Genomic DNA, 57,317 nt, shown 5'->3' with positions numbered 1-57,317 from the left:
GTGATCGCTTTCTTTTATTATACTAAATAATGTCAAAATTACAAGGGGATAAGGCAAAAAATCGAGAATTATTCGCAAATTTTTTTATAAATCTCCGCTTTGGAGTGTCCGCTTTCCTTTGCGGCACGTTTGGCAGACTCTGAAACAGAGGCGCCTTCCTCTAAAAAAGTGCGCGCAAGCTCTATGGCTTCCTCCAGCGTGAGCGGTCCCTCCACAGGGATGGGAGCCCCCTCGATCACCAGCACGAATTCCCCCTTGGGGCTTTCTTCGGAATACCGGCGCGCCGCTTCGGAGAGCGTGGTGCGGATGACCTCTTCGTGAATTTTCGTCAACTCGCGCACGAGCGCGATGCGGCGGTCGCCCCAGGCGGCCAGCATGTCGGCAAGGGTGGCAGAGAGCTTGTGCGGCGCTTCGTAGAACACCATGGTGCGGGTTTCAGCGGCCACCTGCTGCAGGTGTTCGCGCCGGGCGCGCTTGTTGACGCTCAAAAAGCCCTCGAACGTAAAGCGGCCCGTAGGCAGGCCCGAAATCGCCAACGCCGAAATCACCGCGCTGGGGCCGGGCACCACGAGCGTCTGGATCCCCAGCTCGGCACACTGGGCTACCAGCAGCTCGCCGGGGTCCGAAATCGCGGGCATTCCCGCATCGGAAACCAGAGCACAGGTTTCGCCCGCCAGTATCCTGCGGGTGATGACCCCGCCGCGCTCGAGCTTGTTGTGCTCAAAATAGCTCACCATCGGCTTTTTAATGCCCAGATGATTGAGTAGCTTTACGGTCACGCGGGTGTCCTCCGCGGCGATAAAATCCGCCTCGGCCAGCGTCTGCGCCGCGCGGGGCGAAAAATCCGATAAATTCCCGATGGGCGTGCCCACCACATACAGTTTTCCGGTCATCAGTGCCCCTCCTTGTAGTTACCGTAAATCTCCAGCATTTCCCGGGTGAAGGTTCCGTCTTCGTTGTGCAGGATCAGCGGCGGCTCCACCAAAAGGCCGCCGGGCTGCCCGTTTTTGCGGGCCTGAAGCAAAAAGAGCTTTGGCGCTTTGCCCTCGCGGGCCTGTACGAACCGCAGGCGCTTTGGCTCCAGGCCGTTCGTGCACAGGGTCGTGAAGATATCCGTCAGGCGCTCCGGCCGCTGACACAGGCACATGCGGCCCCCGTAGCGCAGGCAGGATGCGGCGGCGCGCGCCACGTCCTCCATGGTGCAGGTTTCCTCATGCCGGGCCATGCGCTTGCCCTGTTCGGGGTTTTCGATGCCCGTTCCCTGCGCCTTATACGGCGGGTTGCACGAAATCAGGTCGCAGTTTTCCAGCCATGGGTCGCGCGGCTTTGTTTGATCAAGCTGCCGCAGGTCGAGGTTCAGAACCCGCAGGCGGTCTGCTACGCCGCAGTGCTCGGCAGACTGCCGCACCAGCTCGCAGGCGTCGGGCTGGATTTCTACCCCGCAGATTTGGGCAGGCTCGTACCGCGCCAGCCAGATCAGCGGAATGGCGCCGCAGCCGGTGCCGAAATCGGCGCACTTCTCGCCCCGCTTGGGGGCCGCGAAATGCGCCAGCAAGATCGTATCGGTATTAAATCGGTGCGTCTGTGAGACGAACACGGAGATACTGGGGGAGAGTGGCTCCAGTTCAGGCTGCATGGGTTACCTCCGGCAGATCATTTTATGGGAGAAAAAAACCTTATTTGAAAGCAAGCGGCGGGCAGCGGGAGCCGCGCCCGAAAACTTGTCCAAAATTTAAGGCGGAGCAACGATCGCTCCGCCTTAAATCACTTTCAATGAGCCTTAAGCCTCGGGATTCGGGGCTCCTACGGGACACACGGAAGCGCAAGCACCGCACTCTGTGCAAAGCTCGGGATCAATTACGTACTTGTCAGCACCATCAGAGATGGCGCTCACGGGACACTCACCTGCGCAAGCACCGCAGGAAATGCAATCACTGTTAATAACATATGCCATTGTTAAGCACCTCCAGAATAAGTATTACACCCTTATTCTAACACACAATGGCAGAATTGCAACTGGTTTTTCCGAATTTGTGAATGGAATCTCAATCCTTTTCCAGCTCTTTTAGCTGATCGAGTTCCGCCTTGTTTACGCGGAGCTGGGCGTCTTTGATGAGCCTCACGTCCTTCACTTTGTAAGTAGAGGGCGCAGCATCCGGCGCTTTGTCGAGCCGAATCTGCAGTACGCCGGTCAAAAGATTCTGATCCACCACGGTGCCGCGTCCCTCGGGAGTCATCACAATCGCGTTCAGCTTCGGGGTCGTACGCAGCAAATCTAGGTAAGCCTCCTGCTCGTATTTCAGGCAGCACATCAGGCGGCCGCACGTGCCGGAGATTTTGACAGGATTGAGCGAAAGGTTCTGCTCCTTGGCCATCTTGATGGAGACCGGCTGGAAGCTGCCCAAAAAGGTGGAGCAGCAGAACGGCCGTCCGCAGATGCCAAGGCCGCCGAGCATTTTCGCCTCGTCGCGCACGCCGATCTGGCGCAGCTCGATGCGTGTGCGGAACACGGAGGCCAAATCCTTGACCAGCTCGCGAAAGTCCACACGGCCGTCGGCGGTAAAGTAAAACAGAATCTTGCTGTTGTCGAAGGTGTATTCCACGTCCACCAGCTTCATTTCGAGCTTGTGGGCGGCAATCTTTTTATTGCAGATCTCGAAGGCGCTCTTTTCGCGGATCTGATTTTCCGCAAGCTTCTTGAGGTCTTCCTGATTCGCAATGCGGATCAGCTTTTTGAGCGGCTGCACAATGCTTTCATCATCTACCTGGCGGTTTTCCATGGCGACCTCTCCGCATTCCACGCCGCGGGAGGTCTCAACGATGACCATGTCGCCTTTTTTCAAATTATTTCCATCGGGGTCAAAGTAATATACTTTGCCCACGTTTTTAAATCGTACGCCAATTACTTCGGCCATAGCTCTCTCCTTTATTGTTTAATATCCTGCCACGGCGCGCAGCTGCGCACAAAAAACCGTGACAAGGAGGGTATTGTTCGCGTTTTGATCCATGCGGCGGCGGGTCTGGATGCTGAGCTCCGTCAGCGCCAAAAGGCGGTCACGGGTCAGTTGGCGGGCCAGCTCCTGCGCAGAAGGATCGCGGGTAAGCGAGGTTCCGCCGGCGCGCAGCACGGCGGCATCGCGGAACAGCACCGTCAGGCGGTCGAGCACCTGGCGCAGCAGCTCGCGATTCTGGATCAGCGGCGCGCATGTTTTCAGCACCGCGGATTCATCCGGCAGAGGAAGCTCACGCAGAATCTGCGCGGCCAGCGCCGCGGCCTCGGGGTGATCTCCGGATTGCTCCCGGGGCTCCAGTGTCAAAATCAGCGAACGGGAGCGGATGGTGGGCAGCAGCGCTGAGGCAGACGGGCACGTGAGAATAAACAAAATCCCATCAGGGGGCTCTTCCAAAATTTTCAGCAGGGCATTCTGCGCCTGTTCGGACATGGTTTGAGCCTCAAACAGGCAGTATACTTTTCGGGAAGCCTCATTCGGCTTGATATACGCGTCGGAACGAACGCGGCGCACGGCATCCACGTGGAACGACCGCGCGGCAGTGCCGCCGCTTTCCACAATAATGTCGGGGTGCGACCCCGCTTTGGCCTTGATGCAGGCTGGGCACACACCGCAGGGGCGCTCACCCTGGGCGGTGCAGACGCAGGCTCTGGCCAGAATCTGCGCCAGAGTACGCTTGCCGCTGCCGGGCGGCCCCTCCAGAATCACCGCGTGAGGCAGGCGATCCTGTTCCAGCGCAAGCGAAAGCTGCTGACGCAGGGAATCGTTACCGAAAAATCCTTCAAAGATCATACTTTTTCATACCGCTCAACATTCATTACAAAAATAGTCGATCCACCGACCGTGACCTCCACGGGGAAGGAGGCGTAAAGCCCCATATCCATGGCAGAAGCGCTGGGCACGATCTGGGTTCGGCGGCTGCTGTGAGCGGCAATCTCGGAAATGACCTCTTCTACTTTATCGTCCTCTACACCGACGATGAAGGTGGTGTTGCCGGCTTTTAAAAAACCGCCGGTCGTTGCCAGTTTTGTGATGGGGAAGTGCTTTTTCGTCAATGCGGCCTGTACCGTGGCACTGTCGTCACTGCTGACAATGGCAAGGATCAGTTTCATAATATATCCCTCCTATACAGGTTGCGGAACGTTTTAAAAAGCGAAAATAGGGTATCTGATTTATTTTACCACTTTCAATGAAAAAATGCCATACCCACGTAAAAAGTCAGCAATTTCGTCCGTAATTTTTTCTCCGGGCATCACTACCGGCACGCCGGGCGGGCATGGGCAGGCGGTTTCTGCTGCGATTCTGCCGACGGCAGCCGCGAGAGGGAGCTCTTCTGCCGGGGAAAGCAGCGCCTGCCGGGGGGTGAGCAGCATGGGCGGCAGCGCGGGCAGCGCGGGTGCGGCCTCTGCAATTGCTTTGCCGGGGCGCAGGGCGCGAATCGCCGTTTCAAGACGCTGAAAATCGCTTTCGCTGTTGAACGGTGTGGCAATCAATACCACTTGGGCCGCGTCGGCGTATTCGGGCTCTACGCCATGTTCGCGCAGAAGCTCGGCGGCGTCTGTGCCAAGAATTCCCGCCTCGGCGGTACGCAGCGTGAGCCGTACCGGGTCGCAGTCGCCCTCCGGTGCGGAAATGCCCTGCCGGGCTGCCAGCTTCCGCACCGCCGCGACCCGATCCTCCAGCGCGGCGAACGCGGCGCGGCCGCTTTCTTCGAGCCAGGCGCGCGCCAGATCGAGCGACGCCATTACGAGGTACGACGGGCTTGTAGAGCCAAACAGCGCCATGGCTCTTTTTGCGTCCGACACAAACGACGGTTCCGCAAGATTGAGCCATGCTCCGCCAGTCAGCACCGGCAGCGTTTTGTGCGCGGAGCAGGCCGTGGCGGAGGCGCCCAGGAACAGCGGATGAAGATTCTTCTTTAAAAATGCCAGATGGGTGCCGTGGGCGTTGTCCACCAAAAGGGGAACTCCCGCTTCCCGGCAAATGGCGGAAATGGCGGGGATGTCCGCCAGAACGCCGTAATAGTCGGGGCTGGTGAGAAACACGGCCTTCGCGTCGGGGTGCTCCCGCAAAGCCGAGAGGACATCGCGGCTGTCTACCCGGCCGGGCAGGCCGCGCCCGGCGGTGGGCCGGGGAAGAATCCAGACCGGCGTAATGTCGAGCAGAGCCATGGTATGAACCACGCTGCGGTGCAGTACGCGGTCAAACAAAATCGTGCCGCCGCGCGGCGCGGCCAGATACAGCATCGCCTGCAGGCAGAGCGTGCAGCCGCCCGCGGAAAACAGCGTGCGTTTTGCTCCAAACAGCCGTGCCGCCCGCTGTTCCGCCGCAAGAATGGCCCCTTCGGCCTCAAAGAGGCTGTCGGTATCCGGCAGCTCGGTAAAATCGAGCGAAAGCAGGTCCGGCGGCAAGGCACCCGGCACATTTTTATGCCCCGGCGTATGAAAGGAGGCCCGGTTTTTCTGCCGGTGTTCCAAAAGCGCGGTGTAGAGCGGCGTGTCTGTCATAAGAAATCCTTTCGTGGAAACATGTTCTTCTTTTCTATTGTGATCCATAAAGCAGGAAATTACTTTGCTCCCTGCTTCAATTATACCATAAATAATCAAGTGCGCTAATGAGAATATGATCCATTCCCGGAATCAATCAGCCGACAATGCTTTTTCAGGCTTTGAAAGCTTTGCTCCGGCTTGTGCTGTGAGATAATGATAGCGTACCGAACCGGGCTTTTCAATCGCCAATGCGCCCCGTGGGAATGCGATAATCCTTTTCCCAGATCAGGATCGTCAAAGCGTCCGCGGGCGCGGCGTCGTAGAGCGAGCGGCGGGAAAGCTCCGCCAGAGCGGCCTCCGTTCCGGGCGCGGGGCGGTAGGGCCGGTGCGAGGTCATCGCTTCAAACACATCCGCTACAGCCAGAACACGGGCCTCCGGCAGAATCTCGTCCCCCGCCAGTCCGCGCGGATAGCCGGAGCCATCCATGCGCTCGTGGTGCTGCCGGATGATCTCTGCCAGCGGAGTGAAAAAAGAAATGTCTTTCACCATCTGATAGCCGGTTTCCGCGTGGGTGCGGATCAGCGCCATTTCCAGCGGGGTGAGGACTGTAGGCTTTGTGAGCAGATCGCCGGGGATACCGATCTTGCCGATGTCGTGAATCAGTGCGGCGCGGCGCAGCAGATCGCACCGCTCGGGCGGCCAGCCCATTTCCAGCGCGATATCGGTGGCCAGGCAGCTTACCCGAAGCTGATGCCCCGCGGTGTAAGGGTCTTTCTGTTCGACCATGCGGGCCATCACCAAAAGGGTGTCGTCCATCGCCTGCTCCAGCAGGCTGGCTTTTTCGCGCAGCTCCCGATGACAGCAGAAGGGCCTGTTTTCTTCGGGAGGGCCGGTGATCACCTGATACAGGGTTCCTCCGCGCCGGGCAAAATGGGGGGATTTTGGGAATTGCATAGCGGCTTCTCCTTTCCATAGCTTGTTTCATTGTATGCGCCGCAATGCCAAGGTTTGCCCGGCAGTTCGCACGCGCGGAAAGGAATTTTCGGGTTGTGAAAAAATCGAAGGACAAGGATTGCATAACCGGAGCGGTTGTGCTATACTACTATGGTAATATTTCCGCCCGTGGCGAAGCTGGATATCGCAGCAGATTCCGATTCTGAAGGCCGGGGGTTCGAATCCCTCCGGGCGGGCCAGCAGGCTGAGCCTGCACGCACGACGCGCTCCTCACTATGTGAGGAGCCGTTTTGTTTTATGCCCGCGTTTTGACGCTGCATCTGTTTTGAGCCAATGACACAATTTTAGCCTAATTTCTATGTTATATTTACATAATCAGATTATTTATAATAAAGGAGGAAAAAGGGAGTGGAATATTCAGCCATTGCATTAGTATTGATTGCTGGACTGTTGGCATATAACGAAATCTTAGCCTTAAAGAAAGAGATTAAAAATCAAGAAAAGCGGCTAAATCAATTAGCAAAACTGACAGGTCATGAAGCTTTGTCTTCCCAATGGATTTCTGATGAATTAAAAGAGCAGATAATTCAGTTAAAACGAGACGGGAAAGAAGTAGAGGCCATTAAAAAAGTTCGTGAACAAACCAAAATGGATTTAGTAGAAGCAAAACAATATGTTGACAACTTGTGATAAAAACATTTGCCGTCAGCAGATTAGGCGCATAGCTTGAAGCCTTTTTATATAAATTGAGAAAAGCTGTGCCTGCATCTGTTTTGTACTGATGACACATAGAAAACACAGTTCAGCCTTTCTGGCTGGGCTGGTTTTTTTTATGATTGAGCGATTCCCGACGCGAAAGCACATTGCTGCCTTGAGCGCCGAACCAGCGGGCTTGCCGCCGCTGTGAAATCCCCCCGGGCGGGCCGGAATGTTTTACCGAAAGAAGTCGATTCCGAAAAAAATGGACTTCTTTTATTTTATAGGGTAAAATGATAAAAAGGATTTCCATTATTTGTATGATCGGAGGGTTAACGTTATGGATGATGAGCTGAAAATCAAAATGAGCGCATTTACACTGGACTGCAAGGACCCGAATGAATTAGCGAAATTCTATGCGGCGCTGCTCAAATGGGAAATACCGTTCTATGATGAAGAATACGCAGTCGTGGGTGCTCCGGGGACAAATCAGGGAGCATACCCCGGTATAACGTTTCAGCGGAACCCGGAGTATCAGCCGCCTGTGTGGCCCGAAGAGCCGGAGGCTCAGCAGCAAATGGCGCATATCGACTTTGCAGTGAATGATTTGGAAAAATCGGTTGAATATGCAATCCATTGCGGGGCAACAGTCGCAGAGAAACAATTTTCTGACAGTTGGACAGTGATGTTCGACCCCGCCGGACACCCTTTTTGCCTGTGCCAAATGAAGCATGTTTTTGAGAGCCCCCATTTTGCGCTGCTGTAGAAAGCTGCGAAGCGAAACAGTATGAGCATGACGCGAATCTGTCCGGGTATCTATATTCACTTGACTTCTTACCAGACTGAGTCTGGACGCAATTCGCGTTCAGGCTCTTTTCTTTTTTCTTTCGTGAAAATAAACAACTTATAAATGAAAAATCCAAGCAAAATACCGAATGTTAATTGACAAACAAAGTAGAATGCCGTATCATGTTAGCTATAGCTAACATGATACGGCATTCTGCCGGCAACCGCTGATAAGGTAAGGAAGGTGATTAACTTGTACGTACTGGATTACGTGAATAACGTTTTATGGCTGGGAGTCCCTGATCTGATAAAGGGGCTGGTTCTATCCATTGTGTTTCTCTTCATTTTTAAAAATGCCATCCGAAAACACAGTCTTATTTTTTACATTTATCCCGGGCTTCTGTTTTTATGGTATTGTACATACGGAATCCTAAATTTATTTAATGTGAACCTGTACGAAATGATGGGGGAAACCGTTTGGTGGACGATCCTTTGGCTGCCGCACTCTTACGCATTGGATACCGTGATCGGAATCGCGTTTATTTTGATTGTAATGTTCATCGGCGTACTGCCGAAATGGGAATTTGTAAGGCAGCTCTACACCATCAGAAAAGAGATGTCGATCATCGGGGGACTCATTTTGATCGGCCATGGGGTGATGAGGCTTCCTACTATGAAATGGGCCTGGGAGAATATGAAAGAAATGAACGGGTTCCTCGTCTTTTCATACGCCATACTGGGCGTCGTTTTATTGGTGCTGATTTTCATTCCCTGGATCACATCCTTCCACTTTGCCAGAAAGCGGCTTACTCCCAAAGGCTGGAAAAAGCTGCAGACTTACACAAGCGTTCCGTTAATGATATTGATCTGCGTTTTTGGAATCGCGATCAATTTGGGATGGGGCTTCGCTATCCTGCCAGGCTTCGGTTCCTCCCTGTGGGACACCCAAACGGCCGCGGACGGTACGGCTGTGTCGAATCTTTCTCAGGGCTATCAGGTGGCAACCGCATTTTTATCCGCCAAGCTGTATTTGGCTTTGATGATTGTGTACATTTGGCTGAGAAGAAAGAAAATAAAGAAACAATCCCAGCCGGTGAAGCAGGTTAAAATACAGGAGAAAACCGATCTGGTAAACGTAAATTAAGCGGCTCAAAGATCAAGTGAAACAAGGGCTTGGATTGGAATCATTTCTGATCCGTGCCCTTGTTTTTTTCTGTCGGTAACGAAACCACAATCCATTCCTCTTTCGGCGAGGAAATCAATTGTTCCTCGCATTCACATTGTGCCGCCACCCAGTTTACTACTATCTGATTTTAACCCGATTCAGGTTAAAATCAGATAGTAGTGTGTGCTTTATTGTATACTGCTATTGGGTGATGATGATGCAGTATCTCGAACGCATTCGTGCATTAAGATGGGATAAGGATTTGACACAAACAGATGTAGCAAACCTACTGTATATTGATCGAACCACATATACGTACTATGAGTTGGGAAAAACACGGATTCCCCTCGACAGCATGCTGGTGCTTGCAAAATATTACGATGTCAGTATGGATTATCTAAGCGGGGCCAGCGATATCAAAACTGCGTATCCCAGAAAATAACGAAAATGCTGCTTACTGGTGAATCCTTCCGGGCAGGCAGCAAAAATAAGAGCAGGGCCGGGGTTTTATATAAAACCCCGGTCCTGCTGCGTTTCAAACGGATCACATGCTTTTTCCGAAATGCTCCATCGCCTTTTTAAACTCATCCACATACTCAGGCTTGATCAGTTCAAGGATTCTTTTTCCGCTTTCGGCAAGTGCATCGGCATCAAAGGCGCCCGCCTGCTGCTGCGCAAAGTTTTCTTTCAGCAAAGCAGATAATTCGGCTTCTTTTCCTTCCTGGGCACGCTCAAGAATCCAAGTGAAAAATTGATTTTGACCTTTTTCCATGTCAGGTTCCCCTTCCTCGCGTTTGGTCATTATGATGCCCCAAAAGCAAATGGGTATCAAGGGCCGTTCTATTTTCAAAAGCAGGGAACTGCTTTGATGTGTCACTTTAGCTGTGTTTTACAGGCACCGTTTCTTGGGAGGCAGAAGGAAAAACAGCCCAGTCTGTTTGAAAAAAGAGTAGCGCTGTGTATTTATAGTGCACTTATTTCGTTAAAAAAATAATGATGCTTCTATTTAAGAATTTTTATGATAAGATGAATTCATCACTTTTCGTTTGGAGGTTTCTATGTCGTTCTTGGACAAATCTGTGGATTATAAAAGCTACACGATGCGTGAAGCAATAGATGAGGCAAAACGCTGTTTGAGGTGCAAGGTTCCCTCGTGTCAGAAGGGGTGCCCAATCAGTAATGATATCCCCGATTTTATCTATCAGTTATCGAAGGGCAATTTGGGGGAAGCAAGAGAAATCCTTGCAAGAAAAACGAATTTGCCCGCTGTATGCGGCCGCATTTGCCCGCACGAAAAGCAGTGCGTGGGCCACTGTGTGCTCAATGCAAAGGGCACCCCGATACAGGTAGGAAAACTGGAAGAATTCATCGCCGACTTTGATGCGGAAATGGGGCTGATCAAAGAAAATCTGGTTCATAAAACAAGGGGAAAAGTCGCTGTGATCGGTTCCGGCCCGGCCGGACTTACCGTGGCGGGTGACCTTGCCCGGCAGGGGTTTAACGTTGTCATTTATGAAAAAGAAAATGAGCCCGGCGGGGTACTCGTTTACGGAATACCCGAATTCAGACTCCCGAAAGAGGTCGTGAGAAAAGAAATAAAGAAAATTGAGGCTCTGGGAGTAACCTTTTTAACCAATGTAATGATAGGCCCCGACCTGACTGTCGACGACATGTTTTCGCGGAATTACGATGCGATTTTTATCGGCACCGGCACCGCTTTGGCAAGAAATATTGATTTGCCCGGAAGAGATAAAATCGGAATCCTTCAGGCCATTTATTTTCTTCGGATGGTTGCCTTATACAACAGCGGAGATGTGGACAGGGATGAAATCCCACTCAAGCAAGGGGACAAAGTGGTTATCATCGGTGCGGGCAATGTCGCGATGGACGCCGCCCGTACCGCTTTAAGAGCCGGAGCGGGATCGGTTGCGATTGTATACCGCAAGGGGGAAGAAGATATGCCGGCCCTGAAATCGGAGTATCATAGCGCTCTTGAAGAAGGGGTTCAATTTATTTGGCATGCCGAGCCTGCCCAGTTTAACGGCGACGAAAGAGTCAACGGCATTACTTTAAAGCAGGGCGGTCATTTCCTGAATGTGGATGCGGATGTCATCATGCTTGCAATCGGATCAAAGCCTGCCAGCCGAATCGTATCCACTACCACAGGCATTGAGGTAAATCAAAACGGCTATGTGGTCACCAAAGAGAAGCCTTATGGGATGACAATGAGAAAAGGCGTTTTCGCAGGGGGAGATGTCGTTCATCAGCCGGCGACCGTAGTTCTTGCGATGAAAGAAGCAAAAAAGGTTGCCGAGGGAATCGCTTCGTATGTAGATGCCATTAAGCTTCTGGAGCTGTAGCAGCACCCGGTTCATAAAGCCGAAGGGTTGCGCGAGGTTTCTTCTGTGTCTGTTTTGATGAAAAATGCAGTTCGGCCCCTGTGGCTGCGCTGCATTTTTGTTGCTTTGAGCAGCTGTGCTGCAAACCGTCAGGCTGACCATGGTGAAATCACCGGAGGGCTGTGTTTTTTCCAAAGAAGCCGATCCTGCAGGGGGACAACTTCTTCCGCCTGTAGGATTGAAAAAGAATTTCTGATGATTTATGATTGATAATATCTAAAACAGATCATTCTCTTTTCAGCAAAACCGCTGTCAATCGTGGAGGGAAGCACAATGAAATACGTTGCACTGTTCAGAGGGATCAACGTCGGCGGAAAAAACATTGTAAAAATGCAGGATTTAAAGCAGCTTTTGCTGGATTTGGGCTTACAGCAGGTCAATACGTATATCCAAAGCGGCAATGTGGTTTTTGAGGCGGCTCTGGAGGAAATACCTTTGCGGGACAGGATCCATACCGCTTTTTCGAAACGCTTTGGGTTTGAAAGCGATGTGATTCTGCGCAGTATGGACGAAATAAATACCTTGGTTGATCGACTGCCGTTCTCAGCAGAAGAAATAGCGAAAGCGGAGGCCGCCGATCCGCAGGTGGAACACCTGTATGTATATTTTTTAGAGAACCCGCCGGAACCGCCAAAACTGGACGCCATTTGCAGAAAGCACACTGGCCCGGACCTGTTTCAGGCAGGGGAGAGGGAAATCTATCTTCTTTGCAGCGAAAGTATCCGCAAGTCAAAGCTGGCGATCGGCATATCAAAAGCCTTTGATTCCGCTACCGCGCGAAACTGGAAAACTGTTCTCAAACTGACGGATATGCTGGCCAAGCTGTAAGGCTGGTTTCAAGCGGTTTTTATACCCGAGGGAACATTCGGGATACCTGCTTTGGGCATGAGCAGAGCCTTAGATCAACATTTGAATTTGCGTAAAAAATAAGAACAGGGAGAAATCCCTGTTCTTATTTTTTATAGAATTGCAGGATTTACCCCTCGGGATATTTCCCTAGACTTATCTCCCGTAGTAGGCGTCAAGATACATCTGCCGGATTTCGCTCATCAGCGGATACCGGGGGTTGGCGCCGGTGCACTGGTCATCGAAGGCGTGCTCGGTCATTTCATCGAGCGTTGCCAGAAACGCGGCTTCGTCAACGCCCCAGGCCTGAATCGACTTCGGGATGCCGATTTTGGCTTTGAGCTCTTCAATCGCGGCGATCAGGCCATTGAATTTTTCTTCCTCATCCTTGCCGGGAATGCCGAGAAAATCGGCGCATTCGCAGTAACGCTCCAGCGTATGCGGATACTGATACTGCGGGAAGGTTCCCATTTTGGCCGGGCGGGGATCGGCGTTAAAGCGCATGACATAGGTGATCATCAGCGCGTTGGCCACGCCGTGCGGCAGGTGGTGGAAGGCCCCCAGCTTATGCGCCATGGAGTGGCAGACGCCGAGGAACGCGTTGGCAAACGCCATGCCCGCCATGGTGGAGGCATCCGCCATTTTTTCGCGTGCGATGGGGTCCGCTGCGCCGTGCTCGTACGCCCGGGGCAGATAGGTGAAGATGTTTTTCAGGGCCTTGAGCGCAAGGCCGTCGGTGTAATCTGTTGCGAGCATGGCGGCGTAGGCTTCCAGCGCGTGGGTCATGGCGTCGATGCCGGAAGCGGCGGTCAGCCCCTTGGGCATGTGCATCATCAAATCCACGTCTACAATCGCCATTTTGGGCATCAGCTCGTAATCGGCCAGCGGGTATTTGATGCCGGTGGCTTCGTCTGTAATGACGGCGAACGGCGTTACCTCCGAGCCGGTGCCGGCCGAGGTGGGGATGGCGATGAAATAAGCTTTTTCGCCCATTTTCGGGAACGTGTACACCCGCTTGCGGATATCCATAAAGCGCATGGCGAGGTCCATAAAATCGACTTCGGGATGCTCATACATCGTCCACATGATCTTGGCGGCATCCATCGCAGAGCCACCGCCCAGCGCGATAATGCAGTCCGGCGCGAACGCTTTCATGGCGGCGGCGCCTTCCTTGGCGCAGTGCAGGGTGGGATCGGGCTGAACATCGAAAAAGGTCGTGTGCGCGATTCCCAGTTCGTCAAGGCGGTCGGTAATACTCTTTGTATATCCGTTGCGGAACAGGAATTCGTCGGTGACGAGGAATGCTCTTTTTTTGTTCAGCACATCTTTCAGCTCGCCCAGAGCGACCGGCAGGCAGCCCCGCTTAAAATAAACCTTTTCCGGGGCGCGGAACCAAAGCATATTTTCTCTCCTCTCCGCAACGGTTTTGATGTTCAGCAGGTGTTTGACGCCCACGTTTTCCGATACGGAGTTTCCGCCCCAGGAGCCGCAGCCGAGCGTCAGCGAGGGGGGAAGCTTAAAGTTATACAGGTCGCCGATGCCGCCCTGCGCGGCGGGCGTATTGATGAGCACGCGGCAGGTTTTCATCGCGGCGGTGAACTGCCGGAGTTTTTCCGGCTCGGTTACGGTGTTGATATACAGCGAAGAGGTGTGGCCGTATCCGCCGTCCGCTACCAGACGCTCCGCCTTCTGGATCGCGTCGGCAAAATCCTTGGCGCGGTACATGGCCAGAACGGGACTGAGCTTTTCATGGGCAAAGGCCTCCTGCGGCTCTACGCTTTCCACCTCTCCGATCAGGATCTTCGCGTTTTCCGGTACGTCAAAGCCCGAAAGCTTTGCGATGGCGTGTGCGGACTGGCCGACGATTTTGGAGTTGAGCGCGCCGTTGATCAGAATCGTCCGGCGGACCTTCTCTGTTTCGTCCGGGTTGAGCAGATAGCAGCCGCGCGCCGCAAACTCTGCTTTAACCTGCTTGTAGACACCGTCCAGCACAATCACGGACTGCTCCGAAGCGCAGATCATGCCGTTGTCGAAGGTTTTGGAGTGGATGATCGAGTTGACGGCCAAAATCAGGTCTGCCGAATCGTCGATGATGGCGGGGGTGTTGCCCGCGCCCACGCCGATGGCCGGCTTGCCGGAGGAGTAGGCGGCCTGCACCATGCCGGGGCCGCCGGTGGCGAGAATCAGATCCGCTTCTTTCATGGCCTGATTGGTCAGCTCCACGGAGGGGGCGTCGATCCAGGCGATGATGCCCTTGGGCGCGCCTGCGGCCACGGCTGCATTCAGAACCACCCGCGCGGCGGCAATCGTGCTTTCTTTTGCGCGCGGATGTGGGCAAATGAGGATGGCGTTCCGGGTTTTCAGGCAGAGAAGCATTTTAAAAATAGCGGTGGAGGTCGGATTTGTCGTGGGAACCACAGCAGCGATCACGCCGATCGGCTCCGCGATGGTCTGAACGCCGAACGAGGTATCCTGCTCCAGCACGCCGCAGGTTTTGGTGTTTTTATACGCGTTGTAAATATATTCGGAAGCATAGTGGTTCTTAATGACCTTGTCTTCCACGATCCCCATGCCGGTTTCTGCAACTGCCAGCTTTGCAAGAGGAATCCGCTGATGGTTTGCAGCCATGGCTGCAGCCAGAAAAATCTGGTCCACCTGTTCCTGCGAATAGGTAGAAAAAAGCTTCTGGGCATTGCGCAGCGCGGCGATTTTAGAGGTAAGAGTTTCTACTCCGTTGTCATATACAACTACGACGGGTTCCTGTACGGCGATCTCGGGAGCTTTTTTTGTAGCCATTTCAATTCCTCCGATTCAAAAATGTAAGTGAATGACTGGGTGGATGAACGATACAAATGATATTGTTATTTTTTTAACTATATCTCACATCCCTATTATATCTAACTTGTTAATTGTTTGTCAATCTATTTTGCATGAAAATTGAAAGAATTTTGATCGGAGTATTTTGTAAGTTCATTTTACGGAAAAAAGATGGGTGCTTTTCTCTGCCAAAAGACCACTAAGTATGTGGATTCTTGAAAGGTGTAATAAAAACTGTTCAGTTTGATAAAAAATAGTCAGCATTAAAAATAAAAAATAATAAAAATTACAAGCCAAAATGTTGACTTTACCTATTTTATATACTATAATGAGCGCATCAAATGAATGTAGGACGTTTAAATTATGGTATATATGGGTTCCACAGATGCCGAGCTGTCGGCAGAAGATAAAAAGTCTGTAGTTGATATTACAGTAGAATACGTGATGGGTAAAATCAGCAGAAAGGAATGGAAGCCGGGCACCAAGATCCCCACAGAATTTGAATTGGTAGAAACGCTGAAAGTCAGCCGCAACTCTGTGCGGGAGGCCATTAAGGTGCTGATAGCTCTGGGTCTGCTGGAAATTCGCCGTGCGGATGGCACCTATGTGGTGAATCGCTTTTCAGAAAAAATGATGACCCCGTGGGCCTGCAGTCTGCTGCTGGAGGATGATGATTCTCTTGCTCTGCTGGAGCTGCGCATGGTAATTGAGCGGGGGATTTTTTCTCTTGCCATTCAGAAAGGTACTGAGGAGGATATGCGCGCCATTTATGACGCCTCTGAACACTTTATCGTTTTAGCGCAGGATGTACAGGCGACCTCTTCCGAAATTTTGGATGCAGACATCCGCTATCGGGAAAGAATCTGTGAGGCGTCGCATAATCACCTGACAGCGCGTCTGAACGATATGATCGCTTTTGCCAGCCTTCATTCCCGCGAAAAATCCATTGAAGAGGCCATCGCCTGCAATGATCGCTTTCACATGGTAGACTCTCACCGCAAGCTGACCGAAATTATTGTGCAGCGGCGTACCGCCGATTTGAATGAAGTGCTCAGCTATTGCTACAAATACTGGGGAATTGCACTGCAGAATCAAAAATAGAGAAACGGCTGGTCAACTGTTTGACCGGCCATCCAGAAAGCGCAGGATGGCTGGTTTTTGAAAGAAAGACTTTTGAAGAATTAGTATTTAAACATCCGACGTTGGTTGTTGTTTTCTACATGATGAGATGTTTGTTTAGAAATTAACTATACAGATTGTGGAAATAAACTGGGGATATGCTCGAAAAATGGCGAATAGGCTGGGCCACTAAAAAGTGCAAGCGGCTGGTCGGGAACATCCTGATGAGTGAATCAACGATACAATACCTGTGAATAAGGAGGAAAAGAAATTGGAAACAAAAGAACTGCGGAAGATTGCCAGCAAACTGCGGCTGGAAGCAGTACGAATGGTTTACGAGGGGAAAGACGGTCACCCTGGGCCGGCATTGTCTGCGGCAGATATTGTGACCACCTTATATTTTGATGCCATGCGGGTAGACCCAAGAGACCCCCATTGGCCGGACAGAGACCGCTTTATTTTGTCCAAGGGCCATGCCTGTCCGATCTGGTATGCCGCACTCAATGAGCGCGGTTACTTTCAGCCAAAGGTGGAACATTTTCATCTGCGCGGGCTTCACAGCATGTTCCAGGGGCACCCCTCGATGAAGAATACGCCCGGCATTGACATGACTTCCGGCTCTTTGGGCAACGGGATCGCCATCGGCGCGGGAATGGCCCTTGCGGCAAAAATCACGAACAGGCCATATTACACCTATGTGATCTGCGGCGACGGCGAGCTGCAGGAGGGTGTTTGCTGGGAGGGCGCCAATGTCGCTACCGGCCAGGGCCTTGATAACCTGATTGTATTTGTGGACAGAAACGGTTGGCAGAGCTACAAAAAGATAGAACAGACCATTGGAATCAACAACCCGGCAGACCGCTTTCGCGCATTCGGGTGGCATGTGCAGGAAATCTGCGGGCACGACATAGAGGCCATTCAGGCGGCGATCGCCGTAGCGAAAAGCACAAAAGGATGCCCTAGCTGCATTGTTTGTGACTGCGTGAAGGGCAAGGGCGTCAGTTACATGGAAAACAACAATGCGTGGCACAAGGGTGTGCCCACGGATGAAGAATATGAGCTTGCCGTAAAAGAACTGGGGGTGCCGACAGATGACTGAATTTAAAGGAACGCGGGAGGCATTTGCCGCTGCCGTGATGGATATGGCCGAAACGGATGAGAGAATTGTGGTGGTCTCTCCGGATTCGTTGAAAGCGATGCGGGCCGTGCCGTTCGGAGAAAAATACCCCGGCCGCTATGTGGAATGCGGAATCGCGGAGCAGTGCGCCGTGGATGTGGCGGCCGGACTGGCCAGCTGCGGGCTGATCCCCTTTGTTGGAACCTACTGCGGGTTTCTAACCATGCGCGCCTGCGAGCAGATGCGCACCTTTGTGGGCTATACGGAGTTAAACGCGAAGTTTGTCGGTGTAAACGCCGGCCTGCTCGGCGGCGAGCGGGAGGGTGTGACGCATCAGTTTTATGAGGATATCGGTATTCTGGCGAGTATCCCGAATTTTACGATCTTAACGCCCGCGGATCCGGCTCAGTGCTACCATGCGGTTCGGCTGGCAGCGGAAATTGACGGGCCGGTTTATGTGCGGGCCGGAAGCGGCCGCGAAAAGAATGTATATGACAAGAATGCGCCGTTTTCCACGGATGGAATTACGGTGTGGAAGGAATATGGGACCGATGCGGTTCTGCTGTCAAACGGCTTTGTGCTCGACCGTGTGCTTGCAGCGGCCGAGCTGCTGAAAGAAGAGGGAATTTTGGTCACGGTGGCAGATGTCAACATTCTGTACGGCAAGCGGCAGGATCAGATTTTAGAGGTGATTTCCAAAAGTGATCAGCTGTTTACTGTGGAGGACCATAACATCAATGGCGGGCTGGGTTCTTATATCAGCCGTTTGGTGTGCGAAAACAATCCGGCGATGGTTCACCGGATTGCGCTGACCGGCTATGGGGAATCCGGGCCCGCGGAGCCCCTGGCAGATGATTACGGATTTTCACCGCAGTCCATTGCACAGACCGTTCGCTCCACGCTGAATCGGTAGTATTTTGCTGGTTCGGAATCTGGAGGACAGAGATAGAGCGACATAGAAAAAGGAGAGCGACTTCAAATGGAAAAACTAAAAGTGGCAGTCATTGGCGCAGGCGGAAAAATGGGAACGCGCACAAGCAATAATCTGGCCAAAAGACCGGATTTGTTTGACCTGAAGCTGGTAGAGAATTCCCCGGCCGGGGTAGAGAGCATCCGTGCCCGCGGCCTGGACGTGACCCCGGTGGAGGAAGCCTTCGCTGAAGCAGAGGTGATCGTATTTGCCGTGCCGGATACCCTGATCAAAAAGCTTTCGGAAATTTATGTCCCGATGATGCAGCCGGGAGCGGGACTGCTGATTTTAGACCCCGCAGCCGCGGTGGCGAAAGAACTGATCCTGCGGGATGACTGCACCTTTGGCGTGGCCCACCCCTGCCATCCCTCATATTTTCTGGATCAGGACACCTACGAGGCGCGTCAGGACCGCTTTGGCGGCTGCGGCGGCAAGCAGGATATCGTGATGAGCAAGATTCAGGGAGATGACGCTCGCTTTGCCCAGCTGGTAGAGGTGGCAAAAAATATGTATGCTCCCGTTTTGCACGCTTACGTGATGACCTCGGAGCAGATTGCCTTTTTGGAGCCGACTTTGGTGGAGCTGCTTGGCGCGACCTGCCTGTATGCCATGGCGGAAACCGTGGATAAAGCCGAGGAAAAGGGAATTGAGCGCGATGCAGCGATTTCCTTTTTGACGGGCCACATCTATAACCTGACGGCGAACTTCCTGGGTCTGCTGCCCGGCAAGCCGCCCGTATCGGATGCGTGCAAGGTGGCCATCGGCCTTGGCAACCGCCTTGTTCTGCGCGACGACTGGAAAAAAATCTGGGATGACGAGGTACTCGATCGGGTGATTGCCACCATGCTTCATCCGGAGAATCCTCAGATTTAAACTGACCACAGTTCATTCCCATCCAATTTACTTACAGGAAAACGGTGATTTCTTCCCTTGCCCCAAACAGGGGAAGAAATCAACAGCCTGTTTTCAAATGAAATCATTCTGTTCTTATGCAATTGGTTCCGTGGCGTTTCATTCATGTTCTTTGTGTTAACAGGTAACACATTTATCGCTTAGGCGGGTATCGCCTGACAATATTGTATTGAAAAAGGAGAAACAACATGAAATTGACACACCGTTTCACGGCACTGCTATTGGCGGCTGCCATGGGCCTCAGTCTGACTGCCTGCGGCTCGAGCCAATCCAGCAGCAACGCACCCTCCGCCACCCCTTCTGAGCAGTCCGCTCAGAGCCCGGAAAGCAGCACTGCGGAAGACACCCTCGCGGCCTCCGGCGACTATGCGCTGAAATCCGGCAAGTATGTGATCGGCCTTTCCAACTCGTTCTACGGCAACACCTGGCGCAAACAGATGGTAAGCTCGTTTACCGAGGCGGCCGAAGAGGCCAAAAAGAAAGGATATATCTCCGGCTATGAGATTCAGAATGGAGACAATACCGTCAACACCCAGATTGCGCAGATCAACTCCTTTATTCTGAAAAAGGTGGACGCGATCTGCATCAACGCTGCATCCTCCACCGCGCTGAACGACGTCATCAAAAAGGCGATGGATCAGGGGATCAAGATCATTGCGTTTGATTCCATTATTGATCTGGATGGCGCCTACACCATGGACTACGACTGGGTCAGCATGGGCGAAAAGAAAACACAGTATGTGATGGATAAAATCGGCGGCAAGGGCAATGTGATTGTTGTGCGCGGTCCCTCCGGCGCGGCGCCCGACGTGGGGATTTATCAGGGCATTACCAATGTTCTGAAGAAATACCCCGACGTAAAAATTGCGATAGAGATTCAGGGACAGGCCGATGCCACCGTTACCCAGCAGGGAATCCTGAATGTGCTTTCGTCGCTGCCGAAAATTGACGCGGTGATCACCCACTGCGGTGCAGACTCCATGGGTGTTGTCAATGCATTCCAGTCCATGGGGCAGGAGGTTCCGCTGACGATTGGCGACAATACTGCCGAATTTATGACCTGGTGGAACCAGCAGGCGCAAAAGGGCTATGAGACCATGTCCGTAAACTCCACGCCCTCCTGCGGCGCCGGTGCGCTGTGGACGGCCGTTGCGGCTCTTAACGACGTGAAAGTGCCTCAGAAAATGTATCTGCCCTTTATCTACATCAATCAGGATGAAATCGGGCAGTATGCTGATCTGCAGGCCGGTACCATCGCAAGCCCCTATATGTCTTACGATTATGTTGTGGAAAACATTTTGAAGAAATAAATTCCTCCCCTGAGCAAATGAAAAGCGGCGGACTCTCCGGAAAATCGTTTCGGATGGTCCGCCCAATCTCAAAAGCCGGTAAATGGATTGGCTTTTTCGCACAGCGGGGGGATTACGGGTTTTCAGCGGCAAGCGGCAACAGAACAGCGAATTGAGGTGAACGCATTTGGACGCAATGACAAAATCGGCGGAGCCTGTCCAGCAGCAGGATACGTCGCTTCTTTTAGAGGCAAGACATTTTCGAAAGGTCTATTATCCCACCATCGCGGTGAACGACATCACGCTTTCTTTACATAGGGGAGATATTTTGGCCTTGGTTGGTGCGAACGGCGCCGGGAAAAGCACATTGATCAAAACGCTTTCGGGTGTGGTCAGGTGCAACGGAGGGGAGCTGACTTTTGACGGCAGCCCGGTGAATTTAAAGGAATACCACCCGGCGGCGGCCAGAAATCTGGGAATCCGGGTCGTGCATCAGGAGCTTTCCCTGTGCAAGAACCTGACGGTATACGAAAACTTTTATGTGGAGCAGTCTCAAAGCATCAAAAATGCGTTCGGCTGGCGAAAGCAGGCGCAGGAAATGGCACGGGCTGCTTTGGATCGCGTTTTCCCGGGCCACGGAATCGATGTTGCGGCAGGGCTGGATTCACTCAGCATTGCTCAGCAGCAGATGGTGGAAATTGCGCGGGCCACGAGCGACAAAAAGATGAAGCTGATGATTCTGGACGAGCCGACCTCGTCCCTGCCGATTGAGCGGACGGAGCAGCTTCAGGAATATTTGTGTAAAACAGCCGGGGAAGGCATGACATATATTTATATTTCTCACCGTCTGAAAGAGATTATGACGATTGCCAACTGCGTGTATATCATGCAAAACGGCAATGAAAAATGGAAAGGCGCCATTCACGAAACCAGCGAGGAGCACATGGTAAAGCTGATGGGGGAAGGCATTGGCAGCGGCAGCTGTTCGGTAGAGCTTTCCGCCTTTGAGACGCCCGAAGTGAATCAAAACATCAGCGTGATATGCGACCATTACACCAGCAAAAAACTCAGCGACCTCAGTTTTGAGAGCTTCGGCGGCCAGATTTTGGGCCTGACCGGTTTAGAGGGAAACGGCCAGCTCGATCTGCTGCGGGATATCTTTTTAAAGGCAAAATCGAAAAAGAACGGGCTCAAGGTGACGGGAAAGGTCGCGTTTGTAGCCGGTGACAGAAAAAAAGAGGGAATTTTTCCGCTCTGGTCCATCGCAGACAATCAGGTGATTACCAAAGCGGCGGGCAGCGGGATGTTTAAACACCTGAGCCGTGAATGGCTAGAGGAATCCGTTCACTACTGGTATGAGAAGCTGCATATCAAAAGCGACGGGACAAAGGAGCTGATCACCTGTCTTTCCGGCGGGAACCAGCAAAAAGTTCTGATTGCCCGCGCCCTTGCGGCGGATGCTGACATCATCCTGCTCGACGACCCAACACGCGGCGTGGATCAGCCCACAAAAAATGCCTTGTACGAGGTGTTTCGGGAGGCGGCCGCCAGCGGCAAGCTGGTGATCTGGAGAACCTCTGACGATGCGGAGCTGGAGTTTTGTACGCACCTGCTGGTGCTGAACGGCGGACATATTGTGGGATCGTTCGAGAGTGCAAGTGTTGACCATGAAACGATCATGGGGCTTTCCTTTCAGAATGAAGAGGAAGCACACGGCCCGGCGGAAGAAAAAAAGCGCCGCACCGCGCCGTTGTACACGTTTGCGCTGATTGCTATGGTGGCGATTTACGCGGTCTGCGCCTTTCAGTCGCCGATGCTGCTGAGCGGGTACGGTCTGCAGCTGATGGTGGTGGGCTTTGCGGCTTTGATGCTGTGCGCACTGGGGCAGACCTTTATCATCGGGCTGGGCCATATCGACCTGGGCATTGGCAATTACTGCGGGCTGATCAATGTTTTGTGCTGTACGCTGCTGTTCAGTAACCCGACTTTGGGCGCTTTGGCCCTGCTGGGTACGTTGGCGCTGTACCCGCTGATGGGCTATGTGATCTACAAACGGAATGTTCCTGCAATTATCGTGACGCTGGGCATGTCCTTTCTGTGGACGGGAGCAGCGCTTTCCCTGCAGGCGATGCCGGGCGGCACCTGTCCCGAATGGATTCGCACGGTGTTTTATTCCGAAACGCCGCTGGTCAATACGCTGTGCTTCTGGCTGGCAGGGCTGATGGCCGCCGCGATTCTGTTTTACCGTTCACGCTACGGTACCGTGCTGCGGGGCTTCGGCAACAACGAGCATGCCATGATCAACTCCGGCTGGAGCAAGGCAAAGGCGTTCATGGCGGTGTATGCTCTGGCGGGTGTTCTCGCGTTTATGGCGGGTGTGATCACCTCCGCCATCAATAACGCGTCCGATTCCTCCGCCTCCGGCACCTATACCATGCTTGCGGTGGCCTCCGTCATTATTGGCGGCGGGTATTTTTCGGGCGGTGTGGTCACTCACTTTGGCGCGGTATGCGGCGCGGTGATTCTGACAATGATCAGCGTTCTGCTCGGCCTGTGGAGCGTCAGCACCGATTACACCGCGCTGATTCAGGGCCTGGTGCTGATTCTGATTTTGTCGTTGCGCCTGCTGAAGGGAAGGGGGAAAAAGGCATGAAAAAGAAAAACGCGAGTCTTCAGGAGTTCACACAGCGCAACGGCAGCTGGCTGTTTGCGGCGGCGGGCTGCGTCGTCCTCTGGGTTTTGATGGGCACGTGCAGCGGCAACGGTTTGAGTCTGAAATCTTTGATCGACAATGCCTACACCGCTTCCTTCTTGGCGATTGCCGGCCTGGCCCAGATGCTGGTGGTTACCACCGGTCGCGGTGCGATCGATCTTTCCATTCCCGGCATGATCACGCTGGGCGCTTATGTGAGCATGGGACTGTGCAACGGTCAGAACAGCATGATTCTCCCGGCGCTGCTTGCCGTAGTCGCGTCCGGCGTGCTGGTGGGTTTCCTCAACAGCATGATGGTCATTCACCTGAAGATTCCCGCCATTATCGCGACGATGGCCATGAATTACCTGATTGTGACGGTGACGATGCTGATCGGGCATAATTTCAATGTGTTCACAGTGCCCTCCATCCTGAAAAACATTGCGACCTTCCGTGTGGCAGGGGTGCCGGTGATGATTTTGCTGGTGGCGCTGCTTGCACTGGCGATTCATTTTCTGCTGACCTCTACCACCTACGGCAAGGGGCTGCTGGCCACGGGGCAGAACCTTGAAGCGGCCCGTCTTGCAGGGGTGGATGTGGGAAAGACCCAGATTCTGACCTATGTGTTTGCGGCGGTTCTGGCCGGGCTGTGCGGCGCTTTGATTTCGGCCCGCGTGACCGGCGCTTACCTTGGCATGGGCAACAGTTACCAGATGGACAGTATCGCCTGCATTGTAGTGGGCGGTACGCTGATGTCCGGCGGCCGCGCCAATGCCGCTGGTACCCTGGTGGGCTCGCTGTTTTTGTATCTGATTATTTCCTGCATGCAGTTGATGGGAGCAAACGCCGGCATGCAGAGCATGGTAAAGGGTGCACTGATTATCGCGGTGCTGCTGATTGGCGCGGCGGAAAACAGCGGCAAAAATCTGAGGAAAAAATGTGAGGGCAGTACAGCCTGCGAAATAAAAACCTCTTAACGAAAGGAGCCAGAGCTGTTATGATTATTGATGCGCATGTTCATTTAGGGGAAGACGTGGTATTTGACGAAGAAAACCGCGAGGAAGAGCTGATTCGGTACTACGATGAATTCCAGATCGACGGCGGGATTATCCAGCCGTTTATCCCCAGACCCTACCTTTTGGAGCATGTCAAAATCCACGACAGAATCGCGTCGTTCTGCAAAAGCATGGCGCCCCGCAAGCACTTTTTCGGTATGGCCTCCATCAACCCTCACTTTTTCCCGGAGGATTACGACAAAGAGGCGTTCCGCTGTGTAAAGGAGCTGGGGTTTGTTGCGATCAAGATCACGCCGATCGCGCACGCGTGCCACCCGTCCTCCAAAGATGCCTACCATGTGTATGAGGTGTGCCGTGGGCTGAAGGTACCGCTGATGATCCATACCGGCAACGGGATTCCGTTTGCCGACCCCACGAGCGTATACCAGGGCGCAAAGGATCACCCGGACGTAACGGTGATTCTGGCGCACGCGGGCTCCGAATCCTTCCACCAGCAGGCGCGCCTGCTGGCAAAGAAGCTGGATAACGTGTTTTTAGAGCCAAGCTGGTGCGGCACCAACGCCGTAAAGCATATGATTCAGGAGGTTGGCTGCAGCAAGATTCTGTTTTCCTCCGACAATCTGGATCAAATTCCGGTAGAGCTGGCCAAATACCGGCAGATCATCCGAAATGAGGACGATCTGGAAAACGTGATGTGGAGAAACGCAAACCGTATTTTCCGGCTTGGCCTTTGATTCATTCCTCAATTCGAGAAACACGGAGCCGGTGTTGGACGGTTCCGTGTTTCGTATATCCTGTGTTTTATTTCCGGGAGGACTCCGGGAGGACAATGACTTTTAAAGACGGTGCGTGAAAGAAAACTGCCCGCAGGAAGTTCTGCCGGCAGGATGATTCTGTGCGGAGCAAGAGTGTTCAGCGTATCCAGTCAAAGAACCGGATGAAATAGGATGAGTCTGTATATATGGAAACTGGTATGGAGAAACGAGTAAAAACAGGAGGATCGCATGATATGAAAATTGTGATTTTGGACGGCTATACGGAAAACCCCGGCGATTTGAGCTGGAGCGGCTTTGAGGCTCTTGGTGAGCTGACGGTTTACGACCGCACCTCTGAGGATCAGATCATCGAGCGAATCGGTGACGCAGAGCTTGTCATCACGAATAAGACACCCCTAACGGCGGATACCCTGCGCAAATGCGAGAGCATCCGCTATATTGGAGTGCTGGCCACGGGCTATAATGTGGTGGATGTACAGGAGGCCAGGGAGCGCGGCATTCCGGTGACGAATATTCCCACGTACGGAACAAAGGCGGTTGCGCAGTTTGCCATTGCTCTGCTGCTGGAGCTGTGCCACCACATTGGGGAGCACTCCGACGCGGTCAAGCGCGGGGAGTGGACGAACAGCATCGACTGGTGCTTCTGGAATCATCCGTTGATTGAGCTGGACGGCAAAACTATGGGAATCATCGGCTTCGGCAAAATCGGGCAGAGCACGGCGCAGATCGCCCAGGCCCTCGGCATGAAGGTGCTGGCGAACGACACGTACTATAATCCAGAGCTGGAAAGCGAAACGCTGCGCTATGCGGAGCTTGATGAGCTGCTGGCAGAATCGGACGTGGTGGTGCTGCATTGCCCCCTGTTCCCGTCGACACAAGGGATCATCAACAAGAATACCATTGCCAAAATGAAGCCGGGAGTTATGATCATCAACAATTCCCGTGGACCGCTGATTGTGGAGCAGGATCTGGCGGATGCGCTGAATTCCGGCAGGGTGGCCGGCGCCGCGTGCGACGTAATCTCCACCGAGCCGATTCAAGCGGATAACCCTCTGCTGACGGCAAAGAATGTGATTCTGACCCCACATATTGCATGGGCCCCAAAAGAGAGCCGCCAGCGTTTGATGGATATTGCGGTAGAAAACCTGAAAGCGTTTTTAAACGGCAGCCCGGTCAATGTGGTGAACCCCTGAAAAAGGAGTGAAACAGATGTGAAGAAATTTGTTCTGATTCCGGATTCCTTTAAAGGAACCATGAGCAGTCTTGAGGTGTGCCGTATTATGGAGGAGAGCATCCGGCGGCATTTCCCGCAGGCAGAGGTGCTTTCTCTCCCGGTGGCCGACGGCGGCGAGGGCAGTGTAGACGCTTTTTTAACGGCTGTGGGCGGCAAGAAGATCTTACTGAAAGTGCAGGGCCCATATAGGGAAGAAATCGATTCTTTTTATGGGATCACCCCCGACCATACGGCGGTGATCGAAATGGCGGCCTGCGCGGGCCTGCCGCTCTCCGAGGGAGTCATGCGGCCCGATCTGGCTTCTACTTATGGGGTGGGTCAGCTGATGGTTCACGCGGCGGAGCAGGGATGCAGAAAGCTGATCATCTGCCTGGGCGGCAGCTGTACCAACGATATGGGCGCAGGCGCGGCAGCCGCAGCCGGGATTGTGTTCCGCAACCTTAAGGGGGAAGAATTTGTTCCCACAGGCGCGACACTGGGGCAAATCGGCGCAATCAGCCGTGAGGGGCTCCACCCGCTGCTGCGCGAGTGCGAAATCATCGCGATGTGCGACATTGATAACCCGCTGTATGGGGAATCCGGCGCCGCATACGTTTTTGCACCCCAAAAAGGAGCAGATGCCGAAATGGTGCGGATGCTGGATCAAAATCTGCGCAGTGCGGCGCAGACGGTAAAGAAACAGCTTTCTGTTTCGCTGGACGAGGTTCCCGGCGCGGGGGCCGCGGGCGGTATGGGCGGCGGTATGCTGGCGTTTTTTGGAGCGCGTCTGCAAATGGGAATCACAACAGTTCTGGACGCGCTTGCATTTGAGCAGAAGGTTGAGGGCGCGGATTTTATCTTCAGCGGTGAGGGCAAGCTCGATACGCAAAGTCTGCGCGGCAAGGTAGTGGTGGGGGTAGCCCGCCGTGCCAAGGCAATCGGCGTGCCGGTGATTGCTGTGGTGGGCGATATCGGCGACGGCATCGACGCCGTATATGAGGAGGGCGTCTGTGCAGTATTCAGTATCAACCGTGTAGCGGTGGATTTTTCGCAGGCGAAGCTGCGCAGCCGCCAGGATATGGCTCTTACCATGGATAATCTGATGCGTTTTCTGAGCCGGTTTTCGTAAAGGAAATCGGTAAGACTGGGGCGACAGCAGGATTGCACTGCAATTCTGCTGTCGCCTTAATTTGTTTGCTGTAGGTTAAAAGTTTTGTATAGTCGATTCACTTTAAAATGGCTTTATGCCCAACATCAAGATTTCTTTCCTCGCTATTAGGTGGGGGAAGAAACTCAGTTTTTTTGAATGATATCGCAATACATTGAATTTTGCCTTTCTGCCATTTTTATGGTATTCTGTAATCAAACAGCGAAAAGCTGCTTATGAATATGATAATGAGAATGGTGTGGGTGAGAAGAATGAAACGATTTACGGGAATGCTTCCGTTTTTATTGGTGCTGGCGGTGCTGTTTTACCTGCCGCCTCTGGTTATGGTCAACATGGGCATCGTGCTGCTGCCGTTTTTGGGGATTATGCTTGCGGTGTGCTTTTTCTGCGCGCTGATTTACGGAATCCTCCGGCCTTTTGGCAGCTTTGTGTTTGCGCTGCTAGCCGGACTGATTTTTCTGCCGTCCGCATTCATCTTTTATGCCGGGGCGTGGATTTACGCAATCATTTATGCGCTGGCCAGCCTGATCGGCGGCGTATTCGGTACGCAGATTGTCAAGCTGAGAAAGAAACCGCAATGAGTGCGCAAACAAAACGGGAATCCTTTGTAATCCACGCCCTGCGGGAGGAGGATTTGCCCGCGGTGCTGGAAATCTGGATTTCCGCCAATTTGCAGGCGCACGATTTTATTCCGGAGAAGTACTGGAGGGAAAATCTGCCGATGGTGCGGCAGATGCTGCCGCAGGCTCAGGTGCTGGTCTGTGAGGCGGAAGGGAAGATCGTTGGCTTTTCCGGGATCGATAACGGGCATATTGAGGGAATCTTTGTCGATGCTCCGATGCGTTCGCGTGGGATCGGAAAGGCTCTGCTAAACGAGTGGAAGCGGCGGTTCCCGACTCTGACGCTCTGCGTTTATGAAAAAAATAAAAGCGCTCTTGCCTTTTACCTGCGGGAGGGTTTTTCAAAAGTTCGCCTGCAGAAGGATGAGGTGACCGGCGAAATGGAATATATGATGCAATGGCCCGGCGTGAAACAATGACTACAGCGTAAAAATGCTTTGACCGGGGAAGCCCGGTGGAAAGGATAGCGGGATGGAAGTCAATGTGCTGTTATTTCCGGATTTTGAGACGCTCGATGCGTTCGGCCCGGTGGAGATTCTGGGGCGGTCCGGCGAATATCTTCTGAACTATGTATCGATGGATGGCGGCATGGTGCGCAGCCGACAGGGAGCGGAAATCGCGACCCGTCCGCTGGAAGATGTGAGCGAAACAGGAATTCTGCTCGTACCCGGCGGTATCGGGACGCGGCTGCTTGTCCATGACCACGGCTTTCTTACACAGCTGGGGGAGGCCGCGCAGAGGGCCGATTATTGCCTGACCGTTTGCACCGGCTCGGCTTTGCTGGCGAAAACCGGCCTGCTGGATGGCCGCAGGGCTACCTCGAACAAGCGGGCGATGGATTGGGTCGTCTCGGTGAATCCGGCGGTCAACTGGGTGCATCGTGCGCGGTGGGTGGTTGACGGAAAATTTTATACATCCTCGGGTGTTTCAGCGGGCACCGATATGGCGCTGGGATTTCTCGCCGACCGATTCGGCCAGGAGGCGGCAGAGGAAGCAGCGCTTGGGGCGGAGTACCTATGGAACCGTGATAGTGATAACGACCCGTTTGCCTGTGACGCGCAGCAGCCATAACGTCAGCCGCTGAAAGGAGAATGAACGATGGACTTTACATACGGATCCGGAGATTTTATGTTTCACTTTGCACCGATTTTTATTACGGTGGTGTTCGTGATTGTGTTCGGCACGATTCTTGTTCGTTCCGTGAAGGGCATCTCACAGTGGCATAAAAACAATGAGTCTCCTGTTTTGACCGTGCCGGCGCGTCTTGTGGCCAAACGTACCGCTGTGCACCATTATACCAACAATACTGGGCCGGACATGGTAACCAACGATACCTCCACTACCTATTTCGCCACCTTTGAGGTGGCAAGCGGCGACCGGATCGAATTCCATGTAAAAGGTACGGAATACGGTATGCTGGCGGAGGGCGACCGGGGCCGCCTGACCTTTCAGGGAACGCGATATCTGGGGTTTGAAAGGGATAGAAGCGCGGTATAAAAAACTGCCGCTCCAATTTGGAGCGGCAGTTTTTTATGTAGAGGGAAAATGCAGCAAAAATCTGGTCTGGCAGATCTATGCTGCAAAGCACTGCGGCATAGGGTCTGTTTATTGCACCAGCGCTCGCAGGCGCTTGGAGTCGAGCAGGGTGACCCGGCCGCGCGAAAGCTGCACCAGTCCGTCGTCGGAAAAATATTTGAGCATGCGGCTGACAACCTCGCGGGCGCTGCCCAAGTGCCGCGCGATTTCCTCATGGGTCATGGTAAGCGAGTCGGAGCCCTCGATTTCGCTCTGCTCCAGCAAAAAGGCGGAAAGACGGCTGTCGAAGCTCGTGAACAGAATCTGCTCCATCATCCACATCACGTCGGAAAAGCGGGAGGCCATCAGCTGGCTGGTGTAATCCGCGACGGGCAGAGATTCTTTCATCAGGCTTTCATACAGGGCAGGGGGAACGATAAAAACGTCGGAATCCCGCTCCGCCTGCACGTGCAGCTCAAAGCTGATGTTTTTCATGATGCATGACGCCGAGAACAGGCAGATATCCCATGAGAACAGGCGGTACAGGGTAACCTCTTTACCGCCGGAGGATTCGATGAAAACGCGGAGCTGGCCGTCGCGCACCAGCAGCAGGCCCGAGCAGTCGTTGTGCCCCTGATGAAGAATCTGGCCGCGTGCGAAGCGCTTGGAATGGGTCTGCGCGCGCACCAGCTGCTGCTGCCGGGGAGTCAGCTTCTCCCACTGGGGAAAAATCTCTTCCAGAGCAATCGGAATTTGTTCCATGAAAACACCCCCAACAAAAACAGACCTTATCTGTATCGCAATCCCAGACTGAAAAATGATTGATTTTCTCTTTTGGACAGAGGAAGGATCCACATCATTTTGAAAGGGTATTGCTATATCATCAGTATAAGGTCTGCTTTTGATTTATTCAAGGGAGAGGAATTTTTTTGTGTAACAAATTTCGCAGGTCAAATCCGGAGCCCGCACGCGTGCGCGGGTGCGTTGTCGTAGGACTGATTGCCGCGAATCAGGCTGTACAGGCGGTAGCCGCCGGACAGGTTATAGCAGGAAAAGCCGTGCTGAGAGAGGATGCGGCAGGCCAAATAGCTGCGCAGGCCGCTCTGACAGTGGACATAGATTTCTTTTTCGGGATCGAGCTCCGCAAGATTTTCACGCAGGGAATCGAGCGGAACGTGTACCGCGCCGGGGATGGAACCGCTCTGCCACTCCGGATCGGTTCTCACATCCAGCAGCACGGCGTTCGGGTCATCCACTATGCGGGGGATGTCATCCCAATGAAACTGCCGCACCTTGCCGGTGAGAATATTTTCGATTGCAAAGCCGGCCATGTTCACCGGGTCTTTGGCGGAGGAATACGGGGGAGCGTAGCACAGCTCCAGCTCTGCAAGATCATAAGCGGTCATGCCTGCGCGGATTGCCGTGGCCAGCACGTCGCAGCGTTTGTCGACACCGTCGAACCCGACCACCTGTGCGCCGAGAATGCGCCCGGTCGGCTGCTCGAACAAAGCCTTGATCGTCAGATTGGCTGCTCCGGGGTAGTAGGTGGCGTGGGAGGGGGAGAAGATGTGGATTTTATCGTAGTTCAGTCCGGCTGCCTTGGCTGCGGCCTCGTTCAGGCCGGTGGAGGCGACCGTCATGTCGAACAGCTTCATCACGGAGGAGCCCTGTGTGCCGCGGTATTCGCTGGGCAGCCCGCAGATGTGATCTGCCGCGATGCGCCCCTGCTTGTTGGCCGGGCCTGCAAGCGGCACATAGCCGGGCAATCCGGTGACAAGGTTCGTGATCTCGACCACGTCCCCCACGGCGTAGATGTTTTTGTCAGAGGTGCGCATGTGGCTGTCTGTGCGGATGGCGCCGCGCTCATTGACTGCAAGGCCGGCCTCGCGAGCCAGCACGCTTTCGGGCCGGATGCCTGCCGAAAGAAGGAGGAGGTCGACATCCAGTGTTTCGCCGTTTTCCAGGTGGACGAGCAGGCCGTTTTCCTGCGGGTCGATTGCGGTAACCTTCTGCGAGAGCACCAGACTAACCCCCTGGTGGCGCAGGTATTGCTGTACCTCACAGGCCATGTCGTAATCCAGCGCGGCCATCACGTGATCCATCGCTTCCACCACGGTGACGGAAACACCGGCGCGCATCAGGCTTTCGGCCATTTCAAGGCCGATGAAGCCGCCTCCCATCACCACCGCGCGGCGGGGCCGGTTCTGCTGGATGTATTCCCGGATGCGCAGGGAATCCGGCACGGTGCGCAGCGTGAAGACGCGCCGGTCATCCGTACCCGGAATTGGCGGGCGGGCCGGTTCGCCACCGGGTGAGAGGATCAGTTTGTCGTAGGATTCCTCATACTCTTCTCCGGCGGCGAGATCGCGGATGAGAAGCGTCTTTTTCTCCGGACGGATCGCCGCAGCCTCGTGTCCGGTACGCACATCAATACCGAACCTCTGGCGGAAGCTCTGCGGCGTTTGAAGGGTAAGGGCCTCTTTCTGGTTGATCTCTCCGCCTACATAATAAGGCAGACCACAGTTGGCGTAAGAAATATATGGACCGCGTTCCAGCAGAATGATTTGTGCCGTTTCATCCAGACGGCGCAGGCGGGCAGCCGCGGACGCGCCGCCTGCCACTCCGCCGATGATAATCACCTTCATGTGATGTCATTCCCCCTTGTATCTTTCTAAAGCTTTGCTTTTTCAAAGCTTATTTCTCCAGCATTTTCATGATTTTAGCCTTAGGCTGCAGGCCGACGGAGGAAGAAATCAGCTTGCCGCCACGCATTACCGCCAGCATCGGGATGCTCATCACGCGGAATGCCTGAGCAAGCTCCTGCTCTTCGTCTACGTTGATCTTTGCAATCTTTACTTTGCCTTCCAGGTCCTGGCTGAGCTCCTCTACAGTCGGGCCGAGCATTCGGCAGGGCCCGCACCAGGGCGCCCAAAAATCGATGAGCACCGGCTGCTCGGATTCCAGAACCTCTTTTTGATAATTATGTTTGGTCAAATGGATTACTGCCATTTGAATTGCCCCCTTGTTGTTTTTTTACAGTATAGCAACATTCCCCGGCGCCGTCTGTGACTAAATTACAAAAAGGAATTCCGCGGGGAATTTCCGATCTGAATGCTGGAGCACCGCGCGGAAACTATGGAGCGGTTTTGCCGTTGGCGCGCTAAAAATATGATTTTTGTTGGGCTGTGCTGCATTTCCTTTGTCGAAAAAGCCCCGAAAGGAGCAAAAAGGTATTTTCAGGCAAAAGAAAAAAATCAGGGGTTGACTTTTTGTCATATGGCGAGTACAATTACTTTTAGCTATTGATGCTTTAAACCAATAAATCGTTTGCGGCCGATCAGCGTACCGCAAAAGGAGGAGAATATGAAACAATTCAGAAAAATGATCGCAGTGGTTCTGACGGTTGCGATGGCGGCTTCTTTGGGCGCGTGCGGGAACGGCGGCGCGGCTTCTTCATCCGCGGCGGCTTCTGCGGCCAATTCTGCCGAAAGCGGAAAGATGATCAATATCGGTGTGGCTCAGCTGCTGACTCACCCGGCGATGGATGCTTCTTTGAAGGGCTTTAAGGATGGCCTTGCCTCTCAGGGCTTTGAGGAAGGCAAAAACGTTACTTATGATATTCAAAACGCGCAGGGTGAGCAGTCGAACTGCATCACCATCGCGAATACTTTCGCGAATAAAAAGCCCGATCTGATCCTCGCAATCGCGACTCCGGCGGCGCAGGCCGTGGCGAAAGTAATTACAGATACCCCGGTGATGATTACGGCGGTGACAGATCCGGCGGATGCGAAGCTCGTGGCCAGCAATGAAAAGCCCGGCGGAAATGTTTCCGGCACCAGCGACAAAACGCCGGTGAAGGAGCAGATCGAAATGCTCAAGGAAATCGTGCCCGACGTACAGACGGTCGGCATCATGTATACCTCCAGCGAAACGAACAGCCAGCTGCAGGCCAAATGGGCCAAGGCCGCCTGCGAGGAGCTGGGCCTGAAGTATCAGGAGTTCACCATTTCGAACACGAATGAGATTCAGCAGGTCGCGCAGTCGATGGTCGGCAAGGTGCAGGCGGTTTACATCCCCACCGACAACATTCTGGCTTCCGGCATGAAGAACGTGGCGGCGGTCACCAATTCCGCGAAGCTGCCCCTGATCGTTGCTGAGGTTGGCCCGGTACAGAACGGCGGCCTTTGCACCGTGGGCATCAACTATGAGAAGCTCGGCTACCAGACCGGCCTGATGGCCGCAAAGGTGCTCAAAGGCGAGGCGAAGCCCGCCGACATGGCGATCGAATACCAGACCGAATACACCATTTCTTACAACAGCGCGGTTGCAAAGCAGCTGGGAATTACTCTCCCCGAGAGGATCCTCAAGGGCGAAGATGTAGCGGCGGCAAAATAATAAAGAAAAATCCGGTGCTTGTTGCCGGGTCAAGGCAGGCGGAACGCATTCCGCCTGCCTTTTTTTGTCTGTCTCATTGATGAAAAGCAGAGAAAATGCGAGGTTTCGCCTTCTTTGCGGAAGAAAGCGAGAAATCGGTACTTGACATTTTTTTCGGGGCAGAGTAAAATACAGCTATTGATTTGATGCTTTAAAACAATGAACGCTTCACTTAGATAAAGCGTCTTTGAGGAGGACGAATATGAAAATAAAAAACAAAATCGCCGCGACGGCATTGGCTGCGGTGATGGCGATGTCTGTCACAGCCTGCGGGAATGCGGGCAGCGCCTCGTCTGCGGCTGCGGAGAATTCCGCCGCGAGCGGCAAAACGATCACCGTCGGCGTGGCACAGCTGGTGACCCATCCTTCTCTGGATGCTTCGCTGAAAGGCTTTCAGCAGGCATTGACGGATGCGGGCTATGTGGAAGGCCAAAACGTTATTTATGATGTGCAGAACGCGCAGGGCGAACAGGCCAACTGTGTGACAATCGCAAATACTTTGGCGAATAAAAAGCCGGATCTGATTCTGGCGATCGGTACCCCCGCCGCGCAGGCCGTGGCGAAGGTCATCACCGATACCCCGATTCTGATTACCGCCATCACTGATCCTGCGGATGCAAAGCTGGTGGCCAGCAATGAAAAGCCCGGCGGAAATGTTTCCGGCACCAGCGACAAAACGCCGGTGAAGGAACAGCTCGAAATGCTCAAAACGCTCGTCCCCGAGCTGGAGACGGTGGGCTTTTTGTACAGCTCCAGCGAAACGAACAGCAAGCTTCAGATCGAGTGGGCCAAGGCGGCCTGCGATGAGCTGGGCCTGAAGTATAAGGATTTTACCGCTTCGAACTCCAACGAGGTGCAGCAGGTCACGCAGTCCATGGTTGGTAAGGTGCAGGGCGTGTATATTCCCACCGATAACCTGATGGCTTCGAACATGAAAAACGTGACTTCCGTCACCTCTGCAAACAAACTGCCGGTGGTGCCGGGCGCGATCGGCATGGTAACTGACGGCGGAACCTGCACGGTGGGCCTCAATTACGAAAAGCTCGGCTATCAGACCGGCCAAATGGCGATTAAGGTGCTGAAAGGCGAGGCAAAAGTTGGCGATATGCCCATAGAGTACCAGGATCAGCTGGATGTTTACTACAACAGCGAAGCGGCTGCCAAAATGGGCATGGTGCTTCCGGATTCCATCACCAAGAACGGTCAGGACGCCTTGGCTTCCGCCGCTTCTTCCCAGAAATAAAGGGTTGCAATCTCCCTTAAATTCGTTTACAATAATTAATTGAATGTTCCCGTGTTTTGCCTGCGCAAAATGCGGAGTTCAGGCGGTGGGGCGGCTCACCGCCTGAAACTGTTATTAATACACGGAATAGAGGAACGATATGGAGCTAATGAATTTACTGGGGGCCGTTCACGGCGCGGTGGCCCAGGGTGTTTTGTGGGGAATTATGACGCTCGGCGTTTACATTACCTTCCGGATTCTGGACTTTCCGGATCTGACGGTTGACGGTTCGTTCGCTACCGGCGGCGCGATTTCCGCCATTCTGACTGAGAGCGGGATGAACCCTTTTCTTACGTTGATTTTTTCGCTGATGGGCGGTATGCTCTGCGGATTTATTACCGGCTTTTTGAACACGAAAATGAAAATCCCGGGAATCCTCGCGGGAATTTTAACAATGACGGCGCTGTATTCGATCAATCTGCGCGTCATGCACGACAGGGCCAACGTCCCCCTGCTCGGTGTGGATACGGTGGACGTGCAAGTGGGCGGCTGGCTGCCCATGCTCTCCCGCTATAATGCGCAGCTTCTGCTGGGCGGCGTGGTTGCGGTTGCGATGATCTTCCTGCTTTACTGGTTTTTTGGAACCGAGCTGGGCAGTGCCATCCGGGCAACCGGCAACAATCCCCATATGGTGCGTTCTCTCGGTGTGAATACCGATACCATGGTCATTCTGGCTCTGGTGCTGTCAAATGGTCTTGTCGGCCTCTCCGGCGCTTTGGTGGCACAGGTGCAGGGCTTCGGCGATGTGAGCATGGGCATCGGCACCATCGTAATCGGCCTTGCTTCCGTTATCATCGGCGAAGTGCTTCTGGGGCGCATCATGGGCTTCTTGCCGCGCCTGATCGCCATGATCGCTGGCTCGGTGGTTTACCGCATCATCATTGCCGTGGTTCTGTTCTACGGCCTGAAATCGCAGGATATGAAGCTGCTGTCCTCCATCGTGGTGGCGCTGGCACTGTTTACGCCCACCATGAGCAGAATGTTCCAGGATTCTATGGCTCGCCGCGCGGCGAACAGCCCGGGCAGAATGGTGCCCGACAAGGCTTTTGAGGACGCGATCGACGATTCGGACAAGGATCCTGACGAGCCGAACCAACAGGGTTAAGGAGGAATGGCAATGCTGAAACTGACAAATGTATGCCGTACCTTCAATAAGGGCACGGTCAATGAAAAAAGGGCGCTGGTCAATCTGAACCTTCACCTGAAGCCGGGCGATTTCGCCACGATCATTGGCGGAAACGGCGCGGGCAAAAGTACCCTGCTGAACCTGATCGCAGGGGTGTTCCCCTGCGACGGCGGCAAAATTGAGCTGGATGGGCAGGACATCACTTTCCTGCCGGAATTTAAACGCGCAAAGCTGCTGGGCCGTGTGTTTCAGGACCCGATGCGTGGCACGGCGGGCAGCATGTGGATTGAAGAGAACCTTGCGCTGGCCAACCGCCGCGGCCAAAGCCGCACGCTGCGCTGGGGCATTACGAAAGAGGAAAGAGCCGCCTACCGCGAACAGCTGAAGGTGCTGGAGCTTGGCCTGGAGGATCGCCTGAACAGTAAGGTGGGCCTGCTTTCCGGCGGTCAGCGTCAGGCGCTGACGCTTTTGATGGCGACGCTGCAAAAGCCGAAGCTGCTGCTGCTCGACGAGCACACCGCTGCGCTGGACCCCAAAACGGCGGCGACAGTTCTGCGCCTGACCGATGAGTTTATCAAGCGCGACAATTTGACCGCGCTGATGGTCACGCACAATATGAAGGACGCTCTGGCCTACGGCAACCGTATCATCATGATGAACGAGGGCCGTATCCTGTTCGATATTGAGGGCGAGGAAAAGAAAAACTTGACGGTGGAGGAGCTGCTCAAACGGTTCCAGTCCGCGCAGGGTGATGCGCTGGTGAACGACCGGATGCTGCTTTCCTGACCAATCTTTTCGCTTGTTTTTCAAAAAGGCTTGCTTTGCAGGCCTTTTTTTCTGTATGATGGAGAATATGAGGGGAGAGGGAAGCACAATGACAAAACTATTGCTTGGTACTATTTTTCTGCTTCTGGATTACAGCCTTCCGTTTGGGAATGGTGTGCTGGGGCTGCTGCCGGATTTTGTGGGGTACGCGCTGCTCTGGTTCGGTGCCAAAGAGCTGGATTCGTACGGCGACCGATTTGAGGACACCCGCCTGTATTCGCTGATTCTGCTGCCTGTTACCGGAATCATCTATGTGCTGGACGCGCTGGGTGTGACGAATTTGCTGGGGGTGTATGGTCTGCTGGCGCTGCGGGTTCTGATGACCTGCGCCGCACTGCTTGTTTCGTACCGTTTGATTTTTGCGATTAATCAGGTGGAGGTAAAGCTGCGCCGCCCGATGGATACGGTACAGCTGATGGATTCCTGGAGGGTTTCGGCTCTGTTTTTGGCGATGGCCTATGTCATGCTGCTGGTGTCATTCCTGGCCAGATTCAGCTCTATGATGCTGCTAGCGGCAGGACTTTATTATGTTATCTGCTTTGCGCGGTCTTGGCTGAAGTACCTGAAAAAGTAATCGGACAGAAAAAGGCCCGTTCCGGCTGAATGAACTGCGCCAAATTGTGAGGACAGTACAAAAAGGCCCCCGATCGTAGGGTATTCAATTAAGCAACAAACTGGTGTCGCTTTTCGAGCGGTGCCAGTTTTGTCTTTAACTGGATGCGCTGATGGTTGTAAAAACAAATGTATTCATCGATTAATTCTCTGGCTTGTTGAAATGTATGAATCTTCTGCCTGTAGATGCATTCCGTTTTGAGGCAGGAAAAAAAGTTTTCAGCCATTGCATTGTCATAGCAATTTCCGCGTCTTGACATGGATGGAGTAATGCCGTATCTTTGAGTCAGGCAGAAATATGCTTGGGATGTGTATTGAAAGCCTTGGTCACTGTGGAGCTGCAACTCCGCAGTGACATTTTCTTTTCGCTTGGCAAGCCGGATTGTATCCAAAACCAGATTTACCGTCTGCTCTGTACCTGTTTTGTAGGAGACAATGCTGTTGTCATATAGATCCCGGATAATGGACAGGTACAAGACTCCCTGACCTGTATGGATGTAAGAAATATCCGTGACCCACTTTTGGTTTGGCCGCAGGGCAGTGAACTGTCTGTCCAACAAATTGGGGTATTTGTGCAGTTGTTCTCCCATTTTTCGGTATTTCCGGTAACGGCGGATTTCAGCGAGCAGATCATACTTCTGCATAATGCGCAATACCGTTTTGGGATTCCGGTAAATTCCCCTCTTTTGCAACCAGATATGTACTCTGCGGTAGCCATAAGTTCTTCGGCAGGTTTGTTGGCATTCCGCAATCAGTACAGCCAGAGACTGGTCAAACTGTGGCTTGTTTATTCTTTTGACGTACTCATAGTAGCCACTGCGGGATACCCCAATAAATTGACACATAGTAGTGATTGGATATTTTCCTTTGTGATGATATATTGCCAAATATTTTACTTGTGGCCTCACTTCCTTCCAGCGAGATGAAGAAAATCCCGCAATAATTCATTTTCCATCTTGAGACGTTTGTTCTCGTATTTATATTCTTGCAGTGTTACAGCTGGTTTTCGCCCTCGAGACTTTTTCAATGGCTCTGTTGATCTGCTTTTCTTGTTTTCACGCTTAATGATATTCCGAATCGTATAATATGTCTTTCCGTATACTTTCATTAACTCCCGTACTGTTTCTCCTGCTCTATGTCGGGTAATTATCTCATGGACTATTTCTTGTGGTATATTTGGTGTTCCTTTTTGTCTGTGCATAGCGAAGCCCCCAATCGTAGTTATATTATCCTACGATTGGGGGCCTTTTGTCATTGTCCGTTTTTTACGGACTTGTTCAGAAAGCCGGAACGGGCTTTTTGATTGTTCACGGCGAGGCATTGCTCCGCCGCGCTCGGTTTATTGAATCGAGATTTCAGAAGAACTCGGCAGAGCCTTTGCGTTCTTCTTGGGCAAGGAGAGTGTTAAAATACCGTTTTCATATCTTGCGCTGACTTCCTCGGGCCTTACATCGCCGACGTAGAAGCTGCGCGAGCAGGCGCCGCTGTAACGCTCCTGGCGGATATACTGGCCATCCTTATCTTTTTCTTCTTTGCTCATACCCTTTGAAGCGCTGATGGTCAGGTAATGATTGCTGAGATCCACATGGATTTCATCCTTCTGGAAACCGGGCAGGTCTACCGCCAGCTCATACGCCTGAGGCAGTTCCTTCACATCGGTTTTCATCAGATTCTGGCCACGTCTGCCATACAGCGGGTTACGGCCGCCGAAGAGGCTTTTTTCAAACGGGTCTTCAAAAAAGTTATCAAATAGATTTTCACCAAAAAGGCTGGGCAACATAAATCATTCCTCCTATCAAATTCTGATCTTCATGCCCACTTAGAAGCTCCTGATTAGGATCTTCTTTCTTGGTACGTCTATACTATAATACGCAGAATTAGCACTGTCAACACGAGAGTGCTAATTTTAACAGAAAGTTTAATCTTCATGCGAAGAAAAGTCATATTTGGGCAGGCCTGTGCAATCAAAAACTCCACAGTGAAGCTGTGCAGAAAAAATCATCTGTTTTCTCGATTTCACACGTAGCTAGAGATAAAAAGAAGCCGCTCCCACAGGGAGAGCGGCTTTGGAGCAAAATAATTATTTCTTCTGAAGTACCTCTACGATTTCGCCCTGGAAAATGTTATGGTAATCCTTCTCGGGGTACCACTGGCCGTCGAGGGCAGGATCGATAAACCCGGCAGGGTCAAGCTTCTGGCAGTGCAGCTTGCGGCAGATCAGCACCAGCTTTGCTTCTTGAAAATACGGTGCTTTCGCGTCAAAGGCAGGGGTCAGCCCGCTCTCCTTTGCCTTGTCTACATCGCGGCCTGAATGAGCGCCGCAGTAGGCCAGCGCTTTTTTGTAGGAGTCCTCGAAAAAGTTCAGGGCATAATATTCCTGTTCATTCACAAATTCCAGAGTGTACCGCTGCGGGCGAATATAGACACTGGCTACGTTTTTGCCCCAGAATACTCCCAGGGCTCCCCAGCTGGCGGTCATCATGTTATATTTCTGCTCGGTCCCTGCGGAAATCAGCATCCATTCTTTGCCGATCAGGGTGAAGGGGTTGATCGACAGGTCTTCCGGCTTGATTTTCTCCAACATTATCGTAACCTCCATTTTTGATTCGTTTCATTTTTATCATACCCACCATATGGAAAAAATGCAAGCGGATTTTGCGGTGCACGAGCCTGACATGGGAATTATTCATTCTATCCAAACGGGGCAAGCTTTTGAGTCAATCTTTGTCGCGAATGGATAAATTGAATAATTATGCAAATTGGGGTTGATTTTTTGAACTTAAAGCGTATAATTAAACACAAGACTTAGCGTGGAAAAAAGATTGATGAAAAAGGAGTGCTACTTATGGCAAAGCAAATCAAGAAAATTGTGCTGGCGTATTCCGGCGGCTTAGATACATCTGTCATCATCCCCTGGCTGAAGGAAAATTACGAGGACTGCGAGGTCATCGCGGTGGCCGCGGATGTTGGTCAGGGCGACGGCGAGCTGGCCGGTCTGGAAGAAAAGGCGAGAAAAACCGGCGCTTCCAAGCTGTATATTGCAGACCTGAAAAAGACCTTTGTCGAGGATTACATCTGGCCGACCCTGAAGGCGAATGCGGTTTACGAGAGCAAATATCTGCTGGGCACTTCTTTTGCAAGACCCATCATCGCAAAGCGGCTCGTCGAGATCGCCAAGGCTGAGGGCGCGGACGCCATCTGCCACGGCTGCACCGGGAAGGGCAATGATCAGGTTCGGTTTGAGCTGACCATCAAGGCGCTGGCTCCTGAAATGACTGTTATCGCTCCGTGGAGAGTATGGGACATCAAATCCAGAGAAGAAGAGATCGAGTATGCGGAATCCCACAACATTCCGCTGAGCTTTACGAAGGAAACCAGCTATTCCAAGGATAAGAACCTGTGGCATTTGTCGCATGAGGGTCTTGATCTGGAAAACCCAGCGAACGAGCCGCACTATAATAAAGAGGGCTTTTTGGAGCTGGGCGTTTCGCCCGAGCAGGCCCCCGATGAGCCGACCTATATCACCCTTTCGTTTGAAAAGGGTGTGCCCACAAAGCTCAATGGCGAGGCGCTCGACGGCGTTGCGCTGATCGGGAAGCTAAACGAGCTGGGCGGCAAGAACGGCATCGGCATTGTCGATCTGGTGGAAAACCGGCTGGTCGGCATGAAATCCCGCGGTGTGTATGAAACTCCCGGCGGCGCGATCCTGTACCACGCGCACAACAAGCTGGAGGAGATCACGCTCGACAAAGAAACGTATCATTACAAGCAGGGAATCAGCTTGAAGTTTGCTGATATCGTGTACAACGGCCAGTGGTTCACTCCGCTGCGTCAGGCGCTTTCCGCCTTTGTGGACAGCACCCAGCAGTATGTGACCGGCGATGTGAAGCTCAAGCTGTACAAGGGCAACATCATCGATGCCGGCGTAACCTCTCCCTACTCCCTGTATGACGAAGAAGTCGCCACGTTCAGCGAAGATCAGGTTTACAACCAGGCGGATGCCACAGGCTTTATCAACCTGTTCGGTCTGCCGCTGAAGGTGATGGCGCAGAAGAGAAAATCATAATCCTGCCGGCTTCGGCGTGGGATTTGGCGGGAGGCGGACAACATTTTGTTCGCCCCCGTCTGCTTTTCAGAACAAAATGACGGAGGCAATCACATGAAGCTTTGGACAGGACGGTTCCAAAAAGAAGTTGACCCGAAAACAAATGATTTTAACTCTTCCATTTCCTTTGACAGCCGAATGGCGAAAGAAGATATCGAAGGCAGCATCGCCCACGCAACCATGCTGGGTGCGTGTGGCGTGATCGAGCAGCACGAGGCAGATGTTATCTGTGACGGCCTCATGGGCATCTGGCAGGACATTGAGAGCGGCAAGCTTGCGATCGACCCGAACGCGGAGGATATTCACACCTTCGTGGAGGGCGAGCTGACTGCCCGCGTGGGCGACGCGGGCAAGCGCCTGCACACCGCCCGCAGCCGCAACGATCAGGTGGCGCTCGATCTGCGCTGCTACCTGAAAAAGGAATGCGGCGTGCTGCAGGCGCAGCTTCGGCAGTTGATCGAGGTGCTGTGCCGCAAGGCGATTTTGCACAGCGAGGACGTAATGCCCGGTTATACGCACATGCAGCGGGCGCAGCCGATCACCTTTGGGCACCACCTGATGGCCTATGCGGAGATGTTCCTGCGCGACGTAGAGCGCATCGGTGATGCGTACAAACGCATGGATGTGTTGCCGCTCGGCTCCGGCGCTCTGGCGGGGACGACTTACCCCTTAAACCGTGAGCTGACTGCCCGTTTGCTGGGGTTTTCGGGCGTAAGCCAGAACAGTCTGGACGGTGTGGCCGACCGTGATTTCTGTGTAGAGCTGGCCGCGGCCGTGTCGCTCGCGATGGTGCATCTTTCCCGCTTCTCGGAGGAGATCATCCTCTGGTGCTCGTGGGAATTTAAATTCGTGGAATTGGACGACGCATTTTCTACCGGCTCAAGCATCATGCCGCAGAAGAAAAACCCAGATATTGCGGAGCTGGTGCGCGGCAAATCGGGCCGTGTATTCGGCGATTTGATGACGCTGCTGACGATGCTCAAGGGCCTTCCCCTTGCGTACAACAAGGATATGCAGGAGGATAAGGAAGCCATCTTCGACGCCGTGGACACCCTAAAGCTTTGCCTGACGCCGTTCATCCCGATGATTGAAACGATGAAGGTACTGCCGCAGAACATGCGCGCGGCGGCGGCCAGGGGCTTTATCAACGCGACAGACTGCGCGGATTATCTGGTGGGCAAGGGCCTGCCGTTCCGCGATGCCTATAAAATTACAGGCGCTCTGGTGGCCCAGTGCATCGCCGAGGGCGAGACGCTGGAGACCCTGCCCCTTTCGGAATACCAGAAAGCATGCCCCGCGTTTGACGACGGCGTATATCAGGCCATTTCGCTTGAAACTTGTGTGGCAGGGCGAAAAGTTACCGGCGCTCCCGCCCCCGAAAACGTGCGGGCACAGGCGGAGCGGGTACTGAAGCTTTTGGAACAGGCAGGCTGAGCCTGCACGCACGTCGCGGGCGGGTTAAACCCGCCAATACATCGCGGGGAGGCTCGCAAAAAAACAACTTTTCTTCTCGCGGAAATGAATTTGCGAAAAACTGCCGCACGCACCTCTGCACACTGAGGAGAGCGCTCTGAAAAGGGCCGCCGAACGAGAATGGAAAGCTGTTTGTTTATACTTAGCAAGGCGAGTGGGCATTTTCATTGGAGCGTCTTTCCAGTAGCTTTCGGCGTTGCATTCCAGAACTTGCTCCCCAAACGGATTCCAAAGGTGTCCTTTGGCGAGTCTTTGCTACCTTTCGCCTCGTAGCGAAAGGTAGCGCCCGCCCCGGCATGAGGGGCAAACGAACAAAAAATAAATTTTCCCCGCGGCGAAGCCGCACGAAGAAAACCTCTAAATAAACGAACAAAACAGTTTCAGCAAAAAGAGGGAAAACCTGAGTGGGGAACTCTTCGTCAGAGCAACTTCCTTTCAGGCGGCCTCAAAAAATAAAAAATTCAGCCAATAAATTAAAAGAAATACCCATGAGGAGGAATGAAACATGATCAAAGCGGGAGTCATCGGCGCCACAGGTTATGCGGGGGCTGAACTCGTTCGTCTGCTGCTGGCCCACCCACAGGCGGAGCTTGCGGCTATCAGTTCAGTCAGCTTTACCGGGCAGGCACTCAGCGAGGTGTACCCGGCGTACCTTAGCCGATGTGACATGACCTGTACCGATCAGGAAGAGGTCATTGAAAAAAGCGATGTGATTTTCGCCGCGCTCCCTCATGGGCTTTCCCAAGAGCTGGCGCAGCAGTGTCACGATAAGGGCCGTGCGTTTATCGATCTGGGCGCGGATTTCCGTCTGGAGGATGAGGCGGAATACACCGAGTGGTACGGCGGCGGCTTTTTGAGCAAGGAACTGCACAGCGAGGCGGCCTACGGCCTGCCGGAGCTGTTCCGCGAGAACATCAAAGGCAAGCGCCTGATCGCGAACCCCGGCTGCTACACCACGGCGGTGCCGCTAGCGCTGGCCCCGGCGGTGAAAAACGGGCTGGTAGAGCTTTCGGGCATTATCGCGGACTGTAAGTCCGGTGTGACGGGCGCGGGCCGCAAGCCTGCCCAAAACACGCACTATCCCGAGCTCAATGAGGGCTTTTCTGCCTATAAGGTAGCAAATCACCGTCACACTCCCGAAATGGAGCAGACCTTGTCGCACGTGGCGGGAGAAAAAATCCACTTGACCTTTGTGCCGCATCTGCTGCCGATCAACCGCGGCATTCTGGCTACCTGCTATGCTTCCCTCAAACCGGGGGTCACACAGGAGCAGCTCCGCGAGGCGTATGAAGAGGCGTATGCAAACGAACCGTTTCTCCGCCTTTTGCCAAAGGGCATGAGCGCGGATATCAAGAACGTGCGGTACTCGAACTTCTGCGATGTATCGCTGTTTACAGACCCGCGCTGCGGGCAGCTGGTTGCGATTTCGGCCATCGACAATATGGTCAAGGGCGCGGCCGGGCAGGCGGTGCAGAACATGAATCTGATTTTTGGCTTAGAAGAAACCGCCGGGCTCTTGATGATGCCCCCGGCATTTTAACACGGCAGAGCAGGAAAGGGGAAATCCAACATGAGTTTTGAATGGATTGAGGGCGGCGTAACGGCGGCCAAAGGGTTTTTGGCGGGCGGCGTTTACTGCGGCATCCGCAAGAATAAAACCAAAAGTGACCTCGCGATGATTTACAGCGAAACCCCCTGCTCGGCAGCGGGAGCGTACACCCAGAACCTTGTAAAAGGCGCGCCGGTGGTCGTCACAAAGAAAAATCTGGAAAACGGCGTGGCGCAGGCAGTGATCTGCAACAGCGGCAACGCCAACACCTGCAATGCGGACGGCGAAGAAAAAGCGATGCAGATGTGTCAAATTGCCGGCAAAGCGCTCGGCATCCCGGCAGAGAATGTGATCGTCGCCTCCACGGGCGTGATCGGGCAGATTCTGCCGATCGAGCCGATCGCATCCGGCGTGCCGGAGCTGGTCAAAACGCTTTCTCCCACGGGTTCCGACGCGGCGGCGGAAGCGATCATGACGACCGATCTCGCGAAGAAGCAGGTCGCGCTGAAAGTGACGGGCGCGGGAGTAGAGTTTGTGATCGGCGGCATCGCAAAGGGTTCGGGCATGATTCACCCCAACATGGCGACAATGCTCGGCTTTCTGACGACCGACGCACAGATTGCGCCGGAGGTGCTAGCAAAAGCCCTGAGCCTTGCGGTGAACGATACCTTTAACATGGTGAGTGTGGACGGCGATACCTCTACGAACGACATGGTGTCGATTCTGGCCTCCGGAAAAGCGGAAAGCGCGAAGATCGAAGCGGATGGAGAAACCTTTGCGCTGTTTGCGCAGGGCTTGAAAGAAATCTGCACCGCGCTGGCCCGGATGATCGCGAAGGACGGCGAGGGCGCTACAAAGCTTTTGGTCTGCCATGTGGAGGGCGGAAAGGATGAAGCTGCGGCGAAGGCAGCCGCGAAGAGCGTGATCTGCTCCAGCCTCGTTAAAGCCGCTATGTTCGGCGCGGACGCCAACTGGGGGCGCGTGCTGTGCGCGATCGGCTATGCCGGTGTGCCGATAGACATTATGAAGGTAGACCTTGATTTTGAGTCTAAAGCGGGAACCATCGCGGTATGCCGCAACGGCGCGGGTATTGAGTTCGACGAGGATGTGGCGAAGAAGATTCTGGTAGAGGATGAAATCAACATCAATGTGATGCTGCACGACGGCGATGCTGCGGCCACGGCCTACGGCTGCGATTTGACCTATGATTACGTCAAGATCAACGGAGATTACCGCTCCTGACCAAACGGCGGGCGGAATAAGGATGTGAACAGATGAAAATTTCGAACAGTGACAGAGCGCAAGTGCTGGTTCGGGCGCTGCCCTACATTCAAACGCACAAAGGCAAAACCGTGGTGGTCAAATACGGCGGCAACGCCATGGTGAACGAAGACCTAAAAGCGGCCGTGATGAGCGATATCGTGCTGATGCAGCTGGTGGGCATCCATGTGGTGCTGGTGCATGGCGGCGGACCCGAAATCAGCGCGATGCTGAAAAAGATCGGCAAGGAAAGCCGGTTCGTCAACGGAATGCGCTACACCGACGAAGAAACGGTAGATATTGTGCAGATGGTGCTGGCTGGAAAGGTCAATAAGGACCTGGTGCAGCTGCTTGAGCGCAACAACGGCCGCGCGGTGGGCCTGTGCGGGCTCGACGGCGGCATGATCAAGGTGCAGAAGCTGCAGGCCGAAGAAGACCTTGGCTTTGTGGGCGACATCACCCACGTGAACACCTCTGTGATCACCGATGTGACAGAGGCGGGCTATGTTCCGGTCATCGCGACGGTTGGCGCGGATGAAAACGGGACGGCGTATAACATCAACGCGGATGTGGCGGCGTCGCGCATCGCGGCGGCGCTGGGCGCGGAAAAGCTGATCCTGATGACGGACATCCGCGGTCTGCTGCGCGACAAAAACGACGAAGAAACCCTCATCCCTCAGGTGAACGTCAGCGACGTGCCGCGCCTGAAAAAAGAGGGCATCATCAGCGGCGGCATGATCCCGAAGATCGACTGCTGCGTGGAGGCGGTGCGGCGCGGTGTTCCCAGAGCGCATATCATCGACGGGCGCACGCCCCATTCCATATTGATCGAGCTGTTCTCCGATGAGGGGATCGGCACTATGTTTTATTAACGGATAGGAGGGAAATGAAATGCTGTTTCAAGAGGTGCAGAACCAGGAAAAGGAATACCTGATGTCTACCTACAACCGCTTTCCGGTTGCGCTGGCGAGCGGCTCGGGCGCAAAGGCTGTGGATACCGAGGGCAAAGAGTACATCGATTTTGGCAGCGGCATCGGCGTCAATTCGCTCGGCTACTGTGACCCGCAGTGGGTCAAGGCGGTTTCGGAGCAGGCTGCGACGCTGCAGCACATCTCAAACTTATACTACAGCCCTGTCAGCATTCAGCTCGGCGAGAAGCTGTGTGGGGCCAGCGGGTTTTCCAAGGCGTTCTTTGCAAACTCCGGCGCGGAAGCGAACGAGGGCGCGATCAAGCTGGCAAGAAAATACAGCAGCGACAAATACGGCGAGGGACGCGGTACGGTCATCACGCTGATTCAGTCGTTCCACGGCCGCACAATCACTACACTGACTGCGACCGGACAAGAGAAGCACCACCAGTATTTCACTCCCTTTACCCCGGGCTTCGCGTATGCGAAAGCGAATGATCTCGAAAGCGTCAAAGCGCTGGCAGACAAAACCGTGTGTGCCGTGATGCTGGAGATGATTCAGGGTGAGGGCGGCGTGCTGCCGCTCGACAAGGAGTTCGTACAGGGCGTAGCTGCGTTCTGCAAAGAAAACGACATTCTTCTGCTGGTGGACGAGGTACAGACGGGCGTTGCCCGCACCGGCAGCTTCTTCAGTTTTGAGCAGTACGATATTCAGCCCGATGTGGTTTCGTGTGCCAAGGGCCTTGGCGGCGGCCTGCCGATCGGCGCGGTGCTCTGCACCGAGGCGCTGAAGGACGTGCTTGGACCCGGACACCACGGGACGACCTTCGGCGGAAATCCGGTTTGCGCGGCGGGCGGTCTGGCCGTGCTCGAGCGCGTGACCGCTCCCGGCTTCCTGGAGGAGGTTCAGAAAAAGGGCGCCTACCTGCGGGAACGCCTGCTGGCCATGCCCCAGATTGCCGGAGTGCGCGGCATGGGTATGATGCTGGGCGCATCGCTCAAACAGGGTGAGGCAGGCGTCATTGCAAAAGCGTGTGTGAAGAACGGGCTACTGATCCTGACGGCGCACGACGTACTGCGGCTGCTGCCGCCGCTCACGATTTCTTACGAAGAGATCGACAAGGGCATGCAAATCCTGCAAAAGACTCTCGAGGAGGAGCTTTCATGAAACACTTGCTGAAAATGCTTGATCTGTCTGCAGAGGAGATTACAGACATCCTCAACACGGCGGATCAACTGAAATATGAAAAGAAACACAATATTCCGCACCCGCGCCTTGCGGGCAAAACGCTGGGTATGATCTTCCAGAAGGCGTCTACCAGAACGCGCGTGTCGTTTGAAACCGGCATGTACCAGCTGGGCGGATACCCGCTGTTCCTTTCGTCCAGTGATTTGCAGATCGGCCGCGGCGAGCCGGTGCAGGACACCGCCCGCGTGCTGTCGCGGTACCTTGACGGCATCATGATCCGCACCTATGAACAGTCTGAGGTGGAGGCTCTGGCGGAGTACGGCTCGATCCCGGTCATTAACGGCCTGACGGATTTTGCCCACCCCTGCCAGGTGCTGGCAGACCTGATGACGATCCGCGAGGCGCGCGGCCAGCTCGACGGCCTGAAGATGTGCTTTATTGGCGACGGAAACAACATGCTCAATTCGCTGGCGGTCGGCGGCCTCAAGATGGGGATGAAGGTTTCGGCGGCGTGCCCCAAGGGCTACGAGCCGGACGCGCGGGTGCTGGAATTCGCGAAGGGCAACCCGAATTTCTTCCTGACCGATAAGCCCGAAGAGGCGATCGCGGGAGCGGATGTTGTGATTACCGACGTCTGGTCTTCGATGGGTATGGAAGCGGAGAAAGAGAAGCGCCAGCGCGATTTTGCCGGGTACCAGATCAATTCGGAAAACCTGAAGCTGGCCGCGCCGGAGGCAATGGTTCTGCACTGCCTGCCCGCCCACCGCGGCGAAGAGATCACCGAAGAGGTGTTCGAAGCGCACGCAGATGAAATCTTTGAGGAAGCCGAGAACCGTCTGCACGCGCAGAAGGCGGTCTTGGTGAAGCTCTTGGGCTGATTTTGAACTTGCAGTCGCCCTGTGCGTTATGAATCAATCGAAAAAAGCGCCGTTCCTTTTGAGGAACGGCGCTTTTTGCAGGCTGGGTCCACACCATACATTGAGAGGGAGGAAATCGTCAAACAGATTCAGTGGGTCAAAGCTCCTTTTTCATCAAAAGCAAGCGGTATTCAGAATGGCCAACAATAACTGGTTCTTCCGAATACTGTATAAACCCTTTCTTTTTATAAAAGGCAATGGCCGGTAGATTCTTTTCCAGCACGCCCAGGGTTAAGACTTTTTTACCGTGAGACGCAGCAAGCATTTCCGCTTTCTTCATAAATTTTGAACCTGCTCCTCTGTCTTTAAAACCATTCAGAATATATAGCCTGTCGATCTCCAAAGCGTTTTGCTCCAGGATGTATTTCATATAGCCTACGGCTGAGCCGTCTTTCTCCAAAAACAAAAAATGGTTCGCGCCGTCTTCCAGCTCTTTTTTCAGATTTTCGCTGCTGTACTTGCTCATTACATACGCTTCCACGTCGCTGCGATCAAGCAAATGATGAAATGCATCTGAGTATGCAGTCCGGCTTATCGTTTCCAGTTCCGTAAGATCAGAAATGTCACAGCTTCTAAAACACTCCATTTATGATTCCTCCTGGTGAAACAGTATCCTTATATATTTTTAGTGTATAACAAAATATTGGAAAATAATAGAGTTCTTCCTACAGAAAAAGATACAGTTGCTTTCGGCAAATTGCTCCGCGACATGTATGCGGGTTTAACCCGTGTGGTTACGGGATTGTTTCTTTACAGGAAATGGAAGGGACTGCTATAATCTAGACAAAACGGGCGGGTGGAACCCGCGGAAGAATGGAACCCTTTTAGGAACAGAAAGGAGCCGATCCCCGTGAGAACCAGAAGAAACCATCCGGTAGCTGTTTCAGCCGTTATGCTGGCAGCGGCAGCCTCACTGCTGTTTACCGCCTGCTCTGCCGGCAGCGCCAGCCCTAAGACTGCTGCCGCTCAGAACATGGACTCGGTGGCCTCATCGGTCACAACCGCCGCAAAATCACAGGAGAACGCCGGCGTGGAGGGCGGCGGAACCGATCTTGGTGCCGCGCAGAAGGCGCTTTCCGACCAGAAGATCATAGAGCGGCTGAGTTACCGTATCGAAACGCTGGAGTTTGACCAATCGATTCAAACGCTGCAAGCGCTCACGGAGCAGCTTGGCGGTTACATTCAAGAATCCGGTGTGGACGGCGACGGTGCGCTGCAGAAAAATGACAGCCGCACGGCGCATTATGTACTGCGGATTCCACAGGAAAAGCTGAAGGTGTGGAAAGAAAAGTCCGGCACGATCGGTTCGGTGCTGAACGTTTCCAGCAGCAGCGAAAATATTACGGAAAGCTACTACGACACCGAGGCGCATTTGAGCGCTCTGAACACCCAGAGGGACCGCCTTCTGGAGCTGATGAAGAAGGCTGATAAAATGGCCGATATTGTGGAGCTGGAAAAGGCTCTGGCCGATGTGACCTACCAGATCGAACAGCTGACCGGCACCCTGCGCCAGTATGATTCGCTGGTGAATTACAGCACGGTTACGGTCGACCTGTTTGAAGTGAGCAAGGCGACGATTATCGACAAAACGCCCGTAACGCTCGGCGAAAAGATCTCGTACCAGTTCCGGCAGTCTCTGCGCTGGATGGGTGACGCGGGCGAGGGTGCGCTCGTCGTGGTGATCGGCGGTCTGCCGATTCTGCTGCTGCTTGCCGTCGTGGGCGGTATTGTTTGGCTGGTTGTGCGCCGGAAAAAGCGCCGTGCAAAACTTTCCGTTCCGGTGAACGGTGGGGATGACCCCGGCAATCCTCCGCAGCTTCCGCCGCAGGAATAAAACGAAATGATAACGGGGCTTACGGTCTCCATCCGAAACGGATGGGAGCGGCAAGCCCCGTTTTTATTTCTGCAATTCAGCGGCTACTGCGTCAGCACGCCGTTGTCTGAGAAAAGCAGGATCAGGATATCGCGTTCAAATCCCTCGTTGGCGTCGATATAGACCAGCACCTGTTCCTTCTTTTCATCCTTGCTTTCACATAAAAATTCGTAGGTGGTCACTTCGTTGTATCCGGGGGTCGGGATAATGGCTAGCCGGCCCTCTTTTACCGTGAGGTAAGGGCTGACATTTTTCTGCGCCTCGGCCATGGTCAGCGCTACCTTGGGCACCGCGCGATTCGTATGGTTCATCACGTAGCCGGTCGCATCCACCTCAACAATTTCGCCGTTGTCCATCGCGACGGATACCTTGATCAGGTCGGGATAATACACCGTGCCCTGTATGGCGTACGCAAAGTTGATGGTGCATTTACCGTCGTGCATGAAGTAATAGCTTTCTTTCATGCCGGTATAGCCGCGGGAATCCAGAAATTCCTTGGCCTTTTTCAGCGCCGCCTCGTAATTCAGGTTGTCGGTGCCGATGTCACGCGGATTCATCAGCCGCACAGGGATCCCGCCCGCCTTGGTGATGGATACGCGGATATCGCCGTATAAAAAGTTGTACGCGGGCAGACCGCCCTCGTTGTCTGTGGTGTGGGTCAGTTTTGACTGATCTACATTCAGGAATTTGGCCGCCAGTACCTGCGCGTTGCCCTGCGGCACCTCGGCTTTCCCTTCGATCAGTTTTGGCTTCTGCTGGCCGATATGGTCGGAGAACGGGCCATCATAAATCAGCTGGGGGTAATCCTCGAAATCCTTGGCAACAGATTCCAGCTTATCGCTGAACACCGGCTGCGATGCTCTCAGCCCCTTGACAAGAGATTCCGTTTCGCCGATCTTCAGGTCACCGGCAGAAAGCTCATCCTCTACCTGAGAGAGCCCTTGACGCAGCTTGGTTGCATATCCGCCAAGGCTTTGAATCTGTTCGTATTCATCCGTGCTGATTTTTTGCCCGGCGCTGATTTTGGCGGAAAGGGAAGTGGAGAAATCCCCTACCTGCGCCAGAAATTTGCTCATGTTGTCAAATTCGTCGCCCTTTAAAGGCAGGGCCGAAAGAGCGGCCTTCGCGCCGCTGGAATCGCGCATCAAACGCGCGGCCACGCCGTTCTGCTGCGTGGAAGTATTGGCATAAACCGCCTTGGTGAGCGTTGTTTCCAGGCTCGACACATAATCGCCCAAATCGCTGAGCGAACGACGGTAGCTGTATTCCAGGTCCGTGCGGTACCGGTTTGCAGTCCACCAGCCGCCGATGGCGGTGCCGGTCAGCAGCAGTACCAGCGCGGCGGCTACGCTGCCGATTTGTATTTTTCTTCTGCGGGTCATTTTCGTTCCCTCCGTTTCGGTATTTATTTTGAGCGAAGCGGCTCCAAATATGCGGACTTTGTGAAAGGTTTCGATAAGGCTCGCAGATAACAACCGATTTTGACAAATTGTAAACTTTTTTTATAAAAATGAGTTGACATAGAAAGCGCGTTTGCTATACTGAATAGGAATTCATTTCACGGGGGACAAGCCTGTTTTTCGTGTGCCGCAAAATGTGCCGCCGCATGCCGAACTACTTTTCACAGGTATGATTTTATGGTATAATTAAAAACTGAGTACTATCAGGTGATACAACGAAACAGAGCGGAGCGGTGAAATGGTAATCATGGGCATAGACCCGGGGTATGCGATCGTGGGATACGGCGTGGTAAGCGCGCGTTCGGGCAAATACCGCCCGATGGAATACGGCGCAATCACAACGCAGGCGGGCGAGGTGTTTGAAGACCGCCTGGTGTCGATCTACGATTCAATGTGCGCGGTTCTGGCGCACAACCGGCCGGATGCGGTCTCCATAGAAAAGCTGTATTTTACGAACAATAAAACAACCGCGATCGGCGTTGCGGAGGCCCGCGGAGTCATTCTGCTGGCAGTGCGCAAGGCCGGAGTGCCGATATTTGAATATACGCCGCTTCAGGTAAAACAGGCGGTGACAGGTTACGGACAGGCGAAAAAGCCGCAGGTGATGGAAATGACGCGAAAGCTTTTGTGCCTGACGGAACTGCCGAAGCCGGACGACACAGCGGATGCGCTTGCAATGGCGATCTGCCATGGACAGGCGGCAGGCTCGCCTTTGCGCCGCGCCATGCTGTCGGGAGGAATCAGATAAATGTTTTACAGTGTATCGGGCATCTTAATTCATGCAGAACCAAACCTTGCCGTGGTAGAATGCGGCGGCGTGGGCTTTAAGTGTTTTACCTCCATGAACACGCAGCGCTCTTTGCCGCAGATCGGCGAGAAGGTTCGTCTGTTCACGTACCTGAGCGTGCGTGAAGACGCACTCGATTTGTTCGGATTTTACACGATGACGGAGCTCAATTGCTTTAAAATGCTCACATCTGTCAGCGGTGTGGGCGCGAAGGTAGGCGTTTCGATTTTGTCGGAGCTGTCGCCGGAACAGGTTGCGCTTGCGGTGGCCTCGGGCGACAGCAAGGCGCTGTCCCGCGCCAGCGGCGTGGGCCCGAAGCTCGCGCAGCGCATCGCGCTGGAGCTCAAGGATAAAGTGAAAAAGATGGGTGTGGCAACTGTTTCTGCCGGGGACACCGCTGTGAATCCCGCGATCGGCAACGCGGCCGGTGCGGTCAGCGCGCTGGCAGTGCTGGGCTGGTCGCCTACGGAGGCCGCGCAGATCGTCGGCCGGTTCGACAGCAGCCTCCCTGTGGAGGAGCTGATCCGGCTGTCGCTGAAATCGATGGGAGGAGGACGATAAGACATGGAATTTTCCTTTGAAAACGAACTTGATCTGGAAAACCGTGTCGTCGCCCCTGACTATAATCCCGAGGACGCGGAGGTGGAAAATCCCCTGCGCCCGCGCCAGCTTTCGGAATACATCGGCCAGCAGAAGGTCAAGGAAAATCTGGCGGTGTTCATGGAGGCGGCCAAACAGAGAAAAGAAACGCTGGACCATGTTTTGCTGTATGGCCCGCCCGGCCTTGGCAAGACGACGCTCGCGGGAATTATCGCGAACGAGATGGGCGTGGGGGTGCGCATCACCTCTGGCCCGGCGATTGAGAAGCCGGGCGATCTGGCGGCGATTTTGACGAACCTTTCCCCCGGCGACGTGCTGTTTATTGATGAGATTCACCGCCTGTCGCGCAGTGTGGAGGAAATTTTGTATCCCGCGATGGAGGATTTCGCGCTCGATATCATCACCGGCAAGGGGCAGATGGCGGCTTCTTATCACCTGCCGCTGCCGCCGTTTACGCTGGTGGGCGCGACAACACGCGCGGGGCAGCTTTCGGCGCCCCTGCGCGACCGCTTTGGCGTTGTGCTGCGGCTGGAGCTGTATTCGCCGGAGGAGCTTGCGCAGATCGTCACCCGCAGCGCCGGGATTCTCGGCATCCCTATTGAGCCGGAGGGCGCTCTGGAGCTGGCGTCCCGCTCCCGCGGCACGCCGCGTATCGCCAACCGCCTGCTGCGCCGTGTGCGCGATTTTGCGCAGGTGATCAGCGACGGGGTGATTACGGTTCAGGCGGCGCGGCGCGCGCTTGAAAGGCTTGAGGTGGATGAAATCGGCCTTGACGCGAACGACCGCCGCATGCTGCGCACGATGATCGAGTATTACCGGGGCGGCCCGGTGGGACTGGATACGCTTGCCGCCGCTATCGGGGAGGAATCCGTTACGCTCGAGGATGTTTACGAGCCTTATCTCATTCAAATCGGCTTTTTGAGCCGTACGCCGCGCGGGCGCTGTGTGACGCGGTCGGCGTATTTACATTTGGGCCTCACCCCGCCGGAGGATCTGACGGGTGCGCAGCAAAAGCTGTTTTAACGCGGGGCAATGACTAAGATTTGATATGCCTTTTGGAAAGTGGCATTATTATAAAAACGATCGAATGATCGATGGGAGACGCAACATGGGAAGATTGTTTGGAACCGACGGCGCCAGAGGCGTCGCAAACGCAGATTTAACGTGTGAGCTGGCGATGAATATCGGCCGCGCCGCAGCGATGGTATTGGGTAAAGGCGGCAAGCGCCATCCGAAAATCCTGATCGGCAAGGACACGCGCATTTCCTCCGACATGCTTGAAAGCGCGCTGGCCGCGGGCCTTTGCAGCATCGGCGCGAATGTGGTGCATCTGGGCGTAGTGCCTACCCCTACGGTGGCCTACCTGGTGAAGAAGTACGGGGCCGACGCGGGTGTGATGATCTCCGCTTCGCACAACCCCTGCGAATTCAACGGCATCAAGATTTTCAGCAGCACCGGCTATAAGCTGCCCGACGCGCTCGAGGAGCAGATCGAGGCGATCGTGCTCGATCACGAGGAAAAGCCCCAGTTCCCCACCGGCGGCGAGGTCGGCTCTATTTCCGCCGCGCCCCAGGCACTGCGGGATTATATGGATCATGTGAAGAGCACGGTGCCGGAAAACGCGCTCAAAGGCCTGCGCGTTGCGCTGGACTGCGCGAACGGTTCCTCCGCGATGACCGCGCAGACGCTGTTTACCGAGCTGGGCGCGGAGTGCCACATGCTCTCCGACGCGCCGAACGGCGTGAACATCAACGACAACTGCGGCTCTACCCATATGGAGACGCTGATGGAATACGTGAAGGCGAATCATATGGACGCCGGTCTGGCGTTCGACGGCGACGCCGACCGCTGCCTTGCCGTGGATGAGCAGGGCCAGCTGGTGGACGGCGATTTCCTGATGGCAATCTGCGCGCTCGACCTGAAATCGCAGGGCCGTCTGGCGAAAAGCGCCGCGGTCGGCACGATCATGACGAACATGGGCTTTATTCGCTTCTGCGAAGAAAACGGCATCAAGTTTGCGGCCACAAAGGTGGGCGACCGCTATGTGCTGGAAGAGATGCTGCAGGAGGGCTATAATTTCGGCGGCGAGCAGAGCGGGCATATCATTTTCCTCGACCACGCCACCACGGGCGACGGTCAGATGACCGGTGTACAGCTCTTAACGATCCTCAATCGCCGCAGGGCGCATTTGTCGAGCCTGGCGACGCTGATGGCCCGCTACCCGCAGGTGATGGTCAACGTGACTGTCAGCCGCGAGGGCAAGCTGCGCTTTTACACGGATGCCGAGGTCAATGAGGCGATTGAGCGCGCCAAGGCGCGTCTGGGCGCCAAAGGCCGCGTTGTGGTGCGTCCCTCCGGTACAGAGCCGCTGCTGCGCGTGATGATCGAAGGCGAAAATCACGACGAAATCAGTGCGCTGGCGCACGAGGTAGCCGATGTGGTGCGCGAGCGCCTGGCATAACGGAGGATTCATTTGAGAGCTGCAGACTGGAACGATTACGAATTGCTCGATGCTTCCGACGGGGAGCGGCTCGAGCGCTGGGGCGAGGTCATTCTGATCCGCCCCGACCCACAGATTATCTGGAAAACACCGCGCGAGCATCCGATGTGGAAGCGCGCCCACGCGCGCTACCTGCGCTCAAACACGGGCGGCGGGCGCTGGGAGGAATACCGCACGGTGCCGGGCATGTGGAAAATCAAATATCGCGAGCTGACGTTTCAGCTCAAGACCATGGGTTTTAAGCACACCGGCATTTTCCCCGAGCAGGCGGTGAATTGGGATTTTGTCATGAAGAAAATCCGGGATGCCAACCGACCGGTAAAGGTGCTGAACCTGTTCGGCTACACGGGTGCGGCGACGCTGGCGTGCGCATCGGCCGGTGCGGAGGTATGTCACGTGGATGCCTCCAAGGGCATGGTGGCATGGGCCAGGGAAAACGCGGCGGCCTCCGGCCTTTCGGACAAGCCCGTCCGCTGGCTGGTGGATGACTGCGTCAAGTTCGTGCAGCGCGAGCAGCGACGGGGCAATACCTACGACGGCATCATCATGGACCCGCCCTCCTATGGGCGCGGACCGGGCGGCGAGGTGTGGAAGCTCGAGGAGCAGCTGTACCCGCTGGTGCAGCTTTGCGTGCCGCTGCTTTCGAAAGATGCCCTGTTTTTTGTGTTGAATTCTTACACCACTGGGCTGTCCCCTTCAGTGATGGCATATTTGTTGGGAACCCTATTACAAACGCAGTTCGGCGGCTCCGTTTCGGCGGATGAAATCGGGCTCCCAGTTACACAGAGCGGTCTGGTGCTGCCCTGCGGCAATACGGCCATTTGGGCAGGTTAAACCTGCACATGC

General features: G+C 54.1%; 57 protein-coding genes and 1 tRNA gene. 39 read left to right on the top strand and 19 right to left on the bottom strand.

The features are described from left to right. Positions 1-68: 68 nt before the first annotated feature. The 8 genes from rsmI to TY09_RS09950 form a co-directional block, all read right to left on the bottom strand. On the bottom strand, positions 69-893 hold the full coding sequence (rsmI, locus tag TY09_RS09980; RefSeq protein WP_042433774.1) for a 16S rRNA (cytidine(1402)-2'-O)-methyltransferase: 825 nt from the start codon (positions 891-893) through the stop codon (positions 69-71). Further along, positions 893-1,636, bottom strand: a complete 744-nt coding sequence (locus TY09_RS09975; RefSeq protein ID WP_042433772.1) for a tRNA1(Val) (adenine(37)-N6)-methyltransferase — start codon at positions 1,634-1,636, stop codon at positions 893-895. The genes rsmI and TY09_RS09975 overlap by 1 nt, the downstream gene beginning before the upstream one ends. 144 nt (positions 1,637-1,780) lie before the next feature. Next, complete coding sequence (locus TY09_RS17945) at positions 1,781-1,954, bottom strand: 4Fe-4S binding protein (RefSeq protein ID WP_074432630.1); 174 nt, start codon at positions 1,952-1,954, stop codon at positions 1,781-1,783. 91 nt (positions 1,955-2,045) lie between these two features. Continuing rightward, complete coding sequence (locus tag TY09_RS09970; RefSeq protein WP_009059694.1) at positions 2,046-2,915, bottom strand: PSP1 domain-containing protein; 870 nt, start codon at positions 2,913-2,915, stop codon at positions 2,046-2,048. Positions 2,916-2,933: 18 nt separating this feature from the next. Next, positions 2,934-3,803 (bottom strand): DNA polymerase III subunit, encoded by an 870-nt coding sequence (locus TY09_RS09965; RefSeq protein WP_009059673.1) that lies wholly within the window; start codon positions 3,801-3,803, stop codon positions 2,934-2,936. Continuing rightward, positions 3,800-4,123 carry a cyclic-di-AMP receptor gene (locus tag TY09_RS09960; protein ID WP_009059687.1) on the bottom strand — a complete coding sequence of 108 codons (324 nt, stop codon included), beginning with the start codon at positions 4,121-4,123 and terminating at the stop codon, positions 3,800-3,802. The genes TY09_RS09965 and TY09_RS09960 overlap by 4 nt, the downstream gene beginning before the upstream one ends. Before the next feature lie 60 nt (positions 4,124-4,183). Continuing rightward, complete coding sequence (locus TY09_RS09955; protein WP_042433786.1) at positions 4,184-5,518, bottom strand: aminotransferase class I/II-fold pyridoxal phosphate-dependent enzyme; 1,335 nt, start codon at positions 5,516-5,518, stop codon at positions 4,184-4,186. A gap of 220 nt (positions 5,519-5,738) precedes the next feature. Then, entirely contained in the window at positions 5,739-6,455 is a 717-nt protein-coding gene (locus tag TY09_RS09950) for an HD-GYP domain-containing protein (protein WP_042433769.1), read from the bottom strand. A gap of 162 nt (positions 6,456-6,617) precedes the next feature. Here TY09_RS09950 and TY09_RS09945 point away from each other — a divergent pair. The 5 genes from TY09_RS09945 to TY09_RS09925 all read left to right on the top strand — a co-directional run bounded on the left by TY09_RS09945 (position 6,618) and on the right by TY09_RS09925 (position 9,544). Further along, positions 6,618-6,694 (top strand) — tRNA-Arg (locus TY09_RS09945). 169 nt (positions 6,695-6,863) lie between these two features. Continuing rightward, positions 6,864-7,145 (top strand): hypothetical protein, encoded by a 282-nt coding sequence (locus TY09_RS09940; RefSeq protein ID WP_009059704.1) that lies wholly within the window; start codon positions 6,864-6,866, stop codon positions 7,143-7,145. Between the two features lie 346 nt (positions 7,146-7,491). Then, entirely contained in the window at positions 7,492-7,917 is a 426-nt protein-coding gene (locus tag TY09_RS09935; RefSeq protein ID WP_009059662.1) for a VOC family protein, read from the top strand. Positions 7,918-8,397: 480 nt separating this feature from the next. Next, positions 8,398-9,081 (top strand): hypothetical protein, encoded by a 684-nt coding sequence (locus TY09_RS09930; protein ID WP_147584648.1) that lies wholly within the window; start codon positions 8,398-8,400, stop codon positions 9,079-9,081. A 202-nt stretch (positions 9,082-9,283) separates the two neighbouring features. Beyond that, the gene (locus tag TY09_RS09925; protein WP_242841475.1) at positions 9,284-9,544 is read left to right on the top strand and encodes a helix-turn-helix domain-containing protein; all 261 of its coding nucleotides are present in this window, start codon (positions 9,284-9,286) and stop codon (positions 9,542-9,544) included. 102 nt (positions 9,545-9,646) lie between these two features. On the opposite strand, the gene TY09_RS09920 is transcribed toward TY09_RS09925, so the two are convergent. Continuing rightward, complete coding sequence (locus TY09_RS09920) at positions 9,647-9,874, bottom strand: hypothetical protein (protein WP_042433763.1); 228 nt, start codon at positions 9,872-9,874, stop codon at positions 9,647-9,649. A 286-nt stretch (positions 9,875-10,160) separates the two neighbouring features. Here TY09_RS09920 and TY09_RS09915 point away from each other — a divergent pair, with 286 nt between their 5' ends. Together TY09_RS09915 and TY09_RS09905 are read left to right on the top strand one after the other, a co-directional pair. Further along, the gene (locus tag TY09_RS09915; RefSeq protein ID WP_042433758.1) at positions 10,161-11,462 is read left to right on the top strand and encodes an NAD(P)-dependent oxidoreductase; all 1,302 of its coding nucleotides are present in this window, start codon (positions 10,161-10,163) and stop codon (positions 11,460-11,462) included. A 312-nt stretch (positions 11,463-11,774) separates the two neighbouring features. Then, a complete protein-coding gene (locus TY09_RS09905) occupies positions 11,775-12,329 on the top strand; it encodes a DUF1697 domain-containing protein (RefSeq protein ID WP_042433754.1) in 555 nt (184 codons plus the stop codon). 174 nt (positions 12,330-12,503) lie between these two features. Here the strand turns inward: TY09_RS09905 and adhE are convergent, their stop codons facing one another. Next, positions 12,504-15,143 carry a bifunctional acetaldehyde-CoA/alcohol dehydrogenase gene (gene adhE, locus TY09_RS09900; RefSeq protein ID WP_042433752.1) on the bottom strand — a complete coding sequence of 880 codons (2,640 nt, stop codon included), beginning with the start codon at positions 15,141-15,143 and terminating at the stop codon, positions 12,504-12,506. 384 nt (positions 15,144-15,527) lie between these two features. Here adhE and TY09_RS09895 point away from each other — a divergent pair, with 384 nt between their 5' ends. From TY09_RS09895 to TY09_RS09830, 14 genes are all read left to right on the top strand, one after another. After that, a complete protein-coding gene (locus TY09_RS09895; RefSeq protein ID WP_009060826.1) occupies positions 15,528-16,265 on the top strand; it encodes a FadR/GntR family transcriptional regulator in 738 nt (245 codons plus the stop codon). 268 nt (positions 16,266-16,533) lie between these two features. Beyond that, positions 16,534-17,382, top strand: coding sequence for a transketolase (locus tag TY09_RS09890; protein WP_074432629.1), 849 nt, complete (start codon positions 16,534-16,536; stop codon positions 17,380-17,382). Then, a complete protein-coding gene (locus tag TY09_RS09885) occupies positions 17,375-18,313 on the top strand; it encodes a transketolase family protein (protein WP_042433750.1) in 939 nt (312 codons plus the stop codon). Before TY09_RS09890 ends, TY09_RS09885 begins: the two co-directional genes overlap by 8 nt. 66 nt (positions 18,314-18,379) lie before the next feature. Next, on the top strand, positions 18,380-19,243 hold the full coding sequence (locus tag TY09_RS09880) for a phosphogluconate dehydrogenase C-terminal domain-containing protein (protein ID WP_042433748.1): 864 nt from the start codon (positions 18,380-18,382) through the stop codon (positions 19,241-19,243). A 227-nt stretch (positions 19,244-19,470) separates the two neighbouring features. Beyond that, the gene (locus TY09_RS09875; protein ID WP_042433746.1) at positions 19,471-20,592 is read left to right on the top strand and encodes an ABC transporter substrate-binding protein; all 1,122 of its coding nucleotides are present in this window, start codon (positions 19,471-19,473) and stop codon (positions 20,590-20,592) included. Between the two features lie 175 nt (positions 20,593-20,767). Next, on the top strand, positions 20,768-23,224 hold the full coding sequence (locus tag TY09_RS09870) for an ATP-binding cassette domain-containing protein (RefSeq protein WP_242841476.1): 2,457 nt from the start codon (positions 20,768-20,770) through the stop codon (positions 23,222-23,224). After that, the gene (locus tag TY09_RS09865; RefSeq protein ID WP_042433742.1) at positions 23,221-24,240 is read left to right on the top strand and encodes an ABC transporter permease; all 1,020 of its coding nucleotides are present in this window, start codon (positions 23,221-23,223) and stop codon (positions 24,238-24,240) included. Before TY09_RS09870 ends, TY09_RS09865 begins: the two co-directional genes overlap by 4 nt. A gap of 20 nt (positions 24,241-24,260) precedes the next feature. Continuing rightward, positions 24,261-25,013: an amidohydrolase family protein gene (locus TY09_RS09860; RefSeq protein ID WP_042433740.1), complete on the top strand. Its 753-nt coding sequence runs from the start codon at positions 24,261-24,263 to the stop codon at positions 25,011-25,013. Between the two features lie 275 nt (positions 25,014-25,288). After that, on the top strand, positions 25,289-26,248 hold the full coding sequence (locus tag TY09_RS09855) for a D-2-hydroxyacid dehydrogenase (protein WP_042433738.1): 960 nt from the start codon (positions 25,289-25,291) through the stop codon (positions 26,246-26,248). 18 nt (positions 26,249-26,266) lie between these two features. Next, positions 26,267-27,397 (top strand): glycerate kinase family protein, encoded by a 1,131-nt coding sequence (locus tag TY09_RS09850; RefSeq protein ID WP_042433737.1) that lies wholly within the window; start codon positions 26,267-26,269, stop codon positions 27,395-27,397. A gap of 290 nt (positions 27,398-27,687) precedes the next feature. Continuing rightward, positions 27,688-28,017, top strand: a complete 330-nt coding sequence (locus TY09_RS09845; RefSeq protein WP_242824548.1) for a hypothetical protein — start codon at positions 27,688-27,690, stop codon at positions 28,015-28,017. Then, a complete protein-coding gene (locus TY09_RS09840; protein WP_042433735.1) occupies positions 28,014-28,475 on the top strand; it encodes a GNAT family N-acetyltransferase in 462 nt (153 codons plus the stop codon). Before TY09_RS09845 ends, TY09_RS09840 begins: the two co-directional genes overlap by 4 nt. A gap of 52 nt (positions 28,476-28,527) precedes the next feature. Then, positions 28,528-29,127, top strand: coding sequence for a DJ-1/PfpI family protein (locus tag TY09_RS09835; protein ID WP_042433733.1), 600 nt, complete (start codon positions 28,528-28,530; stop codon positions 29,125-29,127). A 27-nt stretch (positions 29,128-29,154) separates the two neighbouring features. Next, positions 29,155-29,553, top strand: coding sequence for a DUF2500 domain-containing protein (locus TY09_RS09830; protein ID WP_042433731.1), 399 nt, complete (start codon positions 29,155-29,157; stop codon positions 29,551-29,553). Positions 29,554-29,661: 108 nt separating this feature from the next. On the opposite strand, the gene TY09_RS09825 is transcribed toward TY09_RS09830, so the two are convergent. The 3 genes from TY09_RS09825 to trxA form a co-directional block, all read right to left on the bottom strand. After that, entirely contained in the window at positions 29,662-30,333 is a 672-nt protein-coding gene (locus TY09_RS09825) for a Crp/Fnr family transcriptional regulator (protein ID WP_009060897.1), read from the bottom strand. Positions 30,334-30,521: 188 nt separating this feature from the next. Beyond that, positions 30,522-32,216 carry an FAD-dependent oxidoreductase gene (locus TY09_RS09820; RefSeq protein ID WP_042433729.1) on the bottom strand — a complete coding sequence of 565 codons (1,695 nt, stop codon included), beginning with the start codon at positions 32,214-32,216 and terminating at the stop codon, positions 30,522-30,524. Between the two features lie 49 nt (positions 32,217-32,265). After that, complete coding sequence (trxA, locus tag TY09_RS09815) at positions 32,266-32,580, bottom strand: thioredoxin (protein ID WP_042433727.1); 315 nt, start codon at positions 32,578-32,580, stop codon at positions 32,266-32,268. A 354-nt stretch (positions 32,581-32,934) separates the two neighbouring features. Between trxA and TY09_RS09805 the strand changes: the two genes are divergently transcribed. From TY09_RS09805 to TY09_RS09785, 5 genes are all read left to right on the top strand, one after another. After that, complete coding sequence (locus tag TY09_RS09805; protein ID WP_042433723.1) at positions 32,935-33,966, top strand: ABC transporter substrate-binding protein; 1,032 nt, start codon at positions 32,935-32,937, stop codon at positions 33,964-33,966. Between the two features lie 241 nt (positions 33,967-34,207). After that, complete coding sequence (locus tag TY09_RS09800; RefSeq protein WP_042433721.1) at positions 34,208-35,248, top strand: ABC transporter substrate-binding protein; 1,041 nt, start codon at positions 34,208-34,210, stop codon at positions 35,246-35,248. A 139-nt stretch (positions 35,249-35,387) separates the two neighbouring features. Then, positions 35,388-36,392 carry an ABC transporter permease gene (locus TY09_RS09795; RefSeq protein ID WP_009060845.1) on the top strand — a complete coding sequence of 335 codons (1,005 nt, stop codon included), beginning with the start codon at positions 35,388-35,390 and terminating at the stop codon, positions 36,390-36,392. Positions 36,393-36,404: 12 nt separating this feature from the next. Beyond that, positions 36,405-37,199, top strand: a complete 795-nt coding sequence (locus tag TY09_RS09790) for an ABC transporter ATP-binding protein (RefSeq protein WP_009060864.1) — start codon at positions 36,405-36,407, stop codon at positions 37,197-37,199. Between the two features lie 88 nt (positions 37,200-37,287). Next, positions 37,288-37,812: a hypothetical protein gene (locus TY09_RS09785; protein WP_042433719.1), complete on the top strand. Its 525-nt coding sequence runs from the start codon at positions 37,288-37,290 to the stop codon at positions 37,810-37,812. Positions 37,813-37,900: 88 nt separating this feature from the next. Here TY09_RS09785 and TY09_RS09780 read toward each other — a convergent pair whose 3' ends face one another. The 4 genes from TY09_RS09780 to TY09_RS09765 all read right to left on the bottom strand — a co-directional run bounded on the left by TY09_RS09780 (position 37,901) and on the right by TY09_RS09765 (position 40,434). After that, the gene (locus tag TY09_RS09780) at positions 37,901-38,758 is read right to left on the bottom strand and encodes an IS3 family transposase (protein WP_147584646.1); all 858 of its coding nucleotides are present in this window, start codon (positions 38,756-38,758) and stop codon (positions 37,901-37,903) included. Further along, positions 38,755-39,051: a hypothetical protein gene (locus tag TY09_RS09775; RefSeq protein ID WP_035316831.1), complete on the bottom strand. Its 297-nt coding sequence runs from the start codon at positions 39,049-39,051 to the stop codon at positions 38,755-38,757. Before TY09_RS09775 ends, TY09_RS09780 begins: the two co-directional genes overlap by 4 nt. A gap of 138 nt (positions 39,052-39,189) precedes the next feature. Then, positions 39,190-39,630: an Hsp20/alpha crystallin family protein gene (locus TY09_RS09770; protein ID WP_042433716.1), complete on the bottom strand. Its 441-nt coding sequence runs from the start codon at positions 39,628-39,630 to the stop codon at positions 39,190-39,192. Between the two features lie 300 nt (positions 39,631-39,930). After that, a complete protein-coding gene (locus TY09_RS09765) occupies positions 39,931-40,434 on the bottom strand; it encodes a flavin reductase family protein (RefSeq protein ID WP_042433714.1) in 504 nt (167 codons plus the stop codon). 261 nt (positions 40,435-40,695) lie between these two features. Here TY09_RS09765 and TY09_RS09760 point away from each other — a divergent pair, with 261 nt between their 5' ends. The 7 genes from TY09_RS09760 (at position 40,696) to argF (ending at position 49,212) form a co-directional block, all read left to right on the top strand. Beyond that, a complete protein-coding gene (locus TY09_RS09760; RefSeq protein ID WP_042433712.1) occupies positions 40,696-41,916 on the top strand; it encodes an argininosuccinate synthase in 1,221 nt (406 codons plus the stop codon). A gap of 93 nt (positions 41,917-42,009) precedes the next feature. Beyond that, complete coding sequence (argH, locus tag TY09_RS09755; protein WP_042433709.1) at positions 42,010-43,389, top strand: argininosuccinate lyase; 1,380 nt, start codon at positions 42,010-42,012, stop codon at positions 43,387-43,389. 544 nt (positions 43,390-43,933) lie between these two features. Continuing rightward, positions 43,934-44,968, top strand: a complete 1,035-nt coding sequence (argC, locus tag TY09_RS09750; RefSeq protein WP_042433707.1) for an N-acetyl-gamma-glutamyl-phosphate reductase — start codon at positions 43,934-43,936, stop codon at positions 44,966-44,968. 30 nt (positions 44,969-44,998) lie between these two features. Next, positions 44,999-46,219 carry a bifunctional glutamate N-acetyltransferase/amino-acid acetyltransferase ArgJ gene (argJ, locus tag TY09_RS09745; protein WP_042433705.1) on the top strand — a complete coding sequence of 407 codons (1,221 nt, stop codon included), beginning with the start codon at positions 44,999-45,001 and terminating at the stop codon, positions 46,217-46,219. 32 nt (positions 46,220-46,251) lie between these two features. Then, the gene (gene argB, locus TY09_RS09740) at positions 46,252-47,109 is read left to right on the top strand and encodes an acetylglutamate kinase (RefSeq protein ID WP_009060880.1); all 858 of its coding nucleotides are present in this window, start codon (positions 46,252-46,254) and stop codon (positions 47,107-47,109) included. Between the two features lie 19 nt (positions 47,110-47,128). Next, on the top strand, positions 47,129-48,313 hold the full coding sequence (locus tag TY09_RS09735) for an aspartate aminotransferase family protein (RefSeq protein WP_042433703.1): 1,185 nt from the start codon (positions 47,129-47,131) through the stop codon (positions 48,311-48,313). Beyond that, positions 48,310-49,212 (top strand): ornithine carbamoyltransferase, encoded by a 903-nt coding sequence (gene argF, locus TY09_RS09730; RefSeq protein ID WP_009060912.1) that lies wholly within the window; start codon positions 48,310-48,312, stop codon positions 49,210-49,212. Before TY09_RS09735 ends, argF begins: the two co-directional genes overlap by 4 nt. A gap of 136 nt (positions 49,213-49,348) precedes the next feature. Here the strand turns inward: argF and TY09_RS09725 are convergent, their stop codons facing one another. After that, positions 49,349-49,837 (bottom strand): GNAT family N-acetyltransferase, encoded by a 489-nt coding sequence (locus TY09_RS09725; protein WP_074432628.1) that lies wholly within the window; start codon positions 49,835-49,837, stop codon positions 49,349-49,351. A gap of 264 nt (positions 49,838-50,101) precedes the next feature. On the opposite strand from TY09_RS09725, the gene TY09_RS09720 reads away from it, so the two are divergent. Next, entirely contained in the window at positions 50,102-51,085 is a 984-nt protein-coding gene (locus TY09_RS09720; RefSeq protein ID WP_042433700.1) for a DUF4349 domain-containing protein, read from the top strand. A gap of 83 nt (positions 51,086-51,168) precedes the next feature. Here TY09_RS09720 and ypeB read toward each other — a convergent pair whose 3' ends face one another. Beyond that, positions 51,169-52,506: a germination protein YpeB gene (ypeB, locus tag TY09_RS09715; protein WP_009060925.1), complete on the bottom strand. Its 1,338-nt coding sequence runs from the start codon at positions 52,504-52,506 to the stop codon at positions 51,169-51,171. A 316-nt stretch (positions 52,507-52,822) separates the two neighbouring features. On the opposite strand from ypeB, the gene ruvC reads away from it, so the two are divergent. The 5 genes from ruvC (at position 52,823) to TY09_RS09690 (ending at position 57,305) form a co-directional block, all read left to right on the top strand. Continuing rightward, positions 52,823-53,332 (top strand): crossover junction endodeoxyribonuclease RuvC, encoded by a 510-nt coding sequence (gene ruvC / locus TY09_RS09710; protein WP_042433697.1) that lies wholly within the window; start codon positions 52,823-52,825, stop codon positions 53,330-53,332. Then, positions 53,333-53,932 carry a Holliday junction branch migration protein RuvA gene (ruvA, locus tag TY09_RS09705; protein WP_009060881.1) on the top strand — a complete coding sequence of 200 codons (600 nt, stop codon included), beginning with the start codon at positions 53,333-53,335 and terminating at the stop codon, positions 53,930-53,932. A gap of 3 nt (positions 53,933-53,935) precedes the next feature. Continuing rightward, complete coding sequence (ruvB, locus tag TY09_RS09700) at positions 53,936-54,994, top strand: Holliday junction branch migration DNA helicase RuvB (RefSeq protein WP_009060916.1); 1,059 nt, start codon at positions 53,936-53,938, stop codon at positions 54,992-54,994. Positions 54,995-55,079: 85 nt separating this feature from the next. Continuing rightward, positions 55,080-56,432, top strand: a complete 1,353-nt coding sequence (glmM, locus tag TY09_RS09695; protein ID WP_042433694.1) for a phosphoglucosamine mutase — start codon at positions 55,080-55,082, stop codon at positions 56,430-56,432. A 12-nt stretch (positions 56,433-56,444) separates the two neighbouring features. Further along, the gene (locus tag TY09_RS09690) at positions 56,445-57,305 is read left to right on the top strand and encodes a class I SAM-dependent methyltransferase (protein WP_042433691.1); all 861 of its coding nucleotides are present in this window, start codon (positions 56,445-56,447) and stop codon (positions 57,303-57,305) included. Positions 57,306-57,317 lie beyond the last annotated feature (12 nt).

It is taken from the genome of Faecalispora jeddahensis (assembly GCF_000577335.1).
Lineage (GTDB): Bacteria > Bacillota > Clostridia > Oscillospirales > Acutalibacteraceae > Faecalispora > Faecalispora jeddahensis.
Note: the sequence above shows the minus strand (reverse complement) of the source record. Positions and strands in the feature narration are given on the sequence as shown.

Coding starts and splice junctions, on each gene's coding strand:
- rsmI (WP_042433774.1), bottom strand. CDS start 893: ATGACCGGAAAACTGTATGTGGTGGGCACGCCCATCGGGAATTTATCG.
- TY09_RS09765 (WP_042433714.1), bottom strand. CDS start 40,434: ATGTTGGAGAAAATCAAGCCGGAAGACCTGTCGATCAACCCCTTCACC.
- TY09_RS09855 (WP_042433738.1), top strand. CDS start 25,289: ATGAAAATTGTGATTTTGGACGGCTATACGGAAAACCCCGGCGATTTG.
- TY09_RS09950 (WP_042433769.1), bottom strand. CDS start 6,455: ATGCAATTCCCAAAATCCCCCCATTTTGCCCGGCGCGGAGGAACCCTG.
- TY09_RS09860 (WP_042433740.1), top strand. CDS start 24,261: ATGATTATTGATGCGCATGTTCATTTAGGGGAAGACGTGGTATTTGAC.
- TY09_RS09935 (WP_009059662.1), top strand. CDS start 7,492: ATGGATGATGAGCTGAAAATCAAAATGAGCGCATTTACACTGGACTGC.
- TY09_RS09805 (WP_042433723.1), top strand. CDS start 32,935: ATGAAACAATTCAGAAAAATGATCGCAGTGGTTCTGACGGTTGCGATG.
- TY09_RS09885 (WP_042433750.1), top strand. CDS start 17,375: ATGACTGAATTTAAAGGAACGCGGGAGGCATTTGCCGCTGCCGTGATG.
- ruvC (WP_042433697.1), top strand. CDS start 52,823: ATGGTAATCATGGGCATAGACCCGGGGTATGCGATCGTGGGATACGGC.
- ypeB (WP_009060925.1), bottom strand. CDS start 52,506: ATGACCCGCAGAAGAAAAATACAAATCGGCAGCGTAGCCGCCGCGCTG.
- TY09_RS09960 (WP_009059687.1), bottom strand. CDS start 4,123: ATGAAACTGATCCTTGCCATTGTCAGCAGTGACGACAGTGCCACGGTA.
- TY09_RS09965 (WP_009059673.1), bottom strand. CDS start 3,803: ATGATCTTTGAAGGATTTTTCGGTAACGATTCCCTGCGTCAGCAGCTT.
- TY09_RS09955 (WP_042433786.1), bottom strand. CDS start 5,518: ATGACAGACACGCCGCTCTACACCGCGCTTTTGGAACACCGGCAGAAA.
- TY09_RS09800 (WP_042433721.1), top strand. CDS start 34,208: ATGAAAATAAAAAACAAAATCGCCGCGACGGCATTGGCTGCGGTGATG.
- TY09_RS09820 (WP_042433729.1), bottom strand. CDS start 32,216: ATGAAGGTGATTATCATCGGCGGAGTGGCAGGCGGCGCGTCCGCGGCT.
- TY09_RS09915 (WP_042433758.1), top strand. CDS start 10,161: ATGTCGTTCTTGGACAAATCTGTGGATTATAAAAGCTACACGATGCGT.
- argC (WP_042433707.1), top strand. CDS start 43,934: ATGATCAAAGCGGGAGTCATCGGCGCCACAGGTTATGCGGGGGCTGAA.
- TY09_RS09835 (WP_042433733.1), top strand. CDS start 28,528: ATGGAAGTCAATGTGCTGTTATTTCCGGATTTTGAGACGCTCGATGCG.
- glmM (WP_042433694.1), top strand. CDS start 55,080: ATGGGAAGATTGTTTGGAACCGACGGCGCCAGAGGCGTCGCAAACGCA.
- TY09_RS09970 (WP_009059694.1), bottom strand. CDS start 2,915: ATGGCCGAAGTAATTGGCGTACGATTTAAAAACGTGGGCAAAGTATAT.
- TY09_RS09725 (WP_074432628.1), bottom strand. CDS start 49,837: ATGGAGTGTTTTAGAAGCTGTGACATTTCTGATCTTACGGAACTGGAA.
- TY09_RS09825 (WP_009060897.1), bottom strand. CDS start 30,333: ATGGAACAAATTCCGATTGCTCTGGAAGAGATTTTTCCCCAGTGGGAG.
- TY09_RS09845 (WP_242824548.1), top strand. CDS start 27,688: ATGAAACGATTTACGGGAATGCTTCCGTTTTTATTGGTGCTGGCGGTG.
- TY09_RS09875 (WP_042433746.1), top strand. CDS start 19,471: ATGAAATTGACACACCGTTTCACGGCACTGCTATTGGCGGCTGCCATG.
- TY09_RS09895 (WP_009060826.1), top strand. CDS start 15,528: ATGGTATATATGGGTTCCACAGATGCCGAGCTGTCGGCAGAAGATAAA.
- TY09_RS17945 (WP_074432630.1), bottom strand. CDS start 1,954: ATGGCATATGTTATTAACAGTGATTGCATTTCCTGCGGTGCTTGCGCA.
- TY09_RS09975 (WP_042433772.1), bottom strand. CDS start 1,636: ATGCAGCCTGAACTGGAGCCACTCTCCCCCAGTATCTCCGTGTTCGTC.
- argH (WP_042433709.1), top strand. CDS start 42,010: ATGAAGCTTTGGACAGGACGGTTCCAAAAAGAAGTTGACCCGAAAACA.
- TY09_RS09865 (WP_042433742.1), top strand. CDS start 23,221: ATGAAAAAGAAAAACGCGAGTCTTCAGGAGTTCACACAGCGCAACGGC.
- TY09_RS09770 (WP_042433716.1), bottom strand. CDS start 39,630: ATGTTGCCCAGCCTTTTTGGTGAAAATCTATTTGATAACTTTTTTGAA.
- TY09_RS09905 (WP_042433754.1), top strand. CDS start 11,775: ATGAAATACGTTGCACTGTTCAGAGGGATCAACGTCGGCGGAAAAAAC.
- argB (WP_009060880.1), top strand. CDS start 46,252: ATGAAAATTTCGAACAGTGACAGAGCGCAAGTGCTGGTTCGGGCGCTG.
- ruvA (WP_009060881.1), top strand. CDS start 53,333: ATGTTTTACAGTGTATCGGGCATCTTAATTCATGCAGAACCAAACCTT.
- TY09_RS09830 (WP_042433731.1), top strand. CDS start 29,155: ATGGACTTTACATACGGATCCGGAGATTTTATGTTTCACTTTGCACCG.
- trxA (WP_042433727.1), bottom strand. CDS start 32,580: ATGGCAGTAATCCATTTGACCAAACATAATTATCAAAAAGAGGTTCTG.
- TY09_RS09880 (WP_042433748.1), top strand. CDS start 18,380: ATGGAAAAACTAAAAGTGGCAGTCATTGGCGCAGGCGGAAAAATGGGA.
- TY09_RS09775 (WP_035316831.1), bottom strand. CDS start 39,051: ATGCACAGACAAAAAGGAACACCAAATATACCACAAGAAATAGTCCAT.
- argF (WP_009060912.1), top strand. CDS start 48,310: ATGAAACACTTGCTGAAAATGCTTGATCTGTCTGCAGAGGAGATTACA.
- TY09_RS09790 (WP_009060864.1), top strand. CDS start 36,405: ATGCTGAAACTGACAAATGTATGCCGTACCTTCAATAAGGGCACGGTC.
- TY09_RS09840 (WP_042433735.1), top strand. CDS start 28,014: ATGAGTGCGCAAACAAAACGGGAATCCTTTGTAATCCACGCCCTGCGG.
- TY09_RS09920 (WP_042433763.1), bottom strand. CDS start 9,874: ATGGAAAAAGGTCAAAATCAATTTTTCACTTGGATTCTTGAGCGTGCC.
- TY09_RS09735 (WP_042433703.1), top strand. CDS start 47,129: ATGCTGTTTCAAGAGGTGCAGAACCAGGAAAAGGAATACCTGATGTCT.
- TY09_RS09870 (WP_242841476.1), top strand. CDS start 20,768: ATGACAAAATCGGCGGAGCCTGTCCAGCAGCAGGATACGTCGCTTCTT.
- TY09_RS09785 (WP_042433719.1), top strand. CDS start 37,288: ATGACAAAACTATTGCTTGGTACTATTTTTCTGCTTCTGGATTACAGC.
- adhE (WP_042433752.1), bottom strand. CDS start 15,143: ATGGCTACAAAAAAAGCTCCCGAGATCGCCGTACAGGAACCCGTCGTA.
- TY09_RS09930 (WP_147584648.1), top strand. CDS start 8,398: ATGATGGGGGAAACCGTTTGGTGGACGATCCTTTGGCTGCCGCACTCT.
- ruvB (WP_009060916.1), top strand. CDS start 53,936: ATGGAATTTTCCTTTGAAAACGAACTTGATCTGGAAAACCGTGTCGTC.
- TY09_RS09795 (WP_009060845.1), top strand. CDS start 35,388: ATGGAGCTAATGAATTTACTGGGGGCCGTTCACGGCGCGGTGGCCCAG.
- argJ (WP_042433705.1), top strand. CDS start 44,999: ATGAGTTTTGAATGGATTGAGGGCGGCGTAACGGCGGCCAAAGGGTTT.
- TY09_RS09760 (WP_042433712.1), top strand. CDS start 40,696: ATGGCAAAGCAAATCAAGAAAATTGTGCTGGCGTATTCCGGCGGCTTA.